Here is a 57671-nt window from a genome sequence, read left to right on the forward strand (position 1 = left end):
AACAAACTTGGCACACTATTGAGTTCTCAAACAACAGACACTACCGGCACCACCACCAACCCCACAGGGCCACTGGATCGCTCCGAAGCAACTTTTCAAACTTACCCGAACAACCAGATCTTGGCAAATCAGCGTTACCGCGATTCCAGACCCGATCCCCGGACCCCCACCCGGCACAAGCACACTCAAAAGCGCGCCATTTCCAGGCTGTTATCAAGGGGGTTGGCCACCGCAGTTCCCAGCTCCAAGCTGTCTCACTCGCGGCGACTCAGAAGACATTACACGCCCCCAACACCCAACACAAATCCACCCCAACACCACCCAAAAACCCCGCAAACACAAGCCAAACCAGCCCACAACACGCCCAAACCACCCGAAACCCGCCCAAAACACACCCCGTGAACCCCATCACACCAACCACCCCCACCCAACCACCCGCCGTCGAACACCACCCACACCAAACCCGGGGAACGTGAGCGAGCGACCACACCAAACCCGGGGAACATGAGCGAGCGTTAAACACAAAAGGGCCGGCAACCATAACGGTTGCCGGCCCTTTCAGAGCGTCACATCAGGGGGTCCTAGCCGGAAACCTCGATGGTGGCCAGGTTCTTCTTGCCCCTGCGAAGGAGCAAGTAGCGCCCGTGAAGCAGTTGGTTCTGGTCGATGACGGCGTCAGGATCGGAAATCTTGGCGTTGTTCACGTAGGCACCACCTTCACCGACGGTACGGCGCGCGGCGGACTTGCTGTCGGAAAGACCAGAGGCGACGAGCAGGTCGATGATGCCCAACGAGTCGCTGGCGATCTTTGCGGACGGAAGCTCGGCGGTGGCGGCGGCGAGTGTCGGCTCATCGAGCACGGTCAGGTCACCGTTCCCGAAGACAGCTGCCGAGGCCGCAATCACTTTCTCGGTCGCGTCGACACCATGGACCAGCGAGGTCACTTCGTACGCAAGCTTTTTCTGGCCTTCACGGGCAAACGGGCGCTCCGCCACAGACTCCCCCAGGGCTTCGATCTCAGCACGGGAAAGGAAAGTGAATACCTTGAGGCGGTCCACCACGTCAGCATCGGCCGTGTTCAACCAGAACTGGTAGAACGTGTACGGGCTGCACATTGCGGGGTCCAACCAGATGGCGTTGCCCTCGGACTTGCCGAACTTGGTGCCGTCGGAGTTGGTGATCAGCGGCGTTCCCAAGGCATGAACACTCTTGCCCTCCACCTTGCGGATGAGCTCGGTTCCGCTGGTGAGGTTGCCCCACTGGTCCGAACCGCCCGTCTGCAGCGCACAACCGTAGTCGCGGAAAAGCTGGAGGTAATCCATGCCTTGCAGGATCTGGTAACTGAACTCGGTGTAGCTGATGCCCTCGTCAGAGTTCAGCCGGGAAGCAACAGCATCCTTGCGCAACATAGTGCCCACGCGGAAGTGCTTGCCAATCTCCCGGAGGAAGTCGATGGCGCTCAGCGGAGCAGTCCAGTCAAGGTTGTTGACCATGCGGGCCGCGTTGTCGCCCTCGAAGCTGAGGAACCGACGTACCTGGCCCTGCAGGTAGCCCACCCATTCCGTCACTGTTTCCTTGGTGTTCAAGGTGCGTTCCGCCGTCGGACGCGGGTCGCCGATCAGGCCAGTGGAGCCGCCCACCAAACCGAGCGGCTTGTGGCCGGCCAGTTGCAGTCGGCGCATCAGGAGCAGCTGCACAAGGTTGCCCAAGTGCAGGGACGGCGCAGTGGGATCGAAGCCACAGTAATACGTGATCGGGTCGCCGGCGAGCAGTTTTTCCAGTTCCGTTTCATCAGTGGAAACGTGGACCAGGCCGCGCCATGTGAGCTCCTGCCAAATGTTGGCAAAAGCTGGATCGTTGTGCTGGGACTCGATGTTGTTTACGTGTGACACGAGATCTAAGTTAGCAGGGTTGCCGCTGCCGGTTTGCCTAGCGCTCGATGCCGGCGGGCACGGGTGCCGCTGCAATCAGGCGCAGTCGCTGCGTGGCACGCGTCATCGCAACATACAGGTCCCCTACCTTGCCGTGCTCATGGTTGAGCATGGCCGAGGGTTCCAGGACCACGACGCCGTCGAATTCCAGTCCCTTCGCTTCCTTGGGACTGATCACCACGATGTCCTGCTCATAACTGCCCGCGCCGGCACCAATACGGTGTCCGTAGATCTCCTTGAGCGCTGCAGTTGCCTGCGGCAGCAAAGGGCCATCGGCAATGACGGCGAGCAGGCCGCCGTCGATCGCTTCGAGTTCCTCCGGCAGGACCTCAACCAGGCGCTGCACGATGCCGTCAGCGTCCACGCGATCCACGATCGGCGACCATTTGCCTTCGCGCACGGCCTTCGGTGCAGAGACCACGAGCCCTGCCCGGTTGGCCATCCGGACCGCGGCTTCGGCAATCTGGCTGGGCGTGCGGTAGTTGACCGTCAGCTCCTCGAGCGTCCAGCGGTCACCGAACGACGGCGCCAGCGCGCTCTGCCACGAATTGGCACCTGCTGCTGCACTCGTTTGGGCGATGTCACCAACGATGGTGAAGGACTTCAGTGGGCAGCGACGCACCAACAGTCGCCACTGCATGGGCGAAAGTTCCTGGGCCTCGTCAACCACGATGTGCCCGAACGCCCATGACCGGTCGCTCGTGGCGCGTTCGGCAGCCGTGAGGCGGCTTTCGCGCTCCTGGTTTTGTTCCGCAAGTTCCTCGGCCGTGACCAGGACATCGACGCCCATGGATTCCATGTTGGCCAGGGTTTGCTTGGCGTTGGCGAGGTCGCGCGCCCGGTCTGCTTCCTGCTGGGCCAGTCCCCTGCCGGCTGCCGGATCCAGCTCGCCGAGCAGCTCGGCGGCCTCATCCAGCAGCGGTACGTCCGCCTCGGTCCAGGGTGCGTCAACCGGCCGCTGAAGCAATGAACGCTGTTCCGGAGTCAGGTGCGGCGTGCAGGCCTCAAGGATGGCGGGCTTGCTGAAGAGCTCCGAGATGAGCTTCTCGGGCGTCATCGGCATCCAGCACAGGTTCAGCGCGATCCTGACATCGCGGGCTGAACGGACGTCTTCGGCGAGATAGGCTCGGTCGGCATTGTTGCCAATGTTCGATTCCTCGACCATGTCCGTCAGCTGTTCGGTGAGTTCGCGAAGGAGGATCTTCACGAACGTGAGCCGTGCCTCATTGTGCGGCTTACCCGTGGCACGCGCTTTTTCACGGGCACGGCGGACCTGGCGGACGGTGAGCGTCAGCTTCCGCGAATCGACTTCCAGGATGCGGTCTTCGGCCGGCGTCCGCTGCCGGTTGGCCACAGCGTTGGCCACGACCTTGGCCATGTCGAGTTTGCCCTTGAGCGCGGCGACGTCCGCGTTCTCCTCCGGCACGGCGTGAATACCGGGCATGAGGCGGCCAAGGCTGGCCATGACCACACCGGTCTCGCCCAGGGACGGCAGCACGCGTTCAATGTAATGCATGAAGGACGACGACGGGCCCACCAGCAGGACTCCCGCGCTCTTAAGCCGTTCGCGGTGGGTATACAGCAGGTAGGCAGCCCGGTGCAGGGCAACAGCGGTCTTGCCAGTGCCGGGTCCACCCTGGACCACGAGGGCCCCGGAGATGGACGAGCGGATGATCCGGTCCTGTTCGGACTGAATGGTGCCGACGATGTCCGACATGCGGCCGGTGCGTTTGGAGTTCAATGCCGCGAGCAGGGCACCCTCGCCCTGCAGGGAATCGTTGTCCGCGAGCATCCCTGCATCCAGGACGTCGTCCTCGATGGCCTTGACGTCACGACCTTGAAGGATCAGATGGCGACGACGACGCACGCCTTGGCGATCAAACGCGGTCGCCTGGTAGAAGTGGCCCGCTTCGGGAGCTCGCCAGTCCACCATGAGGCGCTGGAGATCGGCCGTGGACAACCCGATGCGGCCGATGTACTGCGCCTCACCCGAATCAAGGTCCAAGCGGCCAAAGACCAAGCGGTCGTCGACGGCGTCGAGCTGGGCCAGGCGGTCCTCGTACAGAGCCGCGAACGCATCACGCTCTGAGACGTTCTGCATGGTTCCTACCGCGCCGGCCTTGCGCACCTGCGCCAGCTGGTCGCGCTTTTCGGCGCGCAGCTCATCGAGCCGGGCGTAGAGCCCGGCAACGTATTCCTGCTCGTGGACCAAATCAGCGTCGTGCATCGAACCGTAACCCCTATCGCAAAAGACAGACCTACCATTCTACAGCGATTTTGGTAAACGTGCGGGGCTGGGCAACCGAAGGATTACGTTAGGTCGTCACCGAAGGTTTCCGGGGCCGGGCCGCCTTGTACCTTGAAACGGTGGGATCATCCTCGATCCAGAAACGCCACGGATATTCGGTGCTTCCTCCGGGACCGGCCACTCCAACCCGAGGGCCACTGACGACGGCAGGCGCCGGGGACTCCGGCAACCACAGGCTGAACGGTTCGGCGAGCGCGTCACGGCCGGTGTCCGCCGTCGTAAGCCCCAGGGCGGAAGCGAGCCGTGCCGGGCCACTGGCCAGGTCCTTCGGTGCTTTGGATGCCGGCCGCCGTAACGTGGCGAGGCCTTCGCCGTCGACGATCTCACCGGCCCTCAGAAGCAAGGCCGAGGCTTTGCCGGCCGGGCCGCAAACCAGGTTCGCGCAGTAGTGCATGCCGTACGTGAAGTAGACGTACAGAAACCCCGCCGGCCCGAACATCGGCGCGTTCCTTGCCGTCGGGCCTCCGAAAGTGTGTGAGCCGGGGTCCGGGTGCTCGGAATCACGCGGGCCGAGGTAGGCTTCGACTTCCGTCAGCCGCACCGATACCGGGCCGGCGTCCGAGCAGTGCGTCAGGACGGCCCCCAGGATGAGCGGCGCGATGACCCGTGGGTCCCCCTCAAGAAACGTGCGCACTGCCGCGGGGTCGCTGACCCCTTTATCCGATGACCAGCCCATGCCCTCGACCCTAGCAAAACGCCATCAACGGCCATGTCCGATTTCCGCTAGAAGTCTCCTCCGGCGGCTGGGAGGATGAAGCCATGGACTTCTGGCAGCGCTACAAGGCGATCGATGCCCGCGACACCCGTTTCGATGGCCAATTCTTCACAGCGGTCAGTTCCACGGGCATTTACTGCCGCCCATCGTGCCCGGCGCGCACGCCGAAGGCGGAGAACGTCACCTTTTACGAAACCTCGGCCGCCGCACACGAGGCAGGGTACCGCGCGTGCAAGCGTTGCCTGCCCGAAGCCGTCCCAGGGACCCCGGCCTGGAACCTCCGCTCGGACGTCGCCGGGCGGGCCATGCGGTTGATCAACGACGGCGTCATCACCCGCGAAGGAGTCGACGGGTTGGCGCGTCGCTTGGGATACTCGGCACGGCAGCTCAACCGCATCCTCGGCCACGAACTGGGCGCCGGCCCGCTTTCCCTGGCACGGGCCAGCAGGGCGCAGACGGCCAGGACACTGCTGGTCTCCACGGACATGCCACTCGCGGACGTGGCCTTCGCATCGGGCTTTAACAGCATCCGGCAATTCAACGACACTATCGGCGAGGTGTTCGCCATGACACCGACGGCGGTTCGTGCAACGGCGGTTCGTGCGACGGCGGCAAAGTCGGGTCCCGGGCGGGCCGCTGGGTCGGGCCACGCCTCTGGTTCACTGACGCTCAACCTGCCATACCGGGATCCGTTCGATCCGGGGATCTTCGACTTCCTCGCCGCGCGTGCGATACCTGGCATTGAAGCGGCCGAGGCTCGGCCTGATGGGACTTCCCCCGGCACACGGACGTACAGCCGCACCCTACGGCTCCCGCGCGGCACAGCCTGGTTCACCGTCACCTACAGCCCGTTACTGCCGGGCAAGCCCTTGCGGTTGACGGCCTCGGCCGTGGACCTGCACGACCTTCCCGCGCTGTTGAGCCGGGTGCGGCGGCTCTTCGACCTGGATGCGGATCCGGAGGCGATCGATGATGCCCTTGCCATGGATCCCCGGCTTGCGGGGAGGGCCAGTGCCATCGCCGGGATAAGGGTTCCCGGGGCAGTCGACCCGCAAGAGCTGCTGATCCGGGCGATGATCGGGCAACAGATCACAGTAGCCGCGGCCCGGACAGCCCTTACCCAGTTGTCAGCGGCCGGGTCACACGCAGAAGGCACCGCGTCCGGTCCGGACCGGCTGTTTCCGACGGCGGCAGAAGTCGCTGAACACGGCCGCGCCCTGCTGCGGGGACCCCAACGCCGTATCGACTCCATCATTGCCGTGGCCGAGGCGATGGCCGCAGGCACTCTTGATTTCGGTTACGGCGACGACGTCGAAAGCTTGGGACGCAAACTTCTTCCCCTGCCCGGAGTGGGTCCATGGACAGTGGGCTACGTTGCCATGCGTGTACTGGGCGCACCGGATGTCTTCCTCGCCAACGACGCAGCTGTGCGTAACGGCGTCAAGGCGCTGCCTGCCGGCCTCGGGCTCAGTGCCGATTTCCAGGAAGTGAGTCCTTGGCGCTCATACGCCACGATGCACTTGTGGCGGGCTGCCGCGAAGCGCTGACGCTCACTCACATCCCCCATTTTCCGCCCAACGCTCGTTCACATCCCGAGGCGGCGTCCGGCGTCGAAACGCTACCGCGCCTCATCGGAACGCGAGCGAGCGTCAGCACCAAACGGTGGGGATGTGAGCGAGGGTGCGTATCAAGCCCGGGGGATGTGAGCGAGCGTCCGGATCAAGCCCGTGTGGGAGGCTCCGTGGGAACTCCGGCGGGCCAAGGCAGGAGCTCCGGCAGGTCCACGCCGTCAGCGGCCGCCGTGGCGCGGAGCGAGCCCAAGCTCGGTTCCCTGCCCGCCAGCCACGCAGCGATATCCGTGATCATGCCTGTGATCGCAATGGACGTTCCTCCGCTGCCAAGTGTCCGCGGCGGCAAGCCGGTTGGTTGGAGCACGAACTTGTACTCCCCCGGGACGCGTGCAGTGAGGAAGTCGAACAGGTGCTCGCAAAAAGACCGGCTCCACGTCTCCGGACCGAAACCCAGTCCAAGGTCCGATGCATGGATGGTGAGTTCGCGCCAGAGTGCCAGGCCGCCGTCGAGCACTGTTCCGTCCCGGTAGCTGATGCGCACCTGCCAGCCGTCCGAGTCCAAAGCGTCGAACGCTGCAAGCGCCGAATCAACAGCTGTGGTGACGGACGCCGTGTGCTGGTCCAGGCTGTGACCGGCGGCGAGATTGATGGCTTTGGTCCGGCCTTCCATACCGCCGTCGTACAGTTCGATCTTTTCGCCCCGCCGGGCGTACTCCAGTTGCCGCGCCATCGCGTTGGCAATGCCGGCGAGGTGGGCGAGTACATGGCCCCGGGTCCAGCCGGGAAGTTCCGACGGTTCGGTGACGGATGATTCGTCCATCTTTGTCAGGAGGCGGGTGACATTGCCGGCGGCTTTGTGAAGCTCTGCGGGCAGCGTCTCAGCTGTGATCAGGGTCATAGGCCCATGCTAATGCACGCTTAAACGCAGAGCGGGATGACGCCCGAAGACCTCATCCCGCTCTGGTAAAACGAACGCTACGACGCGTAGGAGCGCGCAGCCTCAAGTTCCGCTTCAAGTGCTGCAAGCTGGCGTTCGACGGCGGCCGGTGCCGTTCCGCCCTGCGAGTTCCGGCTGTTGAGCGAACCTTCGGTACTGAGCACAGTGCGGACTTCGGGGGTCAAATGCTCCGAAATCGCGGCATACTCTTCGTCGCTCAGGTCCCACAGCTCCACGCCCCGGCTCTCGGCCTGCTTGACCGCAGCACCCGAGAGCTCGTGGGCCTCGCGGAAGGGGACGCCCTGGCGGACGAGCCATTCGGCAATGTCTGTCGCCAATGCGAATCCTTGCGGCGCCAACGACTCCATGCGCTCGGTGTTGAACGTCAACGTGGCGATCATGCCCGACACAGCGGGGAGCAGCAGCTCCAAGGTGTCCGCAGCGTCAAAGACCGGTTCCTTGTCTTCCTGCAGATCGCGGTTGTACGCGAGCGGCAGGCCCTTGAGCGTGGCCAGCAATCCGGTCAGGTTGCCAATAAGGCGTCCTGCCTTTCCGCGGGCCAACTCGGCAACATCCGGGTTCTTCTTCTGCGGCATGATCGAGGACCCCGTGGAGTACGAGTCATGCAGGGTGACGAAGGAGAACTCCTTGGTCGCCCAGAAAATGACTTCCTCGGAGATACGGGACAGGTCGACGCCGATCATGGAGCACACCCACGCGAACTCGGCGAAGACATCGCGGGAGGCGGTGCCATCGATCGAGTTGTGCGCGGCTGAGTAGAAACCGAGGTCGGCAGCTACCGCCTCCGGGTCGAGTCCGAGGGAAGAACCTGCCAGCGCACCGGAGCCGTACGGGGAAATGCCGGCACGCTTGTCCCAGTCCTGGAGCCGCTGAACATCGCGCAACAGCGCCCAGGCGTGGGCAAGCAAGTGGTGGCTCAGCAGGACCGGTTGAGCGTGCTGCAAGTGGGTGCGGCCGGGCATGGCCACACCCTGATGCGCTTTGGCCTGCTCCACCAACGCGTCAACCGTGGCCAGGACACCCCGCGCAATGATCCGCGCGTGGTCACGCAGGAACATGCGGCCGAGGGTGGCCACTTGGTCGTTGCGGGAGCGGCCTGCACGGAGTTTGCCGCCCAACTGGGTACCGGCGCGCTCGATAAGACCGCGTTCCAGCGAACCATGGACGTCCTCATCGCTCTCGGCCGGAAGGTAGGCGCCGCTGGCGACGTCCTCATCCAACCGGGTCAAGGCCGCGAGCATGCCCTCGAGCTCGGCGTCGTCCAACAGACCAGCCTTGGCCAGCACGCGGGCGTGCGCTTTGGAACCGGCGATGTCGTAGCGGGCAAGCCGCCAGTCAAAGTGGGTGGACTTGCTCAGTGCGGCCAGCGCGTCCGCAGGGCCGCCGGCGAACCGGCCACCCCACAGTGCACCTTCATTTGTTGCCGACGTCATTACTCGCCCGCAACCCGCAGGTCACGGCCGGAGGCAACCTTGGAGGACATGCCCCACAGCTCAATGAAGCCACGGGCCATCGACTGGTCGAAGGTGTCGCCGGTGTCGTAAGTGGCGAGGTCGAAGTCGTACAGCGAGGTGTCCGAGCGGCGGCCGTTGACGATGGCCTGGCCACCGTGGAGGACCATGCGGATGTCGCCGGAGACGTACTTCTGGGTGTCCTCAATGAAGGCATCCAGGGAGCGCTTGAGCGGGGAGAACCACTGTCCGTCGTACACCAGCTCTGCCCAACGCTGGCCAACGGTCGCCTTGAAGCGGGCCTGCTCGCGCTCGATGGTGATGTCTTCGAGGTGCTTGTGCGCGGTGATCAGCGCCATGGCACCGGGAGCTTCGTAGATCTCGCGGGACTTGATGCCCACCAGGCGGTCCTCGACGACGTCGATCCGGCCAACACCCTGGGCGCCGGCACGGCGGTTCAGTTCCTGGATGGCCTGCAGCGGGGTGACCTTCACGCCGTCGATCGCTACCGGGATACCGGCCTGGAAGGAAATGGTGACCTCATCCGGCGCCGGCGGGAATTCCGGGGTGGCGGTGTAGTCGTAGATGTCCTTGGTCGGAGCGTTCCAGATGTCCTCAAGGTAGCCGGTTTCGACGGCGCGTCCCCAGACGTTCTGGTCGATCGAGTACGGGTTCTTCTTGGTGGTCTCGATGGGCAGTCCCTTTTCCTCGGCGAAGGCGATGGCCTTGTCGCGGGTCAGGGCGAGGTCGCGGACAGGTGCGATGCACTTCAGGTCCGGGCCGAGGGTCTGGATGCCGACTTCGAAGCGGACCTGGTCGTTGCCCTTGCCCGTGCAGCCGTGGGCAACTGTGGTGGCGCCGAATTCGCGGGCAGCCTTGACCAGGTGCTTGACGATGACCGGGCGGGAGATGGCCGAGACCAGCGGGTAGTGGCCCTGGTAGAGGGCGTTGGCCTTCAAGGTGGGCATCGCGTATTCGTTGGCAAACTCGTCACGGGCATCGGCGACGTAAGCCTCGACGGCGCCGCAACCGAGGGCGCGCTGGCGGATGGTCTCCAGGGACTCGCCGCCCTGTCCGACGTCGACGGCCACAGCGATGACCTCGGCGCCGGTGGCTTCACCGATCCAGCCGATGGCTACGGACGTATCAAGGCCACCGGAGTAGGCCAGAACAATGCGCTCAGTCACGAGAGTGCTCCTTTGTTGTTGCTTGGTTCATTCGAATCTAATGCTGTGTGAATCAGTGCCGTGGAAATCAGTCAGTTGCCGGGGCCGGCTTCCTCGGCCATCTGCAGGAAGCGGGCCGCCAGTTCCGCCCCGCCGTCAGCGTCCCTGGACACCAACATCACAGTGTCGTCGCCTGCGATCGTACCCAATACCGACGGCATCACGGAGTGGTCGATCGCAAGTGCCAGGAAGTTGGCGGCTCCCGGAGGCGTGCGGAGCACCGCAATGTTGCCCGACGCCTCCGCCGTAACCAGCAGTTCCCCGCACAGCCGTGTCAGCCGTGCATCGAGAATTTCCTGGGTAACGCCGCTCTTGGCGTTCCGGTCCCCGCCCTCCCCCGGGACGGCGTACACCAATGCTCCATCCTTGCCACGGACCCGCACCGCGCCAAGTTCCACAAGGTCGCGGGACAGTGTGGCTTGGGTGACCTGGACGCCGTCGTCTGCAAGCAGGGCTGCAAGCTCTGCCTGGGAACGCACGGATTCGCCCGTCAGGATCGCTGTGATGCGTGCCTGTCGGGCGGTCTTGGTGGCCGGACTGGCACCCGGAACGGAGGGGTTGGTGGACACTAGAACGTGCTCTCGCCGGTTCCTTCGACGGGGGCGAGGCCCTCGACGAACGCAAGTCCGGAACGGTGCATCAGCCAGGCCATGAGCGCCTTCTGGGCGTGGAGGCGGTTCTCGGCCTCGTCCCAGACGATGGACTGCGGACCGTCGATGACGCCCGCCGAAATCTCGTAGCCGCGGTAGGCCGGGAGGCAGTGGAGCACGACGGCGTCCGGCGCTGCCTGTGCCATGGCTGCCTCATCCACGGAGTACTCGCGGAACAACTGAAGGCGGGCTTCTTTCTCCGCTTCCTGACCCATGGACACCCACGTGTCGGTGGCCACGACGTCGGCACCCTTGAGAGCTTCCGCGGCCTCGCTGGTGATGAGGACGGAACCACCGGTTTCAGCGGCGCGCTCTTCAGCGGCGGCCACGATTTCCGGCGCCGGAAGGTAGCCCTCCGGACCGGAAATCCGGACGTGCATTCCCGCCGTGACGCCGGCCAGCAGGTACGAGTTCGCCATGTTGTTGGCGGCATCGCCCAGGTAGGCCATGGTCAGTCCGGCGAGTTCGCCTTTGTGCTCCTTGACGGTCAGGAGGTCGGCCAGGAGCTGGCAAGGGTGGTAGTCGTCGCAGAGCGCGTTGATGACGGGCACCTTGGAGTTCTCCGCCATTGCCACCAGGCCCGAGTGGGCGCCGGTGCGCCACACGATGGTGGACACCATGCGCTCCAGGACCTTTGCGGTGTCCTCCACGGACTCCTTGTGGCCGATCTGGGCTTCACCGGGGTTGATGATCAGGGCGTTGCCACCCATGTCGGCAATGCCGGTAGCGAACGAAACACGTGTGCGGGTAGAGGTTTTGTCAAAGATCACGGCGACCGTCTTGCGGCCGTTGCCCTCACCGGCGAAAGGCTGCACGCTGTACGGTGCTGCTTTCATGCGGGCGGCCAACTCAAGCACTTCGGCCTGTTCGGCCGGGCTGAGATCAGTGTCCTTGAGGAAGTGACGGGTGGAAATGCTCACTGTGCGTCCTTAGCGGTGGTGGCGGTGGCCGTAGCGATCAGGTCAGGCAGGGCTGCCAGGAAACGGTCAGTCTGTTCGGTGGTCAGGATGAGCGGCGGCGCCAAGCGGATGGTCCGGGGACCGGGACTGTTGATGATGAAGCCCGCGTCCAGGCCGGCAGTCACCATGGCGGGGGCGATGTCCGAGTCGACGTCGAAGCCGATCAGCAGACCTTCGCCACGGACTTGGGTAACGCCCTCGACGGCGGCAATCCCCTCGCGAAGGTACTCACCAACCGAGGTGACATGCTGCAGCACGCCCTGGGTTTCGATGGCATGAAGCGTGGCCAGGGCGGCGGCAGTGGCCACCGGATTTCCACCGAAGGTGGTGCCGTGCTGCCCCGCGGTGAGCAGGGCCGACGTCGTACTTCCGAACGTGACCAAGGCGCCGATCGGGAAGCCGCCGCCAAGACCCTTGGCGAGCGTGACGGCGTCGGGAACGATGCCGGCGTCTTCGCTTGCCAGCCACTTGCCGGTCCGGCCAATGCCTGTCTGGACTTCGTCAAGGATCAGGAGTGCGCCAACGGCGGTGGTGGCCTCGCGGGCAGCCTGCAGGTATTCGGCGCTGAGGGGGCGGACGCCCGCTTCACCCTGGATTGGTTCCAGGAACACGGCCGCAGTGGAATCGTCGACGGCGGCACGCAAGGCCTCGATGTCGCCGAACGGAACGTGGACCACGCCACCGGGCAGAGGCTCGAAAGGCGCACGGTAGGCCTCTTTTGCCGTGAGCGCCAGGGCACCCATGGTCCGTCCGTGGAAAGCGCCTTCAAGGGCGATGATCTTGGTGCGCTTGCCATCGCCGTTGTTCCGGCGGGCCAGTTTGAAGGCGGCTTCGTTGGCCTCCGTGCCGGAGTTGGCGAAGAAGACCTTGGAGCCTGTCGGAGCCTTGGCCAGTTCCAGCAGCTTTTCAGCGAGCGCGATCTGCGTGGGGCTCGTGAAGAAATTGGATACGTGCCCCAGCGTGGCCAGTTGGCTGGAAATGACCGAGGTAACGAACGGGTGGGCATGGCCCAGTGCGTTCACTGCGATGCCGCCGAGGAGGTCCAGGTACTCCTTGCCGTCAGCGTCCCACACCAGGCAGCCTGCGCCGCGGACCAGGACCCGCTGCGGGGTGCCGAAGACGCCCATCAGGGAACTCGAGTAGCGGGCCAGCCAATCGGCACCGCTGCTGTGCCCGGTGATGGCATCGGCCGGAGTTTCGACCACTGCTGCTTCGTTGGTGCTCATGCGTTCACGTCCTCGTCGGGTACTACCTGGGTGCCGATGCCCGCCGTCGTAAAAGTTTCCAGCAGCATCGAGTGGGCCAGTCGGCCGTCGACGATGTGGGCGCGCTCCACGCCTTCGTCGATGGCTTTCAGGCAGGCGGCCATCTTGGGGATCATTCCGGATTCGAGCTTGGGGAGCATGTCGCGGAGCTCTGAGGCGGTCAGCGAGGAGATCAGCGAGGATTTGTCCGGCCAGTTCGCGTAAAGGCCTTCGACGTCGGTCAGGATGACCAGCTTGGAGGCTCCCAAGGCTGACGCGACCGCAGCCGCGGCGGTATCGGCGTTGACGTTGAGGACCTGGCCGGTGGTCTGGAAGCCGTTGCCGTCCTCAGTGATTTCCGGGGCGACGGTGGAGATCACGGGGATGCGACCGGCGTCGAGGATGTCCTTGATGCCTGCTGGATCCACGCCCACGACTTCGCCAACAAGGCCCAGGTCCACTTCCTCGCCGTCCACCACGGTGCCGGTGCGCACGGCACGCAGAAGGCCGCCGTCTTCGCCGGACATGCCCACGGCGTAGGGGCCGTGGGAGTTGATCAGGCCCACAAGTTCGCGGCCGACCTGGCCCGTGAGGACCATCCGGACAACATCCATGGCTTCGGGGGTGGTGACCCGCAGGCCGCCCTTGAACTCGGACTCGATACCGAGCCTGCCGAGCATGGAGTTGATCTGGGGGCCGCCACCGTGGACAACCACCGGGTGGATGCCGACATGGTGGAGGAACACAATGTCCTCGGCAAAGGCGCGGCGTAGGTCATCGTTCACCATCGCGTTGCCACCGTACTTGATCACCATTGTGGTTCCAGCGAAGCGCTGGATCCACGGCAAGGCCTCGATCAGTGTTGCCGCTTTGTCCTGTGCCGCACTCATGGACGTGTTTTCGCGGGTGTGCGCAGTCATTGTCATTCCGCTCAGCTCGAGTACGCGCTGTTCTCATGCACGTAGTCGTGCGTGAGGTCGTTGGTCCAGATGGTCGCTTCGGCGTCTCCGGCCTGGAGATCGATTTCGACGAGCACTTCGCGTGGTTCCAGGTCCACCAAGTTGCGGTCATCGCCGATGGCGCCGTTGCGGCAAATCTGGATGCCGTTCATGGCAACGTTGAGCTGGTCGGCTTCGAAGACTGCATCCGTGGTCCCTACAGCGGACAACACGCGGCCCCAGTTGGGGTCCTTGCCAAAGATTGCGGCCTTGAAGAGGTTGGACCGGGCCACCGAGCGGCCCACGGTTTCCGCGTCACGTTCGCTGGCAGCATTGAAGGTCCGGATGGCGATGTCGTGGCTGGCACCTTCGGCGTCGCCAATGAGCTTGCGGGCCAGTTCGGCGCACACGGCGGTCACCGCTTCGGTCAACTGTTCTGCCGACGGCAATGCTTCGGAGGCGCCGGAGGCCAACAGCACCACCGTGTCGTTCGTGGACATGCAGCCGTCCGAATCGGCCCGGTCGAACGTGACGCGCGTGGCATCCCGAAGCACAACATCGAGCTCATTGGCCGGTACTTCGGCGTCCGTCGTCAGAACCACCAGCATGGTGGCCAGGCCGGGGGCGAGCATGCCCGCACCCTTGGCGATCCCGCCTACTGTGTACGGTTTGCCCTCAGCGTCCTTGCCGGTGAAGACGGCTTCCTTGGAGACGCTGTCGGTGGTCATGATCGCAGTGGCTGCGGCGCTGCCGCCGACCTCACTGAGCTCCTTGGCGGCTGCCTCGACGCCCGGAAGGATCTTGTCCATGGGCAGCTGCTCGCCGATCAGCCCGGTTGAGCACACGACGACGTCGGAAGCTGAGACTCCCAGCACTTCTGCCACTTTCTCGGCCGTTGCATGGGTGTTCTGGAAGCCCTGCGGGCCTGTGCAGGCATTGGCTCCACCGGAGTTCAGCACAACGGCGTCCACACGACCGTCGCTGACCACTTGGCGGGACCAGTGCACGGGCGCTGCTGCCACCCGGTTGGAGGTGAAGACTGCAGCGGCGGCCTTGGAGGGGCCGTCGTTGATGACGAGTGCCAGATCGGGTTTGCCGGAGGCCTTGATGCCGGCCTTGATGCCAGCGGCACGGAATCCCTTGGGGGCGGTAATGGTCACGGTGCAACTCCCTGCAGGTTCAGGCCGGCTGTTTCATCCAGGCCGAGGGCAATGTTCATGGACTGCACGGCTCCGCCGCCGGTCCCTTTGGTCAGGTTGTCGATGGCGCAAGTGACAATTACACGGCCCGCGTGGGCATCGAACGCAAGCTGCATGACCGCGTGGTTGGACCCCTGCACCGACTTGGTGGTGGGCCACTGGCCTTCGGGCAGCAGGTGGACGAAAGGCTCGTCGTCGTAAGCATCCGCCCACGCCTGGCGAAGCTCGGCTTCGGTGACGCCATGCCCAACCTTGGCAGTCGCCGTCGTGAGGATGCCCCGGCTCATGGGGGCTAGAGTCGGGGTGAAGGACACCGTTACAGGTTCGCCGGCGACGTTGCTGAGCCCTTGTTCGATCTCCGGCGTGTGGCGATGACCGCCACCCACGCCGTAGGGGCTCATGGAACCCATGACCTCCGACCCGATCAGGTTGACCTTGGCGGCCTTGCCGGCACCCGAGGTTCCGGAGGCGGAAACGATGACGACGTCGTCCGTCAAGAGGAGGTTATTGGCGAACCCGGGCGTCAAGGCGAGCAGGGCCGACGTCGGGTAGCAGCCGGGTACGGCGATCCGCTTGGCGCCTTTGAGCGCCTCACGCTGGCCGGGCAGTTCCGGCAGCCCGTAAGGCCAGGTGCCGGCGTGCTCGGAGCCGTAGAACTTCTCCCAGGCCGAAGCATCCTGCAAACGGTGGTCCGCACCGGCGTCGATGACTACAGTTCCCTCCGGCAACTGGGCTGCGATCCCGGCGGAGGTCCCGTGCGGCAGGGCCAGGAACACGACATCGTGACCGGACAGGTTTTCCACCGTGGTCTCTTCCAGGATCCGGCTGGCCAAACCATGGAGATGCGGCTGCAACTCCCCTAGTCTGGAACCGGCGTTGCTGTGCGCGGTGATCGCGCCGATGGTGACGTTGGGATGGTTCGCCAGCAGACGCAGCACTTCTCCCCCGGCGTAGCCGCTGGCACCGGAGACGGCAACAGAAATAGTCATAACACCACTGTACAGCAAGATTATTCATGCTGCCCGATATTTATGCATGCCTGTGTGAGCTGTCTCATTCGCCATGCTCGTCAGCGTATGCTTGATGAAGGGTGATCCAGACCGTGCAGTCCGAACGTCGGCTGCAGCGTTGCCCGTTAGCGATACGGGGCACATTCATGGCACCCACGTCCACCGCTGAGCGCCCCAAAGCACGCGCAATTCAGCCAAATCCCGTTGTCCAGAGCTACTCAGAGCTCCTCAAGTCCGTCAAAGCAGCAGGGCTCCTTGAACGTCGCAGCGGCTTCTACATCTGGGTCTTCGTGGCCCTCATGCTTCTCATGGCCGGAACATGGCTTGGCTTCGCCTTGATTGGCGAGTCCTGGTACCAACTGCTCATCGCGGCCGCCGTCGGCATCCTGTGCACGCAGTTGAGCTTTCTGGCCCATGAGGCCGGACACAAGCAGATCTTCGCCTCGCGCCGCGCAAACGACTGGTCGGCCCGCCTCCTTGCCACTGGAGTGGCCGGCATCAGCTACTCCTGGTGGGAACAGAAACACGGCGCCCACCACAACCATCCCAATGTCATCTCCAAGGACCCGGACATCCGGAACAACGCCCTGGTCTTCCACGAAGATGCCGCGGCTGAACGAAAGGGGCGCCTGGCGTTCCTGACCAAGAAGCAGGGCTGGTTCTTCTTCCCGCTCCTGACACTGCTTGGACTGAGCCTCCAGTTCGATTCCTTGCGCTTTGTCTTCGGGAAGCAGAACGTTCGCCACCGCTGGGTTGAGACTCCCATCCTTGTGGCGAGGCTTAGCGCCCTCCCTGTCCTGGCCTTCACGTTCTTGCCCATAGGAATGGCCTTTGCCTTCCTTGGCGTCCAAATCATGGTCTACGGCTTTTACATGGGGGCCTCGTTCGCGCCCAACCACAAGGGCATGCCCGTCCTTCCGAAAGACAGCCGGGTAGACTTCCTCAACCGTCAGATCCTGACCTCGCGCAACATTTCCGGCGGACGCTTCATGGACTTCCTCCTCGGCGGCCTCAACCGCCAGGTGGAGCACCACCTGTTCCCGGATATGGCGCGGCCCCAGCTCCACAAAGCATCAGCGATCGTGCGCGAATTTTGCGCCAAGCATTCCATCCCCTACACCGAAACAACCCTGGTGCAGTCTTACGGTATCGTGGTCCGGTACCTCAATGACGTGGGCCTGGCAGCCGGCCGTGGCTTCGACTGCCCCGTAGCTTCGACGCACGGACGCTTCTAGGCGTTCGACAAGGAAGGTCCTTACCTCCCTAGGATGGATCCTGGAACCGGGCACCGGAAGGACCGCCCCGGAGTTAGGAGCCACCATGACGCACGCCATCGTTGCACAGCAAGCGGGAGGACCCGAGGTCCTTGAGTACGCTTCCGTCGAAGTGCCGGCACCGGGCCACGGACAGCTGCTGATCAAAGTCGCCGCGACCGGCGTCAACTTCATCGAGACCTACCAGCGCAACGGCACCTACAAAGTGGACTACCCCTTCACTCCCGGCGCCGAAGCAGCAGGTGTCGTGGAGGCGGTCGGCGATGGTGTCGAAGAATTCACGGTGGGCGACCGCGTGGCCACGGCAGAAGGGACCAGGACGTACGCGGAGTACGCCCTCGTGGAAGCGGCCAAAGCACTTCCGGTGCCCGCCGGCGTCGACGACCACACGGCAGCCGCCCTGCCGCTGCAGGGAATCACGGCCCACTACTTGATGAACTCGTCTTTTCGGGTGGAGCCCGGCCACACTGTCCTGCTGCACGCAGGGGCCGGCGGCGTGGGCCTGCTGTTGACGCAGCTGCTGAAGGCACGCGGAGCCCGCGTCATCACGACCGTCTCCAGTGATGAGAAGGCCGACCTGTCCACCCTGGCGGGCGCCGATGAGGTCCTCCGCTATGAGGGCTTCGCCGACAAGGTGCGCGAACTCACCGACGGTGAGGGCGTCAACGTGGTGTACGACGGCGTTGGCAAAGACACCTTTGACGAGTCCCTGAAGAGCCTGCGGATCCGTGGCGCCATGGTGCTTTTCGGCGCAGCCTCGGGACCTGTGCCACCCTTTGACCCCCAGCGGTTGAACGCAGCCGGATCCCTGACCCTGACCCGGCCCACCATCGCGCACTTCGTTCAAAATGCCCAGGAACGCCGGTGGCGCTCTGCCGAAATTTTCGACGCCGCTGCCAACGGCACTCTCGCTGTGAGGGTTGGTGCCACATACCCCCTGGCTGAGGCTGCCCAAGCCCACCGTGATCTGGAGGGCCGGCGGACCACCGGCAAAGTCCTGCTGGTGCCCTAAGATCAGCGCCCGGCTCCCCAAACTCGTGGTGACTCTCAGGCCAACAGCAGAAGAAGGAACTATGACGGGAAGGAAACCACCGACACCTTTTGTTCACCTTCCTGGGAAAAGCTGACCCTGTGAGCACAGATCATTCCGTGGGGGCCGGGCAGTCGCCTGCCCTGACTACCTACCGCCCGCAACTGCCGGGCGGCGCCGCAGCACCTGCCGAACGTACCCTCGTGGACATCCTGGAAGCAACGGTGGCATCCTTCCCGGAGTCCTCGGCACTGGACGACGGCCACAAGTCGCTGAGCTACACCGAACTGCTCGCCTCGGTGAAGTCCTTCGCGCGCACCCTGAACGCGGCCGGACTGGGACCCGGCGTGAAAATCGGCGTCCGCATCCCGTCAGGAACCAACGAGCTCTACATCGCCATCCTCGGCATCCTCATGGCCGGAGCCGCCTACGTGCCAGTGGATGCCGACGATCCCGACGAACGCGCCCGCCTTGTATTTGGCGAGGCGAAGGTGGCAGCGGTCATTGGTGCAGGACTCGACGTCCACCTTTCCGAAGCTGCGCAGGACCCCGTTGCCGGGCCCGGCAGGCCGGGCCCGGACGACGATTCGTGGATCATCTTCACCTCGGGCTCCACCGGCACACCCAAGGGTGTGGCTGTCAAACACCGTTCATCAGCTGCCTTCGTGGACGCCGAAGCCCGGCTTTTCCTCCAGGCCGAACCCATTGGTCCCCAGGACCGGGTGCTCGCGGGCCTGTCAGTGGCTTTTGACGCCTCCTGCGAAGAAATGTGGCTCGCCTGGCGGCATGGCGCGTGTCTCGTCCCGGCTCCCCGGGCGTTGGTGCGAACCGGCATGGACCTGGGCCCGTGGCTCATCAACCACGGGATCACAGTGGTGTCCACTGTGCCCACGCTTGCAGCCCTCTGGCCGGCCGAGGCGTTGGAAAACGTCCGGCTCCTCATCTTCGGCGGCGAAGCCTGCCCACCCGAACTGGCCGAGCGGCTCGCCGTGGACGGCCGCGAAGTGTGGAATACGTACGGACCCACAGAAGCCACTGTCGTTGCCTGCGCTGCTCCCCTGGGCGGACCCGGTCCCGTCCGGATCGGCCTGCCGCTTGATGGCTGGGACCTCGCCGTCGTCGACTCCGACGGCGTTCCGGTGGCCGAAGGCGGGATCGGCGAACTGATCATCGGCGGCGTCGGCCTTGCCCGCTACCTGGATCCCGCCAAGGATGCCGGGAAGTACGCTCCCATGCCGACGCTGGCGTGGGACCGCGCGTACCGCTCCGGGGACCTGGTGCGGTACGAAGCCGAGGGCCTGATCTTCATGGGCCGGGCCGATGAACAGGTGAAGCTCGGTGGACGCCGGATTGAGCTGGGTGAGGTTGATGCCGCGCTGCAGTCCTTGCCGGGAGTGGCGGGCGCCGCCGCTGCCGTCCAGACCACAGCTGCCGGCAACCAGATCCTGGTGGGTTACCTGGCCCCCGCAGAGGGCGTGAACCTCAACCTTGACGATGCTCGAACGATGCTCACCGAAAGTCTGCCTGCGGCCCTGGTTCCCCTGCTGACCATGGTTGAGTCGCTGCCCACCAAGACCAGCGGCAAGGTAGACCGCCATGCACTCCCCTGGCCTCTGGCGGGAGCCGCATCCGCCGATGCCGACAATGCTCCGCTGAACCTTCCCGATGACGCGCGCTGGATTGTTGACCAGTGGGAGGCCGTCCTGGGCAGCCCGGTTTTGTCCCTCGATGCAGACTTCTTCGCCTATGGCGGCGGCTCCCTCGCCGCTGCCCAGCTCGTGTCGGCTCTCCGTGTCCGCTATCCCACGATTACTGTGGCCGACATCTACGCGACACCGCGCGTCGGCGCCCTGATCGACGCCGCCCGGCAGTCATTGCCCGACGGCGGCACGCCGGGTCACGCTGCGGAGCGCACCGTCCGGCCCACGGCCCTGAAGTCGCAGATCTTCCAGATACTTATGGGAGTGCCGTTGCACATCCTGGTGGGAATGCGGTGGCTCACCTACCTCATGGCTGCCAACAACCTGCTGGGCGCCTTTGCCGGTTTCACCGCCGCTCCCGTGGTGTCCTGGTGGTGGATCGGGCTGTCCTGGCTGGTCTTCGTCAGTCCCCTGGGCCGGATGGCAATCTCGGTGCTGGCAGCCAGAATCCTGCTCGGAAGAATCCAACCAGGAACCTATCCCCGTTCCGGTAAAACACACCTCCGGCTGTGGCTTGCCGAACAAATTCAGGACCTTTCCGGTGCCATCGGCCTGGCCAGCGCCCCGTTCGTTCCCTACTACGCACGGGCACTTGGCGCGCGGATCGGAAGGGACGTGCACCTGCACTCTCTGCCGCCTGTCACCGGGCTCCTGTCCTTGGGAAACGGGGCCAACATTGAGCCGGAAGTTGACCTTTCCGGCTGGTGGGTGGACGGCGACTGGGTCCATATCGGCCAAGTCCACGTCGGAGCGGGCGCGGTGGTGGGATCGCGAAGCACGCTCATGCCCGGGGCAACCATCGGCGCCGGGGCCCACGTCGAGCCCGGCTCCGCTGTTTTCGGCAAGGTCAAAGCGGGCCATCTGATGGCGGGCTCACCTGCCCAACGGCGGGGAAAGGCGAAGCACGACTGGCCGGAGGCAGCAGTTCGACGTTCCGCAGTCGATCGGCTATGGCTTTTCGCCTTTGCGGCCGCCTCGGCCTTGCTGTCCCTGATCCCCTACCTCTCAGCTTTCGCAGGTGCCCTGGTGATCCTTGCCTTCATTCGAGGGCATGACTCGTTGGAAAGTGCTGTCCCGCAGATTGCCCTGTCCGTGCCATTGGCAGCGCTGGTCTGGTTCCTGGGAAACCTCCTCCTGGTCCTTTTGGTGACGCGACTGCTGGGCTTGGGCCTCAAGGAAGGGTACTACCGGGTCCGCAGCCGGGTCGGCTGGCAGGTGTGGGCTACTGAACGACTGCTGGACATGGCCCGTGATCTCCTGTTCCCCATTTACGCCAGCCTGTTCACCCCCGCGTGGCTCCGATTGCTCGGCGCCAAGGTAGGTAAGAATGTCGAGGCCTCCACCGTGTTACTGGTGCCCCGGATGACCACCATCGGTGATGGCGCCTTCCTTGCCGACGACACCATGGTGGCGTCCTACGAACTGGGCGGTGGGTGGATGAAGATCGCTCCTGCCAAGATTGGCAAGCGCTCCTTCCTTGGCAACTCCGGCATGACGGCCGCAGGACGCAACGTTCCAAAGAACTCCCTCGTGGCGGTCCTCTCTGCCACGCCAGCCAAGGCGAAATCCGGAACGTCCTGGCTCGGCAGTCCGCCTGTCAGGTTGCGCCGCACCGCCGTCGACGCCGATCAGAGCCGCACCTTCCAACCGCCCTTCAAGCTGAAACTGGCCCGTGCACTGTGGGAGCTCTTCCGCTTGGTTCCCGTTGTCATCACGGTAGCCATTGCCGTGGCCGTCATGGTGACCCTGGACTGGATCGCACGGGGCTGGGGCTACTGGATCGCGGCGCTGCTTGGCGGCGTTGTCATGCTGGCGGCAGGTGCCGTGGCCGCACTCAGCTCGGTGATCGCCAAATGGACTCTGGTGGGAACCATAAGATCCGGCGAACACCCCCTATGGAGTTCCTTCATCTGGCGCAACGAGGTGGTGGACACGTTCATCGAGATGGTGAGTGCGCCGTGGTTTGCCCGCTCGGCGGCCGGAACCCCGGCCCTGGTGTGGTGGCTCCGCGGGCTTGGCGCCAGGATCGGCCGCGGGACCTGGTGCGAGAGCTACTGGCTCCCCGAAGCCGATCTTGTAACGCTCGGCGAGAACTCCACCGTCAACCGCGGTTGTGTAGTCCAAACCCACCTGTTCCACGACCGCGTCATGAGCCTGGATACGGTGACACTGGGCAACGGTGCCACGATGGGCCCGCACGGCGTCATCCTTCCCGCGGCCAGTATCGGTGACGGCGGAACTGTTGGACCGGCGTCGTTGGTCATGCGCGGTGAGACTGTCCCCGCAGGGACGTACTGGATGGGCAACCCGGTGAGCCCGTGGGTGGGTCCGACTGCAGAAGCGCCCCGCCTCAAGTAGATTGGGAGCTAATGACTGCACCCATCAGCACCCCAAGCACCGACCCCTACACCCTGGATCACGGCAGCACGGGCTACCGGGTGGACAGGTACGAGTTGGACCTCGACGTCAGGCTGGGCAGCAACAAGCTGATCGGCCGGGCAGTCCTGCACTGCACTGCCCTTGAGGCGACCACCCAGGTGGTGCTGGACCTTGTGGGGTTGCGGGCGTCCAAGATCCAGTTGGACGGGAGGAAACTGCAGAAATTCATCCACAGGGCAGAGCATCTGGTGCTCACTCCCGCGTCCTCGCTCAAACCGGGGCAACTGTTCACGCTGGAGATCCGCTATGAGGGTAACCCGCAACCGCGCCGCGGACTGTGGGGAGATGTCGGGTGGGAGGAACTGAACGACGGCGTGCTGGTTGCCGGCCAGCCGAACGGCGCAGCATCCTGGTTCCCCTGCAATGACCACCCGCGCTTCAAGTCCAGCTTCCTCATCTCCGTCACTACCGACGACAACTACCGGCCGGTCTGCAACGGCAAGCTCGTGTCCCGCTCCCGCAAGTCCAGCCGGGAAACCTGGGTGTACGAGCAAGTCGAGCCCATGGCAACGTACCTTGCCACGGTTCAAATTGGCCGGTACATCACAGTTCCGCTTCGGGCGGAGGATGGTCATCACCGGGTTCCCCAGTTTGTAGCGGTCTCAGCCGACATGGCTTCGGATGCTTTGGCGGGCCTGCGACGCCAGCCGGACATGATGAAAACGTTCGAGGATTGCTTCGGTCCGTACCCGTTCACCGACTACACGTCAGTGGTCACGGAGGATGAACTGGAAATACCGTTGGAAGCCCAAACGGTCTCCATCTTCGGGCGTAACCATATGAAGGATGCATGGGACTCCCAGCGGCTGATCGCCCATGAGCTTTCCCACCAGTGGTTCGGGAATTCGTTGACAGCCGGCAACTGGAAAGACATCTGGCTCCACGAGGGATTCGCCTGCTACGCCGAATGGCTGTGGTCCGAAGAGTCGGGGACCATGACCGTTGACGCGCGGGCAACGGCTGCGTGGAAGAAGCTCGACGCAGGGCCACAGGACCTGCTGGTCGGTGACCCCGGCCCGGAGCTCATGTTCGATGACAGGGTCTACAAGCGCGGGGCTTTGGCTGTTCATGCGCTGCGGATGGCAGCCGGGGATGAGGCATTCTTTGCTTTCCTCCAGCATTGGACCGCTAAGAACCGGCACGGGACGGTATCGACGGAATCGTTCACTGCCGCTGCAGACGCTTTCATTCCAGGCTTCGATGCCGTGTCGATCCTGCAGCCGTGGCTCTACGAGGCCGCCCTGCCCGCGCTGCCCTCAGCGCGTTAGTCCAGGGCCAGGGCGGCAACCAGTCCCCTCGGTTGCCCGGCAGGCAGTTCCCTTTCGGTAACATCGCGCAGTCCAGGCCGGTCCAGCACATCCAGCTCAGCGGGGTTATGCCGCAGCCCTTCGCCGATCATTTTCAGCCAAGCTTCCTTGCGTGCCCAAAGCCGGGCCCGCAGCGTAGCTTGGTCCCGGTCCGGGATGGAAGCCAGGAAACGCTTCTCGCTGCCTGTCAGCGCCAGGTCATCAAAGCCGACGAAGCCAACTCTGCCAACCGCTTCCAGGTCCACTCCCAGCCGGAAGTCCTCCGTTGGATGCACGACGCCGGACAGCAGCACCCAGCCCGACGCCCGGGAGGCGCTGAGCGCCAAAGGTGCGGGACCGCCGTCGAGCATGAAACCGGGCCGGCCGTGGTCCTGGCCGGGACCGCACTGCGGGCAGCGGTAATCAGACGTGAGCCGGTTGGGATTGACGTCGAGGAGCGAGGCGGCAAAATTCAGAAGGGCCAGCCGGCCCGCGACGAATTCTTCACGGTCCCCCGGTTTGGCGAAGCGGAGGGCCCGCTGGTGCGCGGGGTCGCCCAGCTGCACGTGCAGGTTGGCATCAAGGTGCACGTCACTGAGCCTGTGCATCTCCAGCACCGGGATTTCCACGGATCTCCTTTGCAGCTCTCCTTCAGGTCAGGCGCAGTCTTGCCTGGACCGGCTTCACACTATCCTCCTGCCGTCCGGATACAGGCGCTTGCCCATGTGCTTAGGTGTTCGGAGAACTATGGACCGGTCCTCGATCTCCACATACGGCAATCGTTCGCCCAACTGCCGCTCCAGCGCGGCCATATCCTCGACGCGCCTCAACCATACCGACAACACCAAGGAATACTGGCCTCCGGTCGTGGCGACCAGCCGTGCGACATCCAACCCGGCCAGGCCCGCAGCGACACCGTCGACCTTCGCGGGTGGCACCCGCAGGAAATACCAGACGCTGACCGGCCACGGTGAGAACGTTCGCGCAATATCAAGCCGCACCACAACCCGCTGGGCGCTCAGGATGTTTGAGAGCGCACTTTTCGCCCGCGCCGGGCTGATGCGAAGCCATTGCGCCAGGTCAGATACTGAAGCCCGTCCCTCGATGAGGAGAATACGCGTCAGTTCTTCCTCCACGGAGTCCGGAACCAAGGACTTGCCGGCGTGCGGCGGAGGCACCGCCCGTTCCAGGGCCCTGACGTCGTTCTCGTGCAGCGACTTCAACCGCCAATTCCGCGCATCCGTGAGAATCCGGATAATCCGGTGGGTCCGGGTGCTGGTGATTCCTGAAAAGGTGGGCAGCTTTTCCAGGAGAAACGCTGTCAGTTCGGCTTCCGATGCACACAGCACGCACAACACCAGGTCCCGGCTTCCGGCCGTCTGATCGATGGTGATGACCACCCGCTCCCGGGCCAAGTCATTGACAATCCCTGCCAACGTCGAGGGGATGCAGCTGATCTCCACCACCGCCCCTACGGACCTGGCCCCCTCGCCCCGATAGGACGTCATCCAAGCCAGGCCGGTGTCATGGAGAACAGCCCATCGTCGGGCCAAGGTGACTGCATCCGCACCGACGATTGAGGACAAGGCAGTCCATGGGGCGCGCGGCCGTACCTGCAGGGCGTGCAGCAACCGCAGATCGCGCTCATCGAATTCGAAGTCCCGCAAGGGTTTGCCCACCTGCCTCAGCTCCCCCGTAGTGGGTCACACCAATTATGACTCCCGAAAGTGTGGCCCCCCAACCCCTGCGATCCAACATCACGCGTCACGAACGTCGAACTGGCACACATGTATAAATGGTGTGCGTTCTGCGCACCACTTGGTTGAACAGAAAGCATGTGAATTGCTCGAAACAGACAGGTTACTCAACGCCGTTGTTCTTGAAGCTGCCAACACCGGGACCATATTAAGGCTCAGTGAGGTCACGGATTTCGCGTGGGACCACGTGGGCTTTGTTACCGGGGCCAGGACTGACCAAGCAATCGAGCAAGCTTTTGCTGAGGAGCCGGAAAGCAGGGAAATCCATACGACCGCGCCGGCTCTGTTTGTCTTCTTCAAAGAGGACAGGATCGTCAGGACAATACCCGTGAGCACAGACGCCTTCTTTAATGCCGACACCCAGCGGAAGTACGGGCGGACCGTACAACTTGAACCCACGATCGGCCCTACCGGTTACCTGAAGTGGCGCGAAAACCTGGCCGCGGTGGCGGCCGCAGCGGCCGTACCGGACCAAGGCCAACCAAAGTTCAGCCCCTTGCTGCCTGCAGTCCTTTGCTCCTTGGCCTGGGCCGACTCCCTGCTGGTTGGTTGCACCTTTGATTTCGGTCCTGATATTCAGCGCATTGGTCTTGCCGTGCATATCCCGTCGTTGGTGGTGGCCTTCGGAGCCGTCCTGGTGGTCGACTGGCTTGGCGTCCTTTGGCTCCTCGGGAGAACGTCGCTGCGCGCGCCGGCGTCATTGGAATCGGCGGTCAAACCCCTGATTTGGGGAGGACTGGCACTGCTGCTGATATCCGGTGCATTGATAAGGCCCGATCCCGGCAGCCCGCTCACCTGGGTCAAGCTTGTGTGCGTCCTTGTCATGATGCTCAACGGCGTGTTCATGCACCCCGCTCTCCGACAATTATTCACCCACCCCCCGGGAACACGATTCGTGGACTTGGCCAGGCGACTAAGGATCAGGCTCATGATCACGGCGGGGATCTCACAGGCCTGCTGGTGGACTGCGGTCCTCATCGGCCTCGTCAACAGCACAATGCGCAGATGGCCCTCCTAGCGGCAGTGTTCCCCGCATGATGGGTTGCGGCGAACACTGCGCGCGGGTTAACCCAACCGGGCTACTTCACTGATGTAAGGTAGTTCGCCAAGGTCGGCGTGATGCGGGTTCCCGAATTCGAGCTGCCGCCGTTGGTGTGGATGGCCACGATGGTGTTGCTGCTGTTGTAGACGGGCGCACCGCTCTGGCCACCGTACGTGTCCATTTTGTAGAACACCTTCTCGGTCTGCGTGCTGTCGATGGTTCCGGTCATCGACCACATGGTGCCGAAAGCCTTGTCGCCGGGATAGCCCCTGACCGTGGCGCTGGTTCCGTTCAGGCTGGCGGTGGTGCCAGCATAGTTCAACCAACCGGTGGTGTTGCCCACAGTGCAGTCGAGTTTGATGACGCCCCAGCCCGCGTTGGTGTTTGCCGAATCGATCCAGCGCTGGTCCGTGTAGATCTTGCTGGCCCCACAGCTGCCGTAGGGGTCTGTTGCCCCGTTGCGGCCGGGCGCTACCTTGACGCCCCAGGAGTAGTCGGCCGACGAGCCGGTGCCGCCTTCATGCACGCAATGGCCAGCGGTCAACACGGTGTCAGCCGAGATGAGCGCCCCGGAACAGATGTATCCGCCATTGAATTCGATCTGCACGATGGAGCGGTTTGGTGCAGCAGTGGTGTCGGTGATCCGGACCCTGCCATCAGCGCCGATGACTGAGTCCGTGGACGCGCCGCCGTTCTTGGAGGGCATTGCAAGGCTGTACCTGTCGGCCAACGGGGAGGCCGCGGAACCGGAAGTCTGTGTCTTGTCCACGGCGTGCGACACCGGTTGGAAACCGGAGTTGGCGACTGTAGGCGTCGGCTCTGACGCTACGGCTGCTCCGGTCAGCGAGGATGTCAGGGCCACAACCGCAGCTCCGACAAGCACAGCAAGCTTCTGCTTTTTCATGGGTACCTTTCAAAGAGCAGCTCCAGTGGAGCCGCGCGAGGGATGTGATACACATGTTTCACATGTGTATGACAAAACTGTCATACAGGCGTGAATAGTCTGTCAAGATGTTGGGAGTCGAATCTCGGTAAAAGAAAACCCCGGGACCGAAGTCCCGGGGTTTTACAGGAAGGAGACTAGCGCTGGACGGCTCCGAAGCGTTCAGCCGCCACGGCCACGGCCGCGGCGCGGGCTTCGGATGCCTCGTCCGCCGTCAGCGTGCGGTCGTTTGCCCTGAACCGGAGGCCGAAGGCCAAGGACTTCTTACCGTCGTCGATGCCCGGACCAACGTAGACATCGAACAACGCAACGTCCTCAAGCAGCTCTCCGGCACCTTCGCGGAGCGCAGAAAGAACCTGGTCAGCGGGCACCTCCTGCGGAACCACCAAGGCAACGTCCTGCGTCGCCACCGGGAACCCGGAGATGTGCTTGGCGACAATGACGTCGGCAGCAGCGTCGAACAACGCCTCAACGTTAACCTCGACAGCCACGGAACGGGCCGGCATGTCGTGCGAAGCCAGGAGCTTGGGGTGGAGTTCCCCAGCGTAACCAACGACATCGCCGTTGCGCAGCGCGAGCTGGGCGGCACGCCCAGGGTGGAACGCCTGGTGGCTGCCCTGGCTGACTACCACTTCGATACCAAGGACGTCGGCGATCAGCCTCGCGACATCAACGGCGTCCGCCCAATCCCAGGCACGCGGCTTGTGCGTGGCAGCGGCCGGAGAGTCATGGCCGGTGAGGACAGCGCCGATGTGCAGCGGCTGGTGAGGGACGCCGTCGTACAGCGCATCCAGAACCTCATCGCTGGGCTTGGCGCCCAGCGGCGGGATGGATTCGGTTCCGAGCCTGTCACCCGGGAGGAAGACCGAGCCGGCCTCATAGAGCGCAAGATCGCGGAATCCGCGCGAGTGGTTCCGGCGGGCGACCTCGATAAGGCCCGGCAGGATGGAGGTACGGAGGTAGCCGTGTTCCTCGCTGATCGGGTTGGCTAGCTTCAGTGCCGGGCGCTGCGCGCCTTCCTCCGCCACGCCGAACGTGTCGTTGGCAGCCTTCGTGACGAAGGGGTAGGACAGCACCTCGGTCAGTCCGGCATCAGCCAGCGCCTGCACTACGCGACGCTTCTGCTGCTGCGTGCGGCTCAAGCCACGCCCCGGAGGAGCCACCGGCAAGGTCGCCGGAATGTTGTCGTAGCCCACAAGGCGCGCGATTTCCTCGGAGAGGTCTTCCTTGGTTTCAAGGTCGTTGCGCCAGCTGGGGGCGGTGACGCGGTATCCGGTAACGGTCTTCTCCACGGCGGCTCCCAGGTCCTCCAAGGACGTGGTGATCTGCTCTTCGGTGAAGTCGATGCCGATCCGGGCCGAAGCGAACCCTGCCGGCAGGTCGATCACGACGGCGTCAGGCGCGGTCCCGACGTCGGTACCGGCCTGGTCCGCTGTACCACCGGCGAGTTCCACCAGGAGATCCACCACGCGCTGCGCGGCAATGTTGGCTACGTGCCAGTCAACGCCACGCTCGAAACGCTTGGACGCTTCGGACGGCAGCTTGTGTCGACGGCGGGAGCGGGCAATGGACACTTCATCAAAGTGCGCCGCCTCCACCAGGATGTTCGTGGTGGAATCGGATACCTCCGTGTGCGCACCGCCCATGACACCGGCAATGCCGATGGCACCGGAGTCATCTGTGATCAGCAGGTCCTCGACGTCGAGCGTACGTTCCTTGTCGTCGAGGGTAGTGATCTTCTCCCCTGCGACAGCCCGGCGGACAACGATGTCGCCCGACAGCTTGTCGAGGTCGTAGCAGTGGTTGGGTTGACCCAGCTCCAGCATGACGTAGTTGGAAATATCCACGGGCAGCGAGATGCTCCGCACGCCGGCGAGGCGAAGGCGCGAGGACATCCACGGCGGGGTGGGACGGGAAGCATCCACGCCCCGCACGGTGCGGGCAACAAAGCGGTCGCAGCCAGGCTTGCCGTAAATGGGCGCGTCATCGTTAAGCTTCACGCCGTAACCACCCTGCAGGGAGGCAGGCGCGTTGACTTTGGACGCGGGGTCCACGAAGGACGTTCCAGTGGCATGGGCGTACTCCCGGGCAACGCCACGGATGGAGAACGCGTAACCACGGTCCGGCGTGACGTTGATTTCGGCTGCCTGGTCATAGAGACCCAGCAGTTCCATCGCGTCGGTACCGATTTCCGGGTCAAGTCCAATGCGGGAGAGGACGAGGATACCGTCATGGTCATCGCCGATGCCCAGCTCGCGGACGGAAGCGATCATGCCCGCAGACAGGTGTCCGTAGGTTTTGCGGGCGGAGATCTGGAAGTTGCCAGGCAGGACAGCGCCAGGCAGGGTGACTACCACCTTGTCGCCTTCAACAAAGTTATGGGCACCGCAGATAATGCCCTGCACACCCGAGGGGTCGATGCCCTTGCCGGTGAGGGTCTGCTCCTGTCCTTCCGGAACGACGCGGACCTGGCACCAGTTGATGGTCTTGCCGTTGGTCTGCGGTTCCTTGACCAGGCTCAGGACCTGGCCAACAACGATCGGCCCCTTGAGCTCGTCCGTGGGACGGTGCACGTCTTCTTCTTCGAAGCCGACCTTGACCAGGTCCGCCATGACGTCTTCGGCCGTTGCGTCGGCCGGAACCTGCGCGAATTCACGCAGCCAGGAAAGTGGGATACGCACTGTTAGATCTCCATCCCGAAGTGCTCGCTGAAACGTACATCGCCCTCGATCATGTCGCGCATGTCGCCGACTTCGTTGCGGAACATGAGCGTGCGCTCAATGCCCATACCGAAGGCAAAACCTGAATAGACATCCGGGTCGATACCGGCCGCCCGGAGGACGTTGGGATTGACCATGCCGCAGCCACCCCATTCGATCCACCGCGGGCCACCCTTGGCGCCGGGGTGCCAGATATCCAGCTCCGCAGACGGCTCCGTGAACGGGAAGTAGTTGGGGCGCAATCGGATGGAAGCCTCATCTCCGAACATCTGGCGCGCGAAGTGCTCCAGGGTGCCGCGGAGGTCCGCCATGCTGAGGTTCTTGTCGATGGCCAGGCCCTCGAACTGGTGGAAGACGGGCGTGTGCGTGGCATCGAGCTCATCGGTGCGGAACACCTTGCCCGGGCACAGCACGTAGATGGGCACCTCGCGCTCCAGCATCGAACGGACCTGCACCGGAGAAGTGTGGGTGCGCATGAGCAGGTGTGCTTCAGGGGGCTCCACGAAGAACGTGTCCTGCATTTCGCGTGCCGGGTGGTCAGGCTTGAAGTTCAACGCATCGAAGTTGAACCACTCGGATTCGACCTCGGGGCCCTCGGCGATTTCCCAGCCCATGCCAACGAAGATGTCCGACACCCGGTCCTGCAGGGTGGACAGCGGGTGGCGCGCACCGGCACGACGCCGACGGGGGGCCGCGGTGACGTCAACCGTTTCCTCGATCAGGATGCGGGCGTCATTCTCTGCTTCAAGCACCTGGGTCCTGGCGGCGAGCGCCTGGTTGACCCTGCCGCGCGAGGAGCCCATGAGCTTACCGGCGGCCGCCTTGTGCTCCTTGGCCAAGCCACCGATTTCGCGGTTGGCCAGGCTCAAGGGCGACTTCTCGCCCGTGTGGGCAAGGCGGACAGCCTTGAGTTCATCAAGGGAGGAAGCTGCCCCAATAGCGGCGATGGCGTCCTCGACGGCGGCGTTGATGGCGGCCTCATCCAGCGGATTCGGGATGGAGGCGCCTGGCAAAGTGTCAGTCATCTACTGTTCTTAGCTACGAGTTGGGAGCGGCCGGCAAGGCAGGCCTGCAAAACGAAAGGGTAGTGCTCACCGCGGACGGCGGGCACTACCCTTCAGTCTAGTTGAAGCGCACCGGCGTGGTTTAACCCCCGCAGGTCAAGAGTCCGACGGCGGCAACCCGCCTGCGCTCCTAGGCCCCCGACGCCGGTGGCGCGGTGGGCGGCGGAGGTACCTGGCCGTCGTCGTGCGCAGCGCCTGCCTGGGGTGCCTGCTGTGTTCCTGGCCTGTAGCCCTGGCCTGCCCAGTCCTGCTGCGGCGGTTGGGCTGAAGGCCCGACCGGCGGCTGGGGCGCGGCGTAACCCTGCTGCTGGGCAGGGTAAGCCGGCTGGCCTGCGTAGCCCTGCTGGGGCTGGCCGTTCCAGACCGGGCCGTTGGGTGCGGCCCCTGCGAGCGCCGGCGACTTTCTGGAGGAATTCCTCCGCAAGAGCACGAACAGCAGGACCAACGCCGCGGCGACCACCAGGACAGCCACCAGGGTCCAGATGATCCACATTGGTATCCCGGGGTTGGCCTCAGCCTTCACCTGCACTGCCGTTTCGTTGACCGAGAGCATGTCAAAAGTCGCCGTGTTGCCGTCGACAACTGCGCCCTTGGCCTCCACAACCTTCCCGGGGAAGGTGAACTTGACGGAGGCTTCGTCGAACATTGACTTGGCCATGCTGGAGGCCTGGGGATCACTGGCATCAGTGCCTGTGACGCTTCCCATCGACATGATGTAGAAGTCGCCGTCCCTTTTCAGGTCAAAAGGGTTCTCCGAGCTGGACGACTCGGCCAGCTTGGCCGGGTCGAGGTTCACTGCCGTGATCCGTTTGCCCTTGTACTTGTCGTCTTCGTAGTCCACAACGGTGGCACCCTCAGGAATATCCATTTCCTGGCTGCCGCTGCCGTTGGACTTCATGAATTCGTCGAAGGACTTGTCGCCCAGAACGGACTTCTGGATCGCGTAGACGACCTCGTAGTCGACACTTTTTTCGTTGTTGACCTTCACCGACATGTTGAGCTTGACGCATCCGGTCAAGGCCACCATCACGGCTATCAGCACACCGATCACGCCCAGGGCGCGTTTGACGTTCATTTCTTCTTTCCCCCATTCATCACCTGCACGAGTGAGTGCTGCAACAGCGTATCCCCGCCTGCCGGCCCCCGCCACACGCAACGGGGCTAGCATGGCTTCATGACACCCGGTCAACGCCTGCGGCAGGCAGCCAACGTGCTGAATCTGTCCACACCTCTGGGCCTGGCGGTGGCCCTCGCGTCCCGCTCCAAGGTGTCGCGGGGACCGCGGGGCCTTCTAATCGCCGCCGGATACAGTTGGAAGGTTCCTTTCGCCGGCGCTTTCACCGTGGGGAACGTCATCCTGTACCGGGCACCGCACGGTATTGCGGGAAGTGATCCAGTGCTCCTGGGACACGAAGAACGCCACAGCACCCAGTACGCGTACTGCCTGGGCCTGCCCTTCTTCGCCCTCTATGGAGCAGCGGCCTGCTGGTCCATGGTCCGCACCGGGAACCCTGGAAGGGCGAACTTCTTCGAGCGCCAGGCCGGGCTGGAGGCAGGCGGATACGTTGAGTCGCCCAACCGCGGGCAGCATCGGCAGACCGACCATCGAATGGAGGCTTAGGCATGGAACGAACCATCACAGTGACCGGAACCGGAACCGCAACGGCGGTTCCGGACCTGGTGACGTTGACTCTCGGCGTCGAAACCCGTCGGGAGACCGCAGCGAAAGCATATGACGACGCCGGCAGGTCGGCGGCCGCCGTCGCCGCCGCTTTGCGCACTGCCGGGGTCGCGGACGTCGAGCTTCGAACAAGCGGATTGAACCTGCGCGCCGACCTCGTGTGGGTCGAAGGGCAGGGCCAGAAGGTGACAGCCTACGTGGCCTCCACGACGCTGCACGTCGGGATACGTTCCCACGCTGACGCGCCCGCCGCCATCGCCGCGGCGGTAGCCGCCGGAGGTGACGACATCCGGATCAACGGCCTGGAACAGGGCATGGCCGACCCCTCGGCTGTCACGGCACAAGCGCAGGAAGCGGCATGGCGGGACGCCGTGGCCCGCGCCGAACAGTACGCGGCCCTTGCCTCTGCCAGTCTTGGATCGGTGATCACGGTCTCCCATCAGCCGGCACAAAGCAGCCCCATTCCCGTGGGTGGACTGGTCCGCGCCTCCTTCACCGCTGAGGCCTTGCCGGTCGAGGCGGGTGAGTCCGCCGTTTCCGCCAGTGTCATCGTCCAATGGGAATTGATCTAGTGGATGGCCCCTGCCCCCAGCTTGGAATCCACCTGTGTGTTAAGTGAAGTCCTGACAACCACCGCAATCCCTTGGGCGGTGACATCAAGCGGCATTGAAGGGGTCGAGCCACCAGGGTGTACCTGCTCCGGAGCATAGGGAACGTGAATGAAGCCACCCCGGACGCCCGGCCGGGTCACCAGCGAATGCATCAGGCCAAAAAAGAGGTGGTTGCAGACGTAGGTACCGGCCGATTGGGAGATTTCACCCCTGATACCTGCAATCTGGAGGTTTCTCAGAGCGGCTTTGATGGGCAGGCTGGAGAAGTACGCAGCCGGGGCTCCTGGGACAACTTCCTCGTCAATGGGCCGCTGGCCTTTGTTATCCGGAATCCTCGCGTCATCGCAGTTGATGGCAACACGTTCCAGCGATATCCGGTCCCGGCCTCCCGCCAAGCCCACGGCCACGACTATTTCCGGGTCGAGGCGTGACACGGCATCATCGAGAACCGTCACCGATTCGCCAAATACGCACGGCAGCTCGATGGCTTCCACAGCGAGGCCCTCCGCTTGCAGCAACTGTCTGGCACGTTGGACAGCAAGCCAGGAGGGGTTAAGGGTTTCCCGACCGAAAGGTTCGAAGCCCGTAAGCAGAATCATGGGCCAACCATAGCAACGCCCGATCCCCAAGCTTGCGTGCCTAAGTTCGATGATCTTGACATTGATTCGAACATACCTTCGAATAGAGTTCATGAGATGGGACGCACAAGCACTTACACCGACGCGTGAACCGGCACCGGAAACAGCCGGCAGCCCGGCTCCAGGCCCTGCCCCGGCAATGGACGCCTTGCTGCCCTTGGCCGGGCTTGTGCGTTCCGTCTCTACACCCGAATTCTCCGGAGTCACCTTCCATGAGGTCACCGCAAAGTCAGTGCTCAACAAGGTGCCTTCGGGTTCCAATATGCCGTTCGAATGGACAGTCAACCCCTACCGCGGGTGCAGCCATGCCTGCGTCTACTGCTTCGCACGCAAAACCCACACTTATTTGGAATTCGATGCCGGCCGCGACTTCGACTCCCAGGTGGTCGTCAAGATCAACGCAGCCGAGGTACTCCGCAAGGAACTGGCCAAACCTTCCTGGGGACGCCACCAGGTAGCCCTCGGCACCAACACGGACCCATACCAAAGGGCTGAAGGCCGCTACGCCTTGATGCCTGGCATCATCCGGGCCATCGCCGATTCGGGCACACCGTTCTCCATCTTGACCAAAGGCACCCTGCTGGCCCGTGACATTCCCCTGCTGAAGCACGCCGCCACCCAGGTTCCGGTGGATCTTGGGATCTCGCTGGCCATGACCAACCAGGACCTCGCTGCCCTCATCGAACCGGGAACGCCCTCTCCCAAGGCACGGTTGAAGCTCATTGCCCGCCTGCGGGATGCAGGTCTGGGCTGCGGCGTCATGGCGATGCCCATCCTTCCGTGGCTCACTGATTCCGACGAAGCCCTCGATTCCCTGTTCTCGGAATTGGCCCGGGCCGGAGCCACGGGTGTCTCCGCCGGCGCCCTCTACCTCAAGCCTGGTACCCGCGAGTGGTACATGAAGTGGCTTGCCGCAGAACACCCCGAGCTGGTGGGCAAGTACCGGCGCCTCTATGGCAATGGCTCGTACGCCTCCAAGGAGTACCGTGCGTGGTTGTCGGGCAGGACCAATCACTTTAAGGCCAAATACGGTTTTACGGGCAGTTCCGGATTCAGTCACCGCAATGCGCGGTACACAGCGGCGAAGGCAGCGTCACCGGCCGGGGCAGCAGCCGCTCCCCTGCCGGGACAACAGTCACTGTTCTAGCTTCCACCCGCCCGTGTCAGGCGGGCAGGGACACCCGCTCCAGGAGTGCTCGAACGATCGGGAGGTCAGCCGGTATCCAGGGAAGGGCCAGTGCCTCCCCCTGATCGGCCAGCGGGACCCAGCGGAGTTCGTCGTGGTCTTCCAGTGCGGCGGGCTGACCCGCTGTCACTTCAGCGAACCACACGCGCATGCAGGCCCGCTCATTGAGCGCCCACCCGGCGGCGTTGCCCGATTCCAGCTCGTGGCCGAGCTGAACTTCGATTCCCAACTCCTCCGCGAGTTCACGATGCAAAGCGTCCTCCGGGGTCTCACCGGACTCGACCTTGCCACCAGGGAATTCCCACATGCCCGCGAACTGTGGTGGGGCCGTACGACGGGCAACCAACAAACTTCCAGGGGCTTCCAAAGAGTCGACGATAGCCGCACCAACGACGTTTATCACTGCAGTCACCGCAACAGTCTAAGGGCCGGACCATGGGCATGGTCACAGGGGTAACGCCCGGTCCCGCCAGCGAACTAGACTTGTTATCGGATTTTCTCCCACTTTTCCCAGCCCAACCGTCGCCCCCAGAAGCAGGTTTATGTCTACCACCGTGTCCCAGCCCGTTGCCGTCAAGAAGTCAGGACGCCACCTTGGCTTGGCCATCCTGGCTTTGGCCATGGGCGGGTTTGCCATCGGCACCACAGAGTTCGCCATGATGGGCCTGTTGAAGGAGGTCGAGACGGGACTGGGAATCAGCACCCCGCAAGCGGGAAGCCTCATCTCGGCCTATGCCCTGGGTGTAGTGATCGGCGCCCCTGTCTTCGCCGCCCTGGGAGCCAAGCTGCCTCGCAAGCATTTGGCGCTTGGCCTCATGCTTTTCCTGGCACTGGCCAACCTGACATCTTTCATTGCTCCGGACTACGGCTTGATGCTGCTGTCCCGTTTCGCTTCGGGCCTTCCACATGGAGCGTTCTTCGGGGTGGCAGCCGTCATCGCTGCCGGCCTCGTGGCTCCCACCAAACGCGGCTGGGCCATCTCCATGGTTATGGCCGGCCTGACGGTCTCGAATGTCATCGGAGTCCCCTTGGCCACGTGGGTGGGCCAGACCTTTGGTTGGCGCCTTCTCTTCGTCATCGTTGGAGCCATCGGCCTGCTGACGGTTGCCATGATGTGGAAGTTTGTCCCCTTCGAAGCCGCGCATCCGGACGCCAGCATCCGCCGGGAGCTTGGAGCACTGAAGAGGCTTCAGGTATGGCTGGCCCTCCTGATCGGCATCATCGGCTTCGGTGGCTTCTTCGCCGTGTACACCTACATCGCGCACACCATGACCTCGGTGGCGGGTATCCCCGAAAACCTCATTCCCGCCGTCGTTGCCCTATATGGTCTCGGCATGGTTGTCGGAAACATCATCGGCGGCCGGCTGGCGGACAAGTCCGTGATGGGTACCATCTACTGGGTCATGCCCGGGATCGCCGCCGCCCTGGTGGTGTACGCCATCGCAGCCCACTGGGCTTGGTCTGCCTTCCTGATGGCCTTTGTGGTCGGTGGCATCGGTTCGATGCTGACACCGGCACTGCAGACCCGGCTCCTCGATTCAGCCCCTGGGGCTGCCTCGCTGGCCTCCTCGCTGAACCACTCAGCCCTCAACATCGCCAACGCCCTGGGTGCTTTCCTGGGTGGCACGGTCATTGCCTGGGGCTGGGGTTTCGTCGCCCCCGCCTTGGTAGGTGCGGTTCTCGCCCTCCTGGGCCTGGGCGTTGCTGTCATCAGTGGCCTGGTGGAACGCAGGAGCGCTCTGCCTGCCTGATCGTCCGTCGCATTAACGACCAATGGCTCCGCTTCGGCGGAGCCATTGGTCGTTAATCACCGTGATTCACCGGTTCAGGCAAGCCCTTAGGCCTGGGCCTGGACCCGCTCAATGTCCGGTTCCAGGTAGATGACCCGCGCGATCGGAACCGCTGCACGGATCCGCCGCTCGGCGTCGTCAATTCCCTGGGCGATCTCTTCGCCCGTTTCCGAAGCGCCCATGGAGATTTTGGCGGCCACCAGCAACTCTTCCGGTCCAAGGTGCATGGTCTTCAGGTGGATGATCCGGGTCCCGTCGGCCTGCAGGGCTTCTGAGATGCGCTGGACGTCTTCCTTCGTGGCGGACTCCCCCAACAGCAGCGACTTGGTCTCCATGGCCAAAACCACGGCAATGGCCACCAGCAGCAAGCCAATCATCGCGGTCCCGAGGGCGTCCCAGACCCCGTCGCCAGTAACCAGTGTCATGCTGACGCCAAAGAGTGCAAAGACCAAGCCGAGCAGGGCACCGAAATCTTCCAGCAGAATGACGGGAAGTTCCGGCTGCTTGGCGTTGCGGACAAACTTCACCCAGCTCTGCTTCCCGCGGATATGGTTCGATTCGATGATTGCCGTGCGGAAGGAGAATCCTTCAGCGATAATCGCCCCTACCAGTACGGCCAAGGGAACCCACCAGAAGCTACCCTCAATGCCGTGCGGATGCTGGAACTTCTCCCAAGCCTCGTACAGAGCAAACAGGCCACCGACGCTGAACAGCACAATGGAGACAATGAAGGCGTAAATGTAGCGTTCGCGGCCGTATCCGAAGGGATGCTCCGGGCTGGCGGCCCGCTTGGAACGCTTGCCTCCCACCAACAGGAGGACCTGGTTGCCGGAATCGGCCACTGAGTGGATTGCCTCTGCGAGCATGGACGATGACGCCGTCAGGAAAAACGCAATGAACTTCAGAACAGCAATGGTCAGATTCGCGGCCAGAGCCGCCACAATCGCTTTGGTACCGCCACCTGCAGCCACGAAAGCTTCACCTCTTCGGGTTTGGGAAAGAATGGGAAAGGCCAAGAAGAGTCGTCATCGTCTGATCTTGCAAGCATTACCGTACCCGGCAGGGCGGTATTTACACATTCTCCACTCGGGCGCCTTGCTGCGAACGCGCACTCGCGTAAAGACATACGGTGGCCGCAGTGCCAAGGTTCAGGCTTTCCGCTGCTCCATAGACAGGCACGGCAACACGGTGGTCCGCCAGTGCCAGTTCTTCGTCCGACAGGCCTTGCGCCTCATTGCCGAAGAGCCACGCGGTAGGGGCTTCCAGGGCATAGTCGGACACCACGGAGTCATTGCCCAACCGCCGGGCGGCATTTTCGTCCTGGAGCTTGTCCAGGTTCAGGGTTCCGTAACCGTCAGCGGCCAGGATTCCGATCCCGTGTTCCCGGCACCGGGCAGCCAGTTCTTCGACGTCCACGCCCAAGACAACGGGTAGGTGAAACAGTGAACCGGCAGTGGAGCGGACGGCTTTCGGGTTGTAGATGTCCACGCTGGAGCCGGTCAGGACTACGGCATCGGCTCCCGCCGCATCAGCGGCACGAAGCACGGTTCCCGCATTGCCGGGGTCACGCACCTGGCACATGACCGCGACAAGCCGGGGACCGGCGTCGAGCACGGATTCCAGGCTGACGTCCACAAAACTGCAGACCGCCACGATCCCCTGGGGATTGACGGTGTCTGCCATGGCGGACAAGACGTCATCGCTCGCCAACCGGAGCAACGTACCCTGTGCCAAGTCGGCGAGCTCGGGCAGGCGGTCAAGACACGCCTCGCTGGCAAAAACTTCATGCACGACGGCGGCACCGCCGGCCGCCGCACGCTCACGGTGCAGGGTCAACGCCTCACGCACCGCCTGCGGACCTTCAGCAAGGAACCGTCCGCGCTTTAAACGCGCCGGGCGCCCGGCAAGCTTGGCGACGTCCCTGACCCGATCTGCTCGGGGGTTGGTCATCGGAAAGTCTTGCGGGCGCCCGGTTTCGTTCATATATAGAACTTTAGTGGCAGTTGCGACTAGTTCTTGATCTGCTGGCGGGCTTCGCCGCCGGCCGGCTCGAAACCGGCAGCCTTTGCAGCTTCGACCGTGGAGAACCAGTACTCAGCAGCGGTGGTGTTGTACCAGGTGGAACCCGGCACGTGGTACTTCTTGGACTCGGCGTTGCCCTTGATGGCGTAGCCTTCCGGAGCCTCGTCACCGTCAGCGGCAACTGCGCCGTCGATGGCCGGCTTCTCGGAAACGACAGCCTTGACAGCCGGAGCCGTAGCAACGGCCGGAGCAACCTTGGCCTTCGGGGCAGCCTTGGCAGCCGGAGCGGAGGTGTCAGCCGGGAGTGCACCCTTGGCAACGTTCACCAGGGCGGCGAAAGCGTTGGCGTCGGAGACAGCCAGTTCGGCCAGCATGCGGCGGTCAACCTCAACCTCAGCAGCCTTCAGGCCCTGGATGAGACGGTTGTAGGTGAGGCCGTTGGCGCGGGATGCAGCGTTGATACGCTGGATCCAGAGGCGACGGAAGTCGCCCTTCTTCTTGCGGCGGTCGCCGTAGCTGTACACAAACGAGTGCAGCAGCTGTTCTTTTGCCTTGCGGTACAGGCGCGAACGCTGACCGCGGTAACCCTTGGCGCGTTCGAGGACAACCCGGCGCTTCTTGTGGGCGTTTACCGCCCGCTTCACACGTGCCACGTGCGTACTCCTTCAGAAATCTTTATCCCAAGCTGCTACTGCCGGAATCCCGGCTGGCCTGAGAAGGCTTTTGGTGTAGTCGGTCCCTGCCGGATGGCAGTAACCAAAGAACTTGGAACTTAGAGGCCGAGCATCTTCTTGATGACCTTGGCGTCACCCTTGAAGACGAGCTTGTCGCCGGCGAGGCGACGGGTCAGCCTGGAGGACTTGTGCTCCAGGTAGTGACGGCGGTTGGCCTGCTGACGCTTCAGCTTGCCCGTACCGGTCAGCTTGAAGCGCTTCTTAGCACCGCTGTGGGTCTTCATCTTCGGCATGGGAACCGATCTCCTTACGTATCCACGGACAAGTCCGCGATTCTATCGCGCAGTCGGCCAACGGGGGCCGACGTGCTGGTTGCTTGCCGGTGGAGGCCAGGCCTCCGCGGCGTTGAACTAAGTGGTCTTGCGTGCTGCAGGCTTCGGCGCGGCCTTGGGGGCTGCGGGCCGTGCTGCGGGCTTGGGAGCCGCCGGCTTGGCGACAGGCTTGGGAGCCGAGGGAACTGCAGGCTTCGGAGCCGCCGCCGGAACAGCAGGCTTGGGAGCCTCCGACACCGGAGCGGCCTTGGGGGCCGGGGCCACCGGAGCGGCCTTGGGAGCCGGGGTTTCCTCAGCAACGGGAGCCTCTTCTGCAACCGAAACTTCCTCAGCAGCGGGAGCCTCTTCTGCAGCCGGAGCAGCTTCTTCGACAACCGGAGCTTCTTCAGCTGCGGGAGCTTCAGGTGTTGCCTCGGCGGCCGCCGGAGCTTCCTGCGTGGTGTCCTCTTCGGCAACCTTGAAGCCTTCGGGCAGAAGGTCTGCAATGCTCTGCGTCAGCGGAGCCTGCTCCCCCGTGGTGTCCACGCGAGCTGCGGCCTTGGCTTCGTTCTGGGCCTTGGCTTCTGCGCGCTGGCTGGCACGGCGGGCTTCAGCCTTGGCTTCTGCCTTGTTCTTCAGCGGTCCGATCACCATGACCATGTTGCGGCCATCGATGCGCGGGCTGGATTCAATGACGCCAACCTCAGCCACATCTTCAGCGAAACGCTGCAGCAGGCGGATGCCCATTTCGGGACGCTGCTGCTCGCGGCCGCGGAACTGGATCATGGCCTTGACCTTGTCACCGGCTCCGAGGAAGCGCAGAGCGTGCCCACGCTTGGTTTCGTAGTCGTGCTTGTCGATCTTGAGGCGGAAACGAATCTCCTTGAGAACCGTGTTGGTCTGGTTCTTGCGGGCTTCGCGCGCCTTCACTGCGGCTTCGTACTTGTACTTGCCGAAGTCCATCAACTTGCAAACAGGAGGCTTAGCCTGCGGCGCAACTTCAACGAGATCGAGATCGGATTCGGCAGCAAGACGCAGTGCGTCCTCGATGCGGACAATTCCTACCTGTTCGCCGGCAGGACCGACCAGCCGCACCTCGGGGACGCGGATACGCTCATTGATTCTTGGCTCGCTAATGTTAAAGCTCCTGTGGTTGTGGTGGTATCACCGGCAAAAAGAGAAGGCCCCCAATTGCTGGTGCAATCGAAGGCCTCGAAGATCGGCTGCACTTCCCCAACGGGAAAGCACGCACATCCGGGGATGAAACCCGGAGTGTCCGACCAAGTACCCGGCAACCTCTTGTCCCAAATAAGGGAATCCTGTCCCCGGAGGGAAACGGCTGACGCGGGTGGGAGAGAACTCCGCTTGCAAACTGAAAGACAATTCTACAGAAACAACCCGCCAAGCGCACATTGCGGGTGGCGGGACTGTTGACTACAGATCTTCTCCGCGGATCTCCATGGTGGAATCCCCGGTGAATAACGACTTCCAGTCGGTCTGTGACAAGCTTACCAGTATGAGCACTGAAGACAGCAATTCCCGCAACTCCTTCGGCGGAGACTCCCCCGCCGCCGACGCCGGGGTCTCCCAGCAGATCCGTGACATCGCCGAGGTTCCGGCCGTGGAAGTCATCACTACCGGCGCCGTTCACCTGATGAGCGCCGCAGCCGTCAAAGTGGGGCTTGCGGACGACCCCAACGCAGAAGACCTCAAAGACCTGGACGAGGCCCGCAAACTGATCACCGCACTTGCCGGCCTGGTGTCCGCCGCCGCCCCCGAAATCGGCTCACAGCACGCCGGCCCGTTGCGCGATGGCCTGCGCTCGTTGCAGCTGGCCTTCCGTGAAGCTTCCATCATCCCGGACGCTCCCGGCAAGGGCCCGGGCGAGAAGTTCACCGGACCAGTGAACTAGCCACAGACTGCCTGGATAACCACCGACGGCGGGTCGACCACATTGGTCGGCCCGCCGTCGTCGTCTGCTGACTCTGTGGCGCCTCAGACCCGGGCGGCGCGACGACGGATGGAGGTCAGGACCAAACCCGTAGCGCACAGTACGACGCCGGCGATGCCAACCGCGGCGAATCCCCCGGACGGGCCGACAGTGTCGATGAAAACGCCGGCCAAGGGTGCACCCAACGCGACACCCGCGGTGAGGGCAGAACCGTACCAACCCATGGCCTCGCCGCGCCGCTCCTCATCCACCAGATCGGCCACCTTCTCGGAGGATGCCGACAGGACAGGGGCGCACAAGAGGCCCGGGAGGAGCGAGAGGAACGCAAGGGTCCAGGTGTCATGGGCGAAGCCCATCGGAATGGTCAGTGCGGCCATGCCCAACAGAAGGACCATGGGCGATACTGTCCGCTTCATTGAGCCGTAGATCAGGCCGCCGATCACCGACGCGGCACACCAGAAGAAGAACACAATGCCGATTTCATTTTGATGCCCGCCACGCTCCAGCAGCCCCACGATGCTGACGTCGGAGCCGCTGAGCACCATGCCGGAACCGGCTGCGACTGCGAAGAGCGCGGCAACCGGGACCGTAAACCAGGTGAAGTTCCTGGCCACCCGATTCTTCAGCGCCGAGGTACGCGGGGTGGCGGACGCCATTTCGGAGGCCGCTTCCTGGACGTGCGCAGGAGCTGATGCCACCATCGCGGCCTCTGCGGCGGCCAAATCGGCAGACTCGCGGTCAGCGGATTCCTCCGGAGTGCACGCGACGTCGCTCCGGGTCGGCGGGTTGAACCACATGAGGAAAAGTCCAGCCACTGACACGGAGACACCCACGGCAGTGAGGCCGACTGCCGAAAAACCGCTCGTGGCCACCACGGCCCCCACGGCCGGACCAATCATGAAAACCAGCTCCGTGGCAATGGAGTCGAGGGCGAACGCCGAACGGCGCTGTTCCCCGTCCACCAGGACACCCAGCGACTGGCGGACGACACTGAAGATCGGCAAGGTGAAGAGGCCACCGATAAAGACCAGCGGAAGCAACCACTGATAGGAAACATGCGGAACAACTGACCAGATCACGGCTTCGGAAATGACTGAAGGGATCAAGGCCTTCCGCAGACCCACCATGTCCACCCTGCGGCCACGCCATGGTGCCCCCAAAGCGATGCCGATGGTCATAACCGCGGCCGCCGCGCCCGCAGCGGCATAACCTTGCCCCAGCGTCTGGACAATGTGGAGGGTCAGGAGCACCCCCGCAGCGGAATGCGGTATGCGGGCAATCATGCCCACCACCAACAGACGACGGACAGGCCGGATGGACAGCATCTCTTTGTAGAGAGCGAAGTTCACTCAATCCTCATTTCCCCGGGCAACCCCGGGGAACCGGACCTGCCATTAGTGCGGCGCGGGCTCCTGTGCTGCACGCTGCAGTTTGATCTCCATGGAGTCGACGCCTTCAGCAAAGGAATCCATGCTTGCCCATGCTTCGTTCAACTGGCCGACAAGCGTCTGGACCGCCGCGGCGTCCAGCCCGTCCTCAAGGAAGAGCACCACACGCAGTTCCGGACCTGGGCCGCCACCTTGCACCTGACGTCCGTCGGACGTGAGGGATGCGACGCCACCACCAGCCTGCGTCTCAAGGCGCCGGACCGCGGTGAAGCCTGAAATTGTCGAAACGAGAGCAGTCTCCAGTTGATCATCCAGGTATGACGGCGTCCAGTCCTTCTGCTGGGCCAGAGCCCACAGCGCCGGGCGCCTGACCACGAAGGCGAACTCGGAACCGGGATCCACAACCAACAGCTGGGCGCCTTCCGATACCGCCGAAAGCGCCGCCCGCGCGGCGTAAACAGCTACCGGGCGCGCCTGCGGGTGCCACAATTCCAAAGCGGCCGCAGAAGTGAAGACCGGCATTGCCGTCCGGCCGTCGGGAGCCTTGAGTGTGACCAATGCCATATCGGCCTGCTTGTCGGCATGCAGCCCGTCGACACCTTCGGCTTCCTCGGCAAGTTGGGCCACGACCGGGACAAAAACCCGGGCCGTCGCCAGGGATACCACCACTTCTGCCTCGCCGCCGGTGCCGTTGAACAGCCCCGCTATGGCAGCGAGGTAAGCGGCGTCCGCACTTCCGTCGTCGTCGTCGAAGTTGTGGATCTTGGCGTCGTCTCCGGCCAGGCTCCTCCCGGCCCACGGCTGACCCGCCGAGTCCGTCGCTCCGCCCGCACCGGCCAACGCCGCCGCGATGTGACCGGGCAGTTCACGCTTCTCCGGCTGGTTTGCTTCCTGTCCGGCTGAGTGTCGGCCCATCAGCGGCGGCCGGCCACGTCCAGGGCCTCGGGCAAGGTGAAGGCGCCGGCGTAGAGAGCCTTACCCACAATTGCGCCCTCAACGCCGAGCGGGACCAGCTCGCGCAGAACACGGAGATCTTCCAGGCTGGAGATACCGCCTGAAGCCACCACCGGCTTCCCGGTCTTCTCCACCATCTGGCGCAGCAAATCCACGTTGGGCCCCTGCAGGGTGCCATCCTTGGTCACGTCCGTCACCACGTAGCGGGCACAGCCTGCGTCTTCGAGCCGGGCCAGGACCTCCCAGAGATCCCCGCCCTCCTTCGTCCAACCGCGGCCGGCAAGGGTGGTACCCCGGACATCGAGGCCGACGGCGATCTGGTCGCCAAAGCGCTCGATGGCCCTCTTGGTCCAGTCCGGGTTCTCCAACGCAGCCGTGCCAAGGTTCACCCGGGCAACACCCAATTCCAGCGCACGCTCAAGTGACTCGTCATCCCGCAGGCCCCCGGACAGCTCCACCTTGACGTTGAGTTGCGACACGACCTCGCTGATGAGCGCGGCGTTGTTTCCCCGGCCGAAAGCGGCGTCCAGGTCAACCATGTGAACCCATTCCGCCCCGGCATTCTGCCAGTTGAGGGCCGCTTCAAGCGGAGTTCCGTAGCTCGTTTCCGAGCCTGCCTCTCCTTGCAGTAGGCGCACCGCCTGGCCGTCAACAATATCGACGGCGGGCAGGAGTTCCAGGACGGACTTGGAGGAGGTGGTCATGAGGGTCCTTGCAGTGTGAGGGTTCGCTGGCGTACCACGCCGCGATTCATTTGGCGGGAAGAGTCAGGAGGTAGGCGGCCAGCAGGGACATCCCGGCCAGCACGTAAAACGAGATGGAAACCCAGCGGGGTTTCTTCTGTTGATGGAAGGAGACTCCCCCACCCACCAGCAGTCCCGCCAGGCCCATAAGGACTACAGACCACATTCAGGCAGCACCGCTCCCGGACGCTTCCGGAGCGGGCTTGCGCAGGCCATCCACCCAGTTGCGCAGGAGCCTGGCCCCGGCATCCCCTGATTTCTCGGGGTGGAACTGGGTGGCACAGAGTGGGCCGTTCTCGACGGCGGCAATGAACCGTGCACCGTGCTCGGACCAGGTCACCTTCGGGGGCTCCATGCGCGGCTGGACAACATCGAAGTTCCATTCCTGCACGCCGTACGAGTGCACAAAGTAGAAACGCTCCTGCTCGACCCCTGCGAAGAGTTTGGAGCCTTCCGGGACATCCACTGTGTTCCATCCCATGTGCGGCACGACGGGCGCCGGAAGGAGTTCGACTTTGCCGGGCCATTCAGCCATGCCCTCGGACTCAGTGCCGTGCTCGACGCCGGCTTCGAACAGAACCTGAAGGCCCACGCAGATGCCCAGGACCGGGCGCCCACCGGCGACACGACGTCCAATCATGCGGATGGCATCGACAGCTTTAAGTTCCTTCATCACGGTCTCGTAGGCCCCGACACCGGGGACAACCAGCCCGTCCGCGTTGAGTACGTCCTCAGGCTTGGAGCTGAGCAGCACGTGGGCGCCCGCCCTCTCCAGGGCACGGACAGCGGAACGGACGTTGCCCGAACCATAGTCCAGAACCGTCACCGTGGGCTTGCCTTCCGGCGACTCGGGCTTCACTGAAGCCGTGGGGTCAGCCACTGCTCCGTTTTTCAGGACTTGACCGCTCACAGCGCCCCCTTGGTGGACGGGATTCCCTCAACGCGGGGATCGGACTCAACGGCGGCGCGGAGTGCTCGCGCGAACGCCTTGAACTGGGCCTCGACAATGTGGTGCGGATCGCGGCCGGCGAGAACGTTCATGTGAAGGCAAATTCCCGCGTGCAAGGTGATCGCTTCGAAAACGTGCCGGGTCAACGAACCCGTGAAATGCCCCCCGATGAGGTGGTACTCCTGCCCGGCGGGTTCACCGCCGTGCACCAAGTAAGGACGACCGGAAACATCCACGACGGCGTGCGCCAGGGCCTCGTCCAGCGGGACGGTGGCTTCGCCGAAACGACGGATGCCGGCCTTATTGCCCAAAGCCGTACGCAGGACCTCTCCGAAAGTAATGGCGACGTCTTCGACGGTGTGGTGGGCATCGATGTGGGTGTCGCCGGTAGCCTTGACGGTCATGTCGATCAACGAGTGCTTGCACAGGGCGGTCAGCATGTGGTCGTAGAAGGGCACTGAGGTGCTGATGTCCGAAATGCCGGAGCCATCCAGGTTGATCTCCACCAGAACGGAGGACTCACTGGTGGCGCGCTCCATGCGGGCAGTGCGGGCAGCGGACGGCGTAGCGCCGGTTTCGCTCATTTGGGGACGTCCTTCTACAGGGAGGATGGGTTGGTCTATTGACAAGTTTAGGCGCGCTGGGAAACCGCGCCGTCCAAGAGGGCTTCCAGTGCCTCCAGGAAAGCTGTAGTTTCCGGCTCGGTTCCGGCCGTGACGCGCAGGTGCCCCGGGATGCCGACGTCGCGGATCAGCACGCCGGCATCGAGCAGGCCTTGCCAGATTGTGTGGGGATCCTCCAGTCCGCCGAAGAACACGTAGTTGGAGTCCGACGCCGCGGGCTTGAGACCCATGCGCAGAAGTTCCGTGACGATGCGGTCCCGCTGGACCTTGATGTCTTCGACGTCGGCCATGAGGGCCTCTCGGTGCGTCAACGCCGCGAGGGCGGTGGCCTGGGTGATGGCTGAGAGGTGGTACGGCAGGCGCACCAGCCTGATGGCATCGGTGACCTCCGGGGCCGCAGCCATGTAGCCAAGCCGTGCTCCAGCCAAGGCAAACGCCTTGCTCATGGTGCGGGAGACGATCAACCGCTCGCGCCCGGGCAGGAGGGTCAGGGCACTCGGAGTGTTGTCGTGGGCGAACTCGTGGTAAGCCTCGTCCACGATTACGATGGCCTGGCTTGCTTCGCCTGCTTCGTACACGGCCTCAACCACGTCCAGGCCCAGACCCGTACCGGTTGGATTATTCGGCGAGCACAGGAAGACGATGTTGGCTTTGGTCTCACGGACCTGTTCCGCTGCCGATTGGGCATCGAGCCCGTAGTCGTCGGCACGAACGCCACGGATGTACTCGGTGTCCGTTCCGCTGGCCAGCAAGGGGTACATGGAGTACGTCGGAGGGAAACCAAGCGCTTTGCGCCCCGGACCGCCGAACGCCTGGAGAATCTGTTGCAGGACTTCATTGGAGCCATTGGCGGCCCAGATATTGTCGGCAGAGAGGCCGTGGCCAAGGTACTCAGCCAGGGCTACCCGAAGGTCGGTAAATTCACGGTCCGGATAGCGGTTCAAGCCTGTGGCGGCTGCTGCAACTGCCTCTGTTATGGCCGCCTGCACATCGGCAGGGACGCCATGGGTGTTCTCGTTGACGTTGAGCAATACGGGGACATCAAGCTGCGGTGCGCCGTAGGGGCTCAATCCACGCAGGTTGGTCCGGAGGGGAAGTCGGTCAAGTCGCTCAAGCTGCTCACTCACTACAACAGTTTAAGGGGCCACCGCGACTGCTGAGTAACTGTGACGTCCAGGGCAGGAAACAGGCCCGTGGCGCCTGCCGTCAGTGGGCAGGCACGAACAACTGCTGCCCAGGAAGAATGCGGCCACCGCGGAGGTCATTCAACTGGATGATTTCGGCAATGACCTCACGCGGGTCCCGCTCCGGCGCCGCAGCACCTGCGATACCCCACAGGGACTGGCCAGGTTGGACGGTGACGGACACCGCAACCGGCGGCTGCAACTGCGACTGGGAGTCGGAGGCCTTGGCGGGGGAAGTGACAACTCCGGCCAAACTCAGGAGGGCAGCCACCAGGAGCATAGCCGGGATGCCGAAGAAGACCATGCGGCCGCGGCGGGTGAGGCGAAGGCGCGCGGGAGCCTGCGTGGTGCGGAAATCAGCGAACGAAGTTATTGCGGACATGAGCTGAGCCCTTCTGAGCTATTGCGCTGCTCCGGGGCCTCCGGAGGAGCGCTGCCAATTCATTGTGTTCCTCCCGGCGGCACCGGATGTTCGAACGAATTGTTCGAACATCCACTGCCAACGCGAGGTTTTTAGAACACATATTCGAACCTTGCTATGACATTTTTAGCACTTATCAACGAACGGTGTCGAGACTCGCTAGAACAAATGTTTGATAAACGCCCGTGCCTGCCCTACGTTTGAGTGAAGAAACAGCACTGTTTCAGTGGAACAGGAGGGTCTGACATTTTTTCCAGGCCCTGCATCCCCGGCTCTCCTGGGGGCGGAAGGAAAGGCATTGGCGAACATGGCAGCGAAAGCCACAGGCGGCGGGGCACCCCTGCGAAGCCAACAGCCTCAAAAGACTCCGAAGAGCCTGACAGTTCGTCAGAAGAAAATCCTGGAGACCATCCAGCGCTCCGTCAATGACAACGGCTATCCGCCCAGCATGCGGGAAATCGGCGACACCGTAGGACTGGCCAGTCTGTCCAGCGTCACGCACCAGCTGTCCCAGCTGGAAAAACTCGGCTACCTCCGCAGGGATCCCAAGCGGCCCCGGGCCATGGAAGTGCTGATGCCTCTGACCCTTGACGGCGGTCCGATCCCGGGCGTCGAAGCCCCCGCAACGCTGCGGAGCGCGGGCGGCATGGCCGTCACCGAGCTGGCAAGCGCCAGCGACACCGCCATGGTTCCCTTGGTGGGCCGCATTGCGGCAGGTGGTCCGATCCTCGCCGACCAGACCGTGGAGGACGTGCTCCCGCTGCCCAGGCAACTTGTCGGACATGGTGAGCTTTTCATGCTCAAGGTCGCCGGCGACTCCATGATCGATGCCGCCATCTGCGACGGCGACTGGGTGGTTGTCCGCCGTCAGAACGACGCCATCAACGGCGACATCGTGGCGGCGCTGCTCGATGATGAAGCCACCGTGAAAACGTTCCGTCAGCGGGATGGCCACACCTGGCTGCTGCCCCAAAACACCCAGTACGAACCCATCCTCGGCGACCAGGCCACCATCATGGGCAAGGTTGTTTCCGTACTCCGCTCGATCTAGCCTGTCAGGCCTTCCGCGCGGATCCCAGGCGCTCCAGGACTCCGCGTACCACCGAACGGTCCGTCGTGGCCCAGAAGGGCGGCAGAGCGGCCCGCAGGAACCCTCCATAGCGTTCTGTCGAGAGCCGTGAATCCAAGACGGCCACTACCCCCTTGTCCCCCGTTGAACGGATCAGGCGCCCCGCGCCCTGCGCCAGCCGGATGGCGGCGTGGGTAGCCGAAACTGCCATGAAGCCGTTGCCGCCGGACTGCGCCACCGCACGGGAGCGGGCCGTCATGAGCGGATCATCCGGTCGCGGGAACGGGATGCGGTCGATGACCACGAGACGGCACGACCCACCCGGCACATCCACACCCTGCCACAGGGACATGGTTCCGAACAGGCACGTATCCGGTTCATCGGCGAATTGCTTGACCAAGGCAGCCATGGTGGACTCGCCCTGGCAGAGAATGTCAACGTCCAAGCGGAGGCGCATGGCATCGGCCGCCTCTTCGGCTGCCCGCCGTGACGAGAAGAGGCACAGGGCTCCCCCGCCCGATGCCCGGATCAAGTCTTCCAATTCATCGAGGGCTTCAGGCGATGTACCCCGGCCGGGCTTAGGTAGGTGCTTTGCCACATACAGCACACCCTGTTTGGGGTAGTCGAAGGGCGAACCAACGTCGATCCCCGTCCAGCTCGGGGCGCCGTCGCCAATCAGGCCCAGCCCTCCCGCGGCCGGCTCGAAAGCGGAACCGATGGCCAGTGTCGCCGAAGTCAGCACCACCGTGTGTCCTGCGAACAATCCTTCGCGCAAGCGTCCGGCCACGCTCAGGGGCGCGATGTTGATGAGCGCCGGAGCAGTGTCATCTGGTTGTGAGTAGCCCTGCTGAGGGTCGAAGGTGCTGTTCCGGGAGAACCAGACGACTTCCCGGTTTTCCTTGGCGGCAAGCATCCGCTCACACAGCTCGAGGATGAGCATGAGCCGTGAGCGCGCCAGTTGGCGGCCGCCGTCGGCTGCGTTGGATGCATCAGTCTTCGAATCCGACAAAGCGGCGCGGGTGGCGTCCCGCAGCTGGTCGAGGCAGTCAAGCTGTTCATCATTCAGGCCACTGGGCAGCAGTCCGTTGGGAACCCCCGCAATGGCCATATCAAGGCGGTCCGAGGCAGCGTTGAGGGCATCGACCGTAATCGCGGTGTGTTTGCGTGCACTGGAGGCTGCCGCATGGACCATGGCCACGGACAACTGCCCGGTGACGGCCCCGGTCACGCGGTCCTGCAGTTCGTGGGCTTCGTCAACCACCACGACATCGTATTCGGGCAGGACGGCCAGTCCTTCGAAGGCACTGACGGCCAGCATCGCGTGGTTGGTGACGACGACGTCGGCCTCAGCGGCCCGTGCCCTGGCCAACTCGCTGAAGCACTCCTCCGCGAGAGGGCATTTCTGCGCTCCCAGGCACTCCATGGACGTTACGGATACCTGTCGCCAAGCCCGGTCCGTGACGCCGGGCATCAGTTCGTCGCGGTCTCCCGTGGCAGTCTTTTCAGCCCATTCACGGAGGCGGACCACTTCCTTGCCAAGCTGTGATTGCGGCCCTCCCATGGACGCCGCGAAGTGCGGAACACTGGTGTCCTCTCCCAGCGAGAACAGTTGCCCTTCCGATGGCTCTTCACTGGGAAAGCCGCCCTCGAGCTTCTGCAGGCACACGTAGTTGGCACGGCCCTTCACGAGCGCCACGTTGACCGGCCGCTCGAGTGCGGGGTTGATGGTCTCCAGCAACCGCGGCAGGTCCCTGCCGACAATCTGGGTCTGTAGAGCCAAGGTGGCGGTGGACACGAGCGTCGGTTTGTCGCTGTCCATGGAATGTGCGATCAACGGAATAAGGTAAGCCAAAGACTTACCTGTTCCCGTTCCCGCCTGGACCAGCAGATGCTCTCCGTTTTCGATGGCCCGGGTGACGTGCTTGGCCATCTCGTGCTGGCCGGCACGGCTTTGGCCGCCCATGCCGGCCACAGCCCGGTCCAACAATTCGAGGGTGGCCTTTTCCCCCACCGACTCGACGGCGTCCGCCGCCACCTTCTCAACCATTGCTGACGAATGACTCCAGCTCGGCCGCCAGTCCTTCACGGACCATGACCACGATGCGTGTGCCGTTTTCCTCGTGATCGATGCTGAGTATTTCCGAATCTGAACTGTGCAGCTTGCTGATCAGCTCGCCACGATCGTACGGAATCAGGAGCTCCAGCCGCACACCCGGGCGCGGAATGGACTGGCTGATCTCCTCCAGCAGTTCAGCGATTCCCTGGCCCGTGCGGGTGGAAACCACAGCGTGGCGGGGTTCCTTCTGCTTAAGCCGTTCCACCACGAAGGGGTCTGCCACATCCACCTTGTTCAGGACGATGATTTCGGGAACCTTGCGGGCATCCACCTCGGAAAAGACAGCCCGCACTGCGGCGATCTGCCCCTCGGGGTCCGGGTGCGAGGCGTCCACGACATGCAGAATGAGATCCGCGTCAGCCACTTCCTCCAGTGTCGACCGGAAGGCCTCGACCAGCTGGGTTGGCAGGGAACGCACGAAGCCCACGGTATCGGCCAAGGTGTAGCCGATGCCATCCGGGGTTTGCGCTTTACGGACGGTCGGATCCAACGTGGCGAACAGGGCATTCTCCACCAGGACACCGGCGTCCGTCAGACGGTTCAACAAGGACGACTTACCGGCGTTGGTGTACCCGGCGATCGCAACCGACGGAACCGCATTTCGACGGCGGTTGGCACGTTTGGTCTCGCGGGCCGGCTTCATCGCGGCGATTTCACGCCGCAGCTTGGCCATGCGGGTGCGGATTCGACGGCGGTCCAGTTCGATTTTCGTTTCACCGGGACCACGCGAACCCATGCCGGCACCGGCACCACCTACCTGGCCACCGGCCTGGCGGGACATGGATTCACCCCAACCACGCAGGCGTGGAAGCAGGTACTCCAACTGGGCGAGCTCCACCTGGGCCTTGCCTTCGCGGCTCTTGGCGTGCTGGGCGAAGATGTCCAGGATGAGCGTGGTCCGGTCGACGACCTTGACCTTGACAATGTCCTCCAGCCCGCGCCGCTGTGACGGGGCCAGTTCGGTGTCGACGACGACGGTATCGGCACCCGTGGCGGCGACGATGTCTTTGAGTTCCTGCGCTTTGCCGGAGCCGAGGAAAGTTCCAGGGTCCGGCTTCGTGCGGCGTTGAACCAAACCGTCGAGGACTTCCGAGCCTGCGGTTTCTGCCAGGGCCGCCAGTTCACGCAGGGAGTTCTCCGCGTCGGCCAACGTGCCTTCTGTCCAAAGGCCGGCCAGGACGACGCGCTCAAGGCGCAGCTGCCGGTATTCAACTTCGGTGACGTCTTCGAGTTCGGTGGACAATCCTGCGGTACGGCGCAGGGCGCGGCGTTCAGCGAGGTCTTCCTGGTCGCCGTCGAAAATGCTGTGCTCTTGGTCCAGGGTTGAAATGGCCTGCGCCTTGCCGAACACGCCGTTGGTGTCTTGGTCATCGGACGCCTGCGCGGGGACATCCTTGGAAAGAATCCGGTCGATGACGGCCTGGATTTGTTCAGGACTCATGTCCTGGGCGTCGGAATCGGATCCGGAGTGCTTCTGGGTGGTCATGGTCTCCTTAGACTGTTCGGCAATTCCAGAATAGTGCTGTTTGTTGCTGGATGGGGCGCTCTTCGCGCTGGGCTGACCGGCTTGGGCCAAAATGGTCTCCTGTGTGCTGGACGCCGATGGCTCACTGGGCTCTGGCGTCGGTGATCTGGTGGATCCGCGGGAAGGCCCCGGCGTGTCGGAAGTCCTGGTACTGCCCCACAGGATCTGCCGTCAAGCGATGTGATCCTGGAAACAGGGCGGGGAGCGATCTTCTGAGCGTCCGGCGCCACGGAGTCGTGGAGGCGGACTGTTGCCGTTGGGACCTGCCGGGCGGAAAGGCCGTGAGCCGGGCATTGAAGCCGAGCTGGGCCTGCATCGCGGGCGGTGCCGTCGAACGCCTGGAGCCCAGGCGCGGATTCGGCTGATTACTCAAAGATCAAGAACATGGATTAAATACTATCAGCCGTGTCAAACCAACCCTGGTCGCATGACAGTTTCCCAAGGCGCCGATAGCCAACTAATCTGGCAAATTATGGAGTCTGCACACTATTTCACCGCCCAACCGGCTGGACCGTTCACCCGCAAGCCGATCACGGTGGAGCTCGCCGGGGCTACGCGCCACCTGCAGACCTCCTCAGGAATCTTCAGCCCCGACGGCATCGACAAAGGTACGGCGATCCTCTTGTCCGAGGTCCCGCCCCCGTCGCCCCGTGGCAACCTTTTGGACATCGGCTGCGGTTGGGGCCCCATTGCCCTGACCCTCGGGCTGAAGGCACCGAATGCCCGCGTCTACGCCGTGGACGTCAACGAGCGCTGCGTGGTGCTGACCAACGAGAATGCGGCCGCCCTTGGCCTGGACAACGTGACGGCAAGCTTGCCGCATGAGGTGGACCCCGCCGTCGAGTTCGACACTATCTGGTCCAATCCCCCGATCCGCATCGGCAAGGACGAGCTGCACTCCCTGCTGCTCACCTGGCTGCCCCGCCTCGCTCCCGGCGGCAACGCGTGGCTCGTGGTTCAAAAGAACCTGGGTTCGGACTCCCTGCAGCGTTGGCTGGCAGCTGAACTGGACGAGTCGTTCACGGTTTCCCGTGAAAGCACCTCCAAGTCCTTCCGGATCCTTCGCGTCAGGAAAGCGTCCCGCTAGCCACAATGACGGCAGGCCCACTCAGCTCTACGTGCTCACGGCCAGCTGCGCCGGGGAAGAATTTCACACCAACGACGCCGCCAGGAACCTTTACATGCCAATCGTTGGGAGCCGTGCTGCCGGCCCAGTGACGGATCGCCACTGCCGCTGCACAGGCTCCGGTGCCGCAGGACTGGGTCTCCCCCACGCCGCGCTCGTGCACGCGCATAGTGATGGTTCCCACTCCGTCCTCCACCAGCGGTTCGGCGGGGACGACGAATTCAACATTCGTGCCATTGACCGGTTTGGGATCGACCACGGGGGCTTTGAACAGCTGTGTAGCCGAGAGCTCACTGAGTTCAGCCAAAGCAACGACCGTGTGCGGGTTGCCCATGCTGACCGAGAGGCCGGGCCGGGCCACTTCGAGGCCGTCGGCGCTGACCAAGGCATCCATCGCCTTGCTCGTTGCCTCGTCAGGGAAGATGAACTCCCAAGGACCCATGTCCACGGCGTACCCGTTGGCGGTTCGAACCACCTTCTTGACACCTCCACGGGTGCCGATCGTCAGGATCTCACCCGGGCCAAGGTCCACCAGGCCCTGTTCGCTGAGGAAATGGACAAATACACGCACGCCATTGCCGCACATCTCGGACAGGGAGCCGTCGCCGTTGCGGTAGTCCATGAACCACTCCGCTGCGGGATCCACGTCCAGCAGCGCCCGGCCTTCCGGGAGGAACCGCGAGGGGACTGCGCGGATCAAGCCGTCGCCGCCGATACCCGTGTGGCGGTTACACAATTGGGCTACCTGTTCTGCGGTGATCTCGTGGGCGTCTCCGGGATCAGCAATCAGGACGAAGTCATTGCCGGTCCCATGCCCCTTGGAAAACGCCAATCCGGCAAGGCTTGAGGTGGCATTGGTGGTCTCGGCAGCCGGGGGCTGGCGCGTGGGAACTGCGGCGTTTGCATCCATGGAATCAAGGCTACCTTCCACGTGTGTTCGGCCAGAAATTGCCAAGCTACCCGTGCGCGCCAACCACCGAGACTGCCTTGGAGACGAGGTCGGGGTCCCTCCAGTCAAGCCAGGAGATCCGCGGATCAGCGCGGAACCAGGTGAGCTGGCGGCGGGCAAACTGTCTGGTGGCGACGATGGTTTCCTCGACTGCCTCCGGTACGTCCATGTCGCCGTCCAAGACCCTGAGGAACTGGGCATAGCCCAAAGCCCGCGATGCTGTTTTCCCCTGACGCAACCCCTCGGCGTCGAGCCGCTGGACCTCTTCCCCGAGCCCGGCTTCCACCATCCGGTGGACGCGGTGGGCCAGCCGCTCCCTGAGTTCTTCGCGGTCCACGGACAAGCCGATCTGGACGGTGGGCTGATTGTACTCGCGCTGAGGCATGAAGGAGCTGAAGGGGCGGCCCGTCAGCTCGAAAACCTCCAGTGCACGGACCACCCTTCGGGCGTCGCCAAGACGTGCTGCGGACACGGGGTCCACATCTTCCAGCCGTGCCCTGAGCGGAGCCAGCCCCTCTGCTTCGCATTCCGCCTCGAGGCGCCGGCGCAACGCGGGATCCGTGCCCGGAAACTCCAGCGTGTCCAGTGCTGCACGCACATAGAGTCCGGATCCGCCCACAACAATGGCCCGCTTTCCCCGGGAGTGTGCGTCGTCTATGGCTGCGCGGCATTCGACTTGGAAGTCAGCCACGCTGGCTTCCTGAGTCACGTCGAGGGTGTCCAAGAGATGATGGGGAATGCCCTTGCGCTCCTCCATGCTGATCTTCGCGGTGCCGATGTCCATGCCCCTGTAGAACTGCAGGGCATCGGCGTTGATGACTTCTCCGTCGAGGGCGAGGGCAAGATTGACGCCAAGATCCGACTTGCCCGAACCCGTAGGGCCTACGACGGCGATGACCTGCTGGGCGTCCTTGAAGTGCCGGGTTTCCCGGGAATGCGACATGGATTCCAGGCTCGGTTATGCGCGGCGGGCAGGCAGCGCGGGCATGCCCAAGGACACGCCGGTCTTGGCGTTGGAAGTGCCCGGGGCGGGGACACCACAGGAGTCGGCCTGCGACCGGTCCCAGGCATCTCCGGCGCGGGAGCGCCGCAGGACGTAGTCGCTGCTGGTTGCGGGGTCGGCAACCAGGTGAAACGCTGCGGCCTCCGTGATGGTCACGGTGACAAAATCACCAGGACGCGGAGTCTCGGCACCGTCCGGAACGGAGAAGTGCACGAGCCTCTGGTCTTTCGATCGGCCGGAGAGACGGTGGGTCTCCCCGGCTTTCCTGCCAGCCTGGGCCGTCACCAGCACCTCGACCTGGCGTCCAAGCTGTGCCGCATTTTCTTCGGCAGCGATCCGGTCCTGCAAAGCTGTGAGCCGCTCGAAGCGCTCTTGGACCACCGCTTTGGGCAGTTGCTCCGGCAGTTCAGCTGCCGGTGTACCGGGACGCTTGGAGTACTGGAAGGTGAAGGCCGAGGAGAACCGGGATTTCTCCACGACGTCCAAGGTCGCCTGGAAGTCTTCCTCGGTTTCACCCGGGAAGCCCACTATGATGTCTGTTGTAATGGCGGCGTGCGGAATCCTTTCCCGCACCTTGTCGAGGATGCCCAGGAAGCGGCTGGAACGGTACGAACGACGCATGTCTTTGAGTACCTTGTCCGAACCCGATTGCAGGGGCATATGCAACTGCGGCATCACGTTGGGGGTGTCAGCCATCGCCTCAATGACGTCGTCCGTGAACGCCGCCGGATGAGGGCTGGTGAAACGAACCCGTTCAAGGCCTTCGATGTCGCCACAGGCGCGCAGCAGTTTGGAGAACGCCTGGCGATCGCCGAACTCGACCCCGTATGAGTTCACATTCTGACCGAGCAAGGTGACTTCAACTACCCCGTCGTCAACGAGGGCCTGGATTTCGGCGAGGATCTCGCCCGGGCGCCGGTCCTTTTCCTTGCCACGCAGGGAGGGCACAATGCAGAAAGTGCACGTGTTGTTACATCCGACCGAAATGGAAACCCACCCCGAATACACAGATTCGCGTTTGGTCGGGAGGGTGGACGGGAAGACGTCCAGGGATTCCAGAATCTCGAGCTGGGCCTCGTTGTTGTGCCGGGCGCGGTTGAGGAGCGCCGGGAGCGCTCCTACGTTGTGGGTGCCAAAGACAGCGTCAACCCACGGCGCCTTCCGGACGATGGTTTCGCGATCCTTTTGGGCCAAGCATCCCCCAACAGCGATCTGCATTCCTGGGTTGGCTTCTTTGACCTGCCGCAGTTGGCCCAGGTTCCCGTAGAGCTTGTTATCGGCATTCTCGCGCACGGCGCAGGTATTGAAGACCACGACGTCGGCGAGGTCGCCCTCGGCAGGC

General features: G+C 63.7%; 51 protein-coding genes (1 of these 51 running past the window's edge). 13 read left to right on the plus strand and 38 right to left on the minus strand.

Going from position 1 to position 57671, the window contains the following annotated elements; translation table 11 throughout:
- Positions 1-581: 581 nt before the first annotated feature.
- The 3 genes from tyrS to ACFVSI_RS12980 all read right to left on the minus strand — a co-directional run bounded on the left by tyrS (position 582) and on the right by ACFVSI_RS12980 (position 4915).
- Positions 582-1892, minus strand: coding sequence for a tyrosine--tRNA ligase (tyrS, locus tag ACFVSI_RS12970; RefSeq protein WP_387824068.1), 1311 nt, complete (start codon positions 1890-1892; stop codon positions 582-584).
- A gap of 37 nt (positions 1893-1929) precedes the next feature.
- Positions 1930-4158: a HelD family protein gene (locus tag ACFVSI_RS12975; RefSeq protein ID WP_387824071.1), complete on the minus strand. Its 2229-nt coding sequence runs from the start codon at positions 4156-4158 to the stop codon at positions 1930-1932.
- 88 nt (positions 4159-4246) lie between these two features.
- Positions 4247-4915 (minus strand): DNA-3-methyladenine glycosylase, encoded by a 669-nt coding sequence (locus tag ACFVSI_RS12980; protein WP_387824074.1) that lies wholly within the window; start codon positions 4913-4915, stop codon positions 4247-4249.
- An 83-nt stretch (positions 4916-4998) separates the two neighbouring features.
- On the opposite strand from ACFVSI_RS12980, the gene ACFVSI_RS12985 reads away from it, so the two are divergent.
- Positions 4999-6501 carry an AlkA N-terminal domain-containing protein gene (locus ACFVSI_RS12985; protein WP_387824077.1) on the plus strand — a complete coding sequence of 501 codons (1503 nt, stop codon included), beginning with the start codon at positions 4999-5001 and terminating at the stop codon, positions 6499-6501.
- 172 nt (positions 6502-6673) lie between these two features.
- On the opposite strand, the gene ACFVSI_RS12990 is transcribed toward ACFVSI_RS12985, so the two are convergent.
- From ACFVSI_RS12990 to argC, 9 genes are all read right to left on the minus strand, one after another.
- On the minus strand, positions 6674-7423 hold the full coding sequence (locus tag ACFVSI_RS12990; protein ID WP_387824080.1) for a maleylpyruvate isomerase family mycothiol-dependent enzyme: 750 nt from the start codon (positions 7421-7423) through the stop codon (positions 6674-6676).
- Positions 7424-7500: 77 nt separating this feature from the next.
- The gene (gene argH, locus ACFVSI_RS12995; protein ID WP_387824083.1) at positions 7501-8916 is read right to left on the minus strand and encodes an argininosuccinate lyase; all 1416 of its coding nucleotides are present in this window, start codon (positions 8914-8916) and stop codon (positions 7501-7503) included.
- Entirely contained in the window at positions 8916-10121 is a 1206-nt protein-coding gene (locus ACFVSI_RS13000) for an argininosuccinate synthase (protein ID WP_387824088.1), read from the minus strand. Before ACFVSI_RS13000 ends, argH begins: the two co-directional genes overlap by 1 nt.
- 71 nt (positions 10122-10192) lie before the next feature.
- A complete protein-coding gene (locus ACFVSI_RS13005) occupies positions 10193-10729 on the minus strand; it encodes an arginine repressor (RefSeq protein WP_144663086.1) in 537 nt (178 codons plus the stop codon).
- Positions 10729-11730 (minus strand): ornithine carbamoyltransferase, encoded by a 1002-nt coding sequence (gene argF, locus ACFVSI_RS13010; RefSeq protein ID WP_387824091.1) that lies wholly within the window; start codon positions 11728-11730, stop codon positions 10729-10731. The genes ACFVSI_RS13005 and argF overlap by 1 nt, the downstream gene beginning before the upstream one ends.
- Positions 11727-12995: an acetylornithine transaminase gene (locus ACFVSI_RS13015; RefSeq protein WP_387824094.1), complete on the minus strand. Its 1269-nt coding sequence runs from the start codon at positions 12993-12995 to the stop codon at positions 11727-11729. Before ACFVSI_RS13015 ends, argF begins: the two co-directional genes overlap by 4 nt.
- Positions 12992-13933, minus strand: a complete 942-nt coding sequence (gene argB, locus ACFVSI_RS13020; protein WP_144663083.1) for an acetylglutamate kinase — start codon at positions 13931-13933, stop codon at positions 12992-12994. Before argB ends, ACFVSI_RS13015 begins: the two co-directional genes overlap by 4 nt.
- A gap of 11 nt (positions 13934-13944) precedes the next feature.
- Positions 13945-15111 carry a bifunctional glutamate N-acetyltransferase/amino-acid acetyltransferase ArgJ gene (gene argJ / locus ACFVSI_RS13025; protein ID WP_387824097.1) on the minus strand — a complete coding sequence of 389 codons (1167 nt, stop codon included), beginning with the start codon at positions 15109-15111 and terminating at the stop codon, positions 13945-13947.
- Positions 15108-16139, minus strand: coding sequence for an N-acetyl-gamma-glutamyl-phosphate reductase (gene argC, locus ACFVSI_RS13030; protein WP_387824100.1), 1032 nt, complete (start codon positions 16137-16139; stop codon positions 15108-15110). The genes argJ and argC overlap by 4 nt, the downstream gene beginning before the upstream one ends.
- Before the next feature lie 167 nt (positions 16140-16306).
- Between argC and ACFVSI_RS13035 the strand changes: the two genes are divergently transcribed.
- From ACFVSI_RS13035 to ACFVSI_RS13050, 4 genes are all read left to right on the plus strand, one after another.
- The gene (locus ACFVSI_RS13035) at positions 16307-17395 is read left to right on the plus strand and encodes a fatty acid desaturase family protein (protein ID WP_387824103.1); all 1089 of its coding nucleotides are present in this window, start codon (positions 16307-16309) and stop codon (positions 17393-17395) included.
- A gap of 85 nt (positions 17396-17480) precedes the next feature.
- Positions 17481-18446, plus strand: a complete 966-nt coding sequence (locus ACFVSI_RS13040) for a quinone oxidoreductase family protein (protein ID WP_387824106.1) — start codon at positions 17481-17483, stop codon at positions 18444-18446.
- A 119-nt stretch (positions 18447-18565) separates the two neighbouring features.
- Entirely contained in the window at positions 18566-22522 is a 3957-nt protein-coding gene (locus ACFVSI_RS13045; protein WP_387824109.1) for a Pls/PosA family non-ribosomal peptide synthetase, read from the plus strand.
- Between the two features lie 11 nt (positions 22523-22533).
- Positions 22534-23871, plus strand: a complete 1338-nt coding sequence (locus ACFVSI_RS13050) for a M1 family metallopeptidase (RefSeq protein WP_387824112.1) — start codon at positions 22534-22536, stop codon at positions 23869-23871.
- Here ACFVSI_RS13050 and ACFVSI_RS13055 read toward each other — a convergent pair.
- A complete protein-coding gene (locus ACFVSI_RS13055; RefSeq protein ID WP_387824115.1) occupies positions 23868-24518 on the minus strand; it encodes a 4'-phosphopantetheinyl transferase family protein in 651 nt (216 codons plus the stop codon). The genes ACFVSI_RS13050 and ACFVSI_RS13055 overlap by 4 nt on opposite strands.
- A gap of 54 nt (positions 24519-24572) precedes the next feature.
- Positions 24573-25568, minus strand: a complete 996-nt coding sequence (locus tag ACFVSI_RS13060; RefSeq protein WP_387824118.1) for an Lrp/AsnC ligand binding domain-containing protein — start codon at positions 25566-25568, stop codon at positions 24573-24575.
- Between the two features lie 163 nt (positions 25569-25731).
- Here ACFVSI_RS13060 and ACFVSI_RS13065 point away from each other — a divergent pair, with 163 nt between their 5' ends.
- On the plus strand, positions 25732-26664 hold the full coding sequence (locus tag ACFVSI_RS13065; RefSeq protein WP_387824121.1) for a hypothetical protein: 933 nt from the start codon (positions 25732-25734) through the stop codon (positions 26662-26664).
- Positions 26665-26725: 61 nt separating this feature from the next.
- Here the strand turns inward: ACFVSI_RS13065 and ACFVSI_RS13070 are convergent, their stop codons facing one another.
- From ACFVSI_RS13070 to ACFVSI_RS13085, 4 genes are all read right to left on the minus strand, one after another.
- Positions 26726-27592 (minus strand): trypsin-like serine peptidase, encoded by an 867-nt coding sequence (locus ACFVSI_RS13070; protein ID WP_387824124.1) that lies wholly within the window; start codon positions 27590-27592, stop codon positions 26726-26728.
- A gap of 176 nt (positions 27593-27768) precedes the next feature.
- The gene (gene pheT, locus ACFVSI_RS13075; RefSeq protein ID WP_387824127.1) at positions 27769-30312 is read right to left on the minus strand and encodes a phenylalanine--tRNA ligase subunit beta; all 2544 of its coding nucleotides are present in this window, start codon (positions 30310-30312) and stop codon (positions 27769-27771) included.
- 2 nt (positions 30313-30314) lie between these two features.
- Positions 30315-31376 (minus strand): phenylalanine--tRNA ligase subunit alpha, encoded by a 1062-nt coding sequence (gene pheS, locus ACFVSI_RS13080; RefSeq protein WP_387824130.1) that lies wholly within the window; start codon positions 31374-31376, stop codon positions 30315-30317.
- A gap of 169 nt (positions 31377-31545) precedes the next feature.
- Positions 31546-32490, minus strand: coding sequence for an LppM family (lipo)protein (locus tag ACFVSI_RS13085; protein ID WP_387824133.1), 945 nt, complete (start codon positions 32488-32490; stop codon positions 31546-31548).
- A 99-nt stretch (positions 32491-32589) separates the two neighbouring features.
- On the opposite strand from ACFVSI_RS13085, the gene ACFVSI_RS13090 reads away from it, so the two are divergent.
- Positions 32590-33036 (plus strand): hypothetical protein, encoded by a 447-nt coding sequence (locus ACFVSI_RS13090; protein WP_387824135.1) that lies wholly within the window; start codon positions 32590-32592, stop codon positions 33034-33036.
- A gap of 2 nt (positions 33037-33038) precedes the next feature.
- On the plus strand, positions 33039-33668 hold the full coding sequence (locus ACFVSI_RS13095) for an SIMPL domain-containing protein (protein ID WP_387824138.1): 630 nt from the start codon (positions 33039-33041) through the stop codon (positions 33666-33668).
- Here the strand turns inward: ACFVSI_RS13095 and pcp are convergent.
- Positions 33665-34306, minus strand: coding sequence for a pyroglutamyl-peptidase I (gene pcp / locus ACFVSI_RS13100; protein WP_387824141.1), 642 nt, complete (start codon positions 34304-34306; stop codon positions 33665-33667). The two genes, ACFVSI_RS13095 and pcp, sit on opposite strands and share 4 nt — an antisense overlap.
- Positions 34307-34397: 91 nt before the next feature.
- On the opposite strand from pcp, the gene ACFVSI_RS13105 reads away from it, so the two are divergent.
- Positions 34398-35492 (plus strand): Rv2578c family radical SAM protein, encoded by a 1095-nt coding sequence (locus tag ACFVSI_RS13105; RefSeq protein WP_387824144.1) that lies wholly within the window; start codon positions 34398-34400, stop codon positions 35490-35492.
- 16 nt (positions 35493-35508) lie between these two features.
- Here ACFVSI_RS13105 and ACFVSI_RS13110 read toward each other — a convergent pair whose 3' ends face one another.
- Entirely contained in the window at positions 35509-35943 is a 435-nt protein-coding gene (locus ACFVSI_RS13110; RefSeq protein WP_387824147.1) for a (deoxy)nucleoside triphosphate pyrophosphohydrolase, read from the minus strand.
- A 130-nt stretch (positions 35944-36073) separates the two neighbouring features.
- Here ACFVSI_RS13110 and ACFVSI_RS13115 point away from each other — a divergent pair, with 130 nt between their 5' ends.
- Positions 36074-37282 (plus strand): MFS transporter, encoded by a 1209-nt coding sequence (locus ACFVSI_RS13115; protein ID WP_387824150.1) that lies wholly within the window; start codon positions 36074-36076, stop codon positions 37280-37282.
- An 86-nt stretch (positions 37283-37368) separates the two neighbouring features.
- Here ACFVSI_RS13115 and ACFVSI_RS13120 read toward each other — a convergent pair whose 3' ends face one another.
- The 5 genes from ACFVSI_RS13120 to infC form a co-directional block, all read right to left on the minus strand.
- On the minus strand, positions 37369-38292 hold the full coding sequence (locus ACFVSI_RS13120; RefSeq protein WP_387824153.1) for a cation diffusion facilitator family transporter: 924 nt from the start codon (positions 38290-38292) through the stop codon (positions 37369-37371).
- A 100-nt stretch (positions 38293-38392) separates the two neighbouring features.
- Entirely contained in the window at positions 38393-39304 is a 912-nt protein-coding gene (locus ACFVSI_RS13125) for a TrmH family RNA methyltransferase (RefSeq protein ID WP_387824156.1), read from the minus strand.
- 26 nt (positions 39305-39330) lie between these two features.
- Entirely contained in the window at positions 39331-39996 is a 666-nt protein-coding gene (gene rplT / locus ACFVSI_RS13130; RefSeq protein WP_144663063.1) for a 50S ribosomal protein L20, read from the minus strand.
- A gap of 119 nt (positions 39997-40115) precedes the next feature.
- Entirely contained in the window at positions 40116-40310 is a 195-nt protein-coding gene (gene rpmI, locus ACFVSI_RS13135; protein ID WP_262278075.1) for a 50S ribosomal protein L35, read from the minus strand.
- Positions 40311-40427: 117 nt separating this feature from the next.
- Positions 40428-41423, minus strand: a complete 996-nt coding sequence (infC, locus tag ACFVSI_RS13140; protein ID WP_387824160.1) for a translation initiation factor IF-3 — start codon at positions 41421-41423, stop codon at positions 40428-40430.
- A 421-nt stretch (positions 41424-41844) separates the two neighbouring features.
- Between infC and ACFVSI_RS13145 the strand changes: the two genes are divergently transcribed.
- Positions 41845-42240: a DUF1844 domain-containing protein gene (locus tag ACFVSI_RS13145; RefSeq protein ID WP_387824163.1), complete on the plus strand. Its 396-nt coding sequence runs from the start codon at positions 41845-41847 to the stop codon at positions 42238-42240.
- Positions 42241-42323: 83 nt separating this feature from the next.
- Here ACFVSI_RS13145 and ACFVSI_RS13150 read toward each other — a convergent pair whose 3' ends face one another.
- The 8 genes from ACFVSI_RS13150 to ACFVSI_RS13185 form a co-directional block, all read right to left on the minus strand.
- On the minus strand, positions 42324-43628 hold the full coding sequence (locus ACFVSI_RS13150) for an MFS transporter (RefSeq protein ID WP_387824166.1): 1305 nt from the start codon (positions 43626-43628) through the stop codon (positions 42324-42326).
- 45 nt (positions 43629-43673) lie between these two features.
- Positions 43674-44582 carry an SseB family protein gene (locus ACFVSI_RS13155; protein WP_387824169.1) on the minus strand — a complete coding sequence of 303 codons (909 nt, stop codon included), beginning with the start codon at positions 44580-44582 and terminating at the stop codon, positions 43674-43676.
- Complete coding sequence (priA, locus tag ACFVSI_RS13160) at positions 44582-45325, minus strand: bifunctional 1-(5-phosphoribosyl)-5-((5-phosphoribosylamino)methylideneamino)imidazole-4-carboxamide isomerase/phosphoribosylanthranilate isomerase PriA (protein ID WP_387824171.1); 744 nt, start codon at positions 45323-45325, stop codon at positions 44582-44584. The genes ACFVSI_RS13155 and priA overlap by 1 nt, the downstream gene beginning before the upstream one ends.
- Positions 45326-45371: 46 nt before the next feature.
- The gene (locus tag ACFVSI_RS13165; RefSeq protein WP_186313712.1) at positions 45372-45530 is read right to left on the minus strand and encodes a hypothetical protein; all 159 of its coding nucleotides are present in this window, start codon (positions 45528-45530) and stop codon (positions 45372-45374) included.
- Positions 45531-46274 (minus strand): imidazole glycerol phosphate synthase subunit HisH, encoded by a 744-nt coding sequence (hisH, locus tag ACFVSI_RS13170; RefSeq protein ID WP_144663056.1) that lies wholly within the window; start codon positions 46272-46274, stop codon positions 45531-45533.
- The gene (gene hisB / locus ACFVSI_RS13175; protein ID WP_387824174.1) at positions 46271-46897 is read right to left on the minus strand and encodes an imidazoleglycerol-phosphate dehydratase HisB; all 627 of its coding nucleotides are present in this window, start codon (positions 46895-46897) and stop codon (positions 46271-46273) included. The genes hisH and hisB overlap by 4 nt, the downstream gene beginning before the upstream one ends.
- A 47-nt stretch (positions 46898-46944) precedes the next feature.
- The gene (locus ACFVSI_RS13180; protein WP_387824177.1) at positions 46945-48063 is read right to left on the minus strand and encodes a histidinol-phosphate transaminase; all 1119 of its coding nucleotides are present in this window, start codon (positions 48061-48063) and stop codon (positions 46945-46947) included.
- 79 nt (positions 48064-48142) lie between these two features.
- On the minus strand, positions 48143-48502 hold the full coding sequence (locus ACFVSI_RS13185; RefSeq protein WP_144663053.1) for a LysM peptidoglycan-binding domain-containing protein: 360 nt from the start codon (positions 48500-48502) through the stop codon (positions 48143-48145).
- 346 nt (positions 48503-48848) lie between these two features.
- Here ACFVSI_RS13185 and lexA point away from each other — a divergent pair, with 346 nt between their 5' ends.
- Positions 48849-49592, plus strand: a complete 744-nt coding sequence (gene lexA / locus ACFVSI_RS13190; RefSeq protein WP_262278065.1) for a transcriptional repressor LexA — start codon at positions 48849-48851, stop codon at positions 49590-49592.
- Between the two features lie 4 nt (positions 49593-49596).
- Here the strand turns inward: lexA and ACFVSI_RS13195 are convergent, their stop codons facing one another.
- Positions 49597-51657, minus strand: a complete 2061-nt coding sequence (locus ACFVSI_RS13195) for an ATP-dependent DNA helicase (RefSeq protein ID WP_387824182.1) — start codon at positions 51655-51657, stop codon at positions 49597-49599.
- A complete protein-coding gene (gene hflX / locus ACFVSI_RS13200; RefSeq protein ID WP_387824185.1) occupies positions 51650-53212 on the minus strand; it encodes a GTPase HflX in 1563 nt (520 codons plus the stop codon). Before hflX ends, ACFVSI_RS13195 begins: the two co-directional genes overlap by 8 nt.
- Before the next feature lie 511 nt (positions 53213-53723).
- On the opposite strand from hflX, the gene ACFVSI_RS13205 reads away from it, so the two are divergent.
- A complete protein-coding gene (locus ACFVSI_RS13205; RefSeq protein ID WP_387824188.1) occupies positions 53724-54338 on the plus strand; it encodes a class I SAM-dependent methyltransferase in 615 nt (204 codons plus the stop codon).
- Here the strand turns inward: ACFVSI_RS13205 and dapF are convergent.
- The 3 genes in view from dapF to miaB are tightly spaced (at most 46 nt apart) and all read right to left on the minus strand, a layout consistent with a single transcriptional unit that may run on beyond the window.
- Positions 54319-55287 (minus strand): diaminopimelate epimerase, encoded by a 969-nt coding sequence (gene dapF / locus ACFVSI_RS13210; protein WP_387824191.1) that lies wholly within the window; start codon positions 55285-55287, stop codon positions 54319-54321. The genes ACFVSI_RS13205 and dapF overlap by 20 nt on opposite strands.
- A gap of 46 nt (positions 55288-55333) precedes the next feature.
- The gene (gene miaA, locus ACFVSI_RS13215; protein WP_387824194.1) at positions 55334-56269 is read right to left on the minus strand and encodes a tRNA (adenosine(37)-N6)-dimethylallyltransferase MiaA; all 936 of its coding nucleotides are present in this window, start codon (positions 56267-56269) and stop codon (positions 55334-55336) included.
- 15 nt (positions 56270-56284) lie between these two features.
- On the minus strand, positions 56285-57671 hold the 3' portion of the coding sequence (miaB, locus tag ACFVSI_RS13220; RefSeq protein ID WP_387824197.1) for a tRNA (N6-isopentenyl adenosine(37)-C2)-methylthiotransferase MiaB. The gene runs 143 nt beyond the window's last position; the window shows 1387 of its 1530 coding nt (coding positions 144-1530); its start codon lies off the right edge, out of view — the gene reads right to left on this strand; its stop codon occupies positions 56285-56287.

Source organism: Paenarthrobacter sp. NPDC057981 (assembly GCF_042886835.1).
Lineage (GTDB): Bacteria > Actinomycetota > Actinomycetes > Actinomycetales > Micrococcaceae > Arthrobacter.

Excerpts from the sequence above, each read along its gene's own strand:
- ACFVSI_RS12975 (WP_387824071.1), bottom strand. The coding sequence starts at position 4,158 with ATGCACGACGCTGATTTGGTCCACGAGCAGGAATACGTTGCCGGGCTC.
- ACFVSI_RS12980 (WP_387824074.1), bottom strand. The coding sequence starts at position 4,915 with ATGGGCTGGTCATCGGATAAAGGGGTCAGCGACCCCGCGGCAGTGCGC.
- ACFVSI_RS12985 (WP_387824077.1), top strand. The coding sequence starts at position 4,999 with ATGGACTTCTGGCAGCGCTACAAGGCGATCGATGCCCGCGACACCCGT.
- ACFVSI_RS12990 (WP_387824080.1), bottom strand. The coding sequence starts at position 7,423 with ATGACCCTGATCACAGCTGAGACGCTGCCCGCAGAGCTTCACAAAGCC.
- argH (WP_387824083.1), bottom strand. The coding sequence starts at position 8,916 with ATGACGTCGGCAACAAATGAAGGTGCACTGTGGGGTGGCCGGTTCGCC.
- ACFVSI_RS13015 (WP_387824094.1), bottom strand. The coding sequence starts at position 12,995 with ATGAGCACCAACGAAGCAGCAGTGGTCGAAACTCCGGCCGATGCCATC.
- argB (WP_144663083.1), bottom strand. The coding sequence starts at position 13,933 with ATGACTGCGCACACCCGCGAAAACACGTCCATGAGTGCGGCACAGGAC.
- argC (WP_387824100.1), bottom strand. The coding sequence starts at position 16,139 with ATGACTATTTCTGTTGCCGTCTCCGGTGCCAGCGGCTACGCCGGGGGA.
- ACFVSI_RS13035 (WP_387824103.1), top strand. The coding sequence starts at position 16,307 with ATGGCACCCACGTCCACCGCTGAGCGCCCCAAAGCACGCGCAATTCAG.
- ACFVSI_RS13040 (WP_387824106.1), top strand. The coding sequence starts at position 17,481 with ATGACGCACGCCATCGTTGCACAGCAAGCGGGAGGACCCGAGGTCCTT.
- ACFVSI_RS13050 (WP_387824112.1), top strand. The coding sequence starts at position 22,534 with ATGACTGCACCCATCAGCACCCCAAGCACCGACCCCTACACCCTGGAT.
- ACFVSI_RS13070 (WP_387824124.1), bottom strand. The coding sequence starts at position 27,592 with ATGAAAAAGCAGAAGCTTGCTGTGCTTGTCGGAGCTGCGGTTGTGGCC.
- pheS (WP_387824130.1), bottom strand. The coding sequence starts at position 31,376 with ATGACTGACACTTTGCCAGGCGCCTCCATCCCGAATCCGCTGGATGAG.
- ACFVSI_RS13085 (WP_387824133.1), bottom strand. The coding sequence starts at position 32,490 with ATGAACGTCAAACGCGCCCTGGGCGTGATCGGTGTGCTGATAGCCGTG.
- ACFVSI_RS13090 (WP_387824135.1), top strand. The coding sequence starts at position 32,590 with ATGACACCCGGTCAACGCCTGCGGCAGGCAGCCAACGTGCTGAATCTG.
- ACFVSI_RS13095 (WP_387824138.1), top strand. The coding sequence starts at position 33,039 with ATGGAACGAACCATCACAGTGACCGGAACCGGAACCGCAACGGCGGTT.
- pcp (WP_387824141.1), bottom strand. The coding sequence starts at position 34,306 with ATGATTCTGCTTACGGGCTTCGAACCTTTCGGTCGGGAAACCCTTAAC.
- ACFVSI_RS13105 (WP_387824144.1), top strand. The coding sequence starts at position 34,398 with ATGAGATGGGACGCACAAGCACTTACACCGACGCGTGAACCGGCACCG.
- ACFVSI_RS13115 (WP_387824150.1), top strand. The coding sequence starts at position 36,074 with ATGTCTACCACCGTGTCCCAGCCCGTTGCCGTCAAGAAGTCAGGACGC.
- ACFVSI_RS13125 (WP_387824156.1), bottom strand. The coding sequence starts at position 39,304 with ATGAACGAAACCGGGCGCCCGCAAGACTTTCCGATGACCAACCCCCGA.
- rpmI (WP_262278075.1), bottom strand. The coding sequence starts at position 40,310 with ATGCCGAAGATGAAGACCCACAGCGGTGCTAAGAAGCGCTTCAAGCTG.
- ACFVSI_RS13145 (WP_387824163.1), top strand. The coding sequence starts at position 41,845 with ATGAGCACTGAAGACAGCAATTCCCGCAACTCCTTCGGCGGAGACTCC.
- ACFVSI_RS13155 (WP_387824169.1), bottom strand. The coding sequence starts at position 44,582 with ATGGGCCGACACTCAGCCGGACAGGAAGCAAACCAGCCGGAGAAGCGT.
- priA (WP_387824171.1), bottom strand. The coding sequence starts at position 45,325 with ATGACCACCTCCTCCAAGTCCGTCCTGGAACTCCTGCCCGCCGTCGAT.
- ACFVSI_RS13165 (WP_186313712.1), bottom strand. The coding sequence starts at position 45,530 with ATGTGGTCTGTAGTCCTTATGGGCCTGGCGGGACTGCTGGTGGGTGGG.
- hisB (WP_387824174.1), bottom strand. The coding sequence starts at position 46,897 with ATGAGCGAAACCGGCGCTACGCCGTCCGCTGCCCGCACTGCCCGCATG.
- ACFVSI_RS13185 (WP_144663053.1), bottom strand. The coding sequence starts at position 48,502 with ATGTCCGCAATAACTTCGTTCGCTGATTTCCGCACCACGCAGGCTCCC.
- lexA (WP_262278065.1), top strand. The coding sequence starts at position 48,849 with ATGGCAGCGAAAGCCACAGGCGGCGGGGCACCCCTGCGAAGCCAACAG.
- ACFVSI_RS13195 (WP_387824182.1), bottom strand. The coding sequence starts at position 51,657 with ATGGTTGAGAAGGTGGCGGCGGACGCCGTCGAGTCGGTGGGGGAAAAG.
- hflX (WP_387824185.1), bottom strand. The coding sequence starts at position 53,212 with ATGACCACCCAGAAGCACTCCGGATCCGATTCCGACGCCCAGGACATG.
- ACFVSI_RS13205 (WP_387824188.1), top strand. The coding sequence starts at position 53,724 with ATGGAGTCTGCACACTATTTCACCGCCCAACCGGCTGGACCGTTCACC.
- dapF (WP_387824191.1), bottom strand. The coding sequence starts at position 55,287 with ATGGATGCAAACGCCGCAGTTCCCACGCGCCAGCCCCCGGCTGCCGAG.
- miaA (WP_387824194.1), bottom strand. The coding sequence starts at position 56,269 with ATGTCGCATTCCCGGGAAACCCGGCACTTCAAGGACGCCCAGCAGGTC.